This window comes from Tissierella praeacuta DSM 18095, assembly GCF_900128955.1.
Classification (GTDB): domain Bacteria; phylum Bacillota; class Clostridia; order Tissierellales; family Tissierellaceae; genus Tissierella; species Tissierella praeacuta.
Map to the genome: position 1 here is coordinate 57,672 of NZ_FQTY01000001.1, position 57,671 is coordinate 115,342.

The 57,671-nt window shown below is 29.6% G+C and carries 66 protein-coding genes and 3 tRNA genes (2 of these 69 cut by a window edge); 64 read left to right on the forward strand and 5 right to left on the reverse strand.

The features are described from left to right. From BUB33_RS00305 to BUB33_RS00360, 12 genes are all read left to right on the forward strand, one after another. A protein-coding gene (locus BUB33_RS00305) for a phosphate ABC transporter ATP-binding protein (protein ID WP_072971496.1) crosses the window boundary here: on the forward strand, positions 1-51 show its 3' portion. The gene continues 693 nt to the left of window position 1, outside the view; only the last 51 of its 744 coding nucleotides appear in the window; its start codon lies off the left edge, out of view; its stop codon occupies positions 49-51. 21 nt (positions 52-72) lie between these two features. Further along, positions 73-540 (forward strand): HAD family hydrolase, encoded by a 468-nt coding sequence (locus BUB33_RS00310; RefSeq protein ID WP_072971500.1) that lies wholly within the window; start codon positions 73-75, stop codon positions 538-540. A gap of 266 nt (positions 541-806) precedes the next feature. Beyond that, positions 807-1,004, forward strand: coding sequence for a DUF5320 domain-containing protein (locus BUB33_RS00315; RefSeq protein WP_072971503.1), 198 nt, complete (start codon positions 807-809; stop codon positions 1,002-1,004). 2 nt (positions 1,005-1,006) lie between these two features. Further along, entirely contained in the window at positions 1,007-1,387 is a 381-nt protein-coding gene (locus BUB33_RS00320) for a DUF134 domain-containing protein (RefSeq protein WP_072971507.1), read from the forward strand. An 11-nt stretch (positions 1,388-1,398) separates the two neighbouring features. Beyond that, complete coding sequence (locus BUB33_RS00325) at positions 1,399-1,767, forward strand: NifB/NifX family molybdenum-iron cluster-binding protein (protein WP_072971510.1); 369 nt, start codon at positions 1,399-1,401, stop codon at positions 1,765-1,767. 1 nt (position 1,768) lies between these two features. Continuing rightward, positions 1,769-2,626, forward strand: a complete 858-nt coding sequence (locus tag BUB33_RS00330) for a nucleotide-binding protein (RefSeq protein WP_072971513.1) — start codon at positions 1,769-1,771, stop codon at positions 2,624-2,626. After that, positions 2,604-3,467, forward strand: coding sequence for an ATP-binding protein (locus tag BUB33_RS00335; RefSeq protein WP_072971516.1), 864 nt, complete (start codon positions 2,604-2,606; stop codon positions 3,465-3,467). Before BUB33_RS00330 ends, BUB33_RS00335 begins: the two co-directional genes overlap by 23 nt. A gap of 81 nt (positions 3,468-3,548) precedes the next feature. Continuing rightward, positions 3,549-4,316, forward strand: a complete 768-nt coding sequence (locus tag BUB33_RS00340) for a P-loop NTPase (RefSeq protein WP_200778096.1) — start codon at positions 3,549-3,551, stop codon at positions 4,314-4,316. A 2-nt stretch (positions 4,317-4,318) separates the two neighbouring features. Further along, positions 4,319-4,675 (forward strand): NifB/NifX family molybdenum-iron cluster-binding protein, encoded by a 357-nt coding sequence (locus BUB33_RS00345; RefSeq protein WP_200778080.1) that lies wholly within the window; start codon positions 4,319-4,321, stop codon positions 4,673-4,675. Between the two features lie 15 nt (positions 4,676-4,690). Continuing rightward, positions 4,691-6,244, forward strand: a complete 1,554-nt coding sequence (locus BUB33_RS00350) for a glutamate synthase-related protein (protein WP_072971526.1) — start codon at positions 4,691-4,693, stop codon at positions 6,242-6,244. Between the two features lie 126 nt (positions 6,245-6,370). Next, positions 6,371-7,120 (forward strand): rhodanese-like domain-containing protein, encoded by a 750-nt coding sequence (locus BUB33_RS00355; protein ID WP_072971529.1) that lies wholly within the window; start codon positions 6,371-6,373, stop codon positions 7,118-7,120. 1,100 nt (positions 7,121-8,220) lie between these two features. Next, entirely contained in the window at positions 8,221-8,547 is a 327-nt protein-coding gene (locus BUB33_RS00360) for a hypothetical protein (protein ID WP_143154875.1), read from the forward strand. Positions 8,548-8,554: 7 nt separating this feature from the next. Here the strand turns inward: BUB33_RS00360 and BUB33_RS15940 are convergent, their stop codons facing one another. After that, positions 8,555-8,725 carry a hypothetical protein gene (locus tag BUB33_RS15940; protein WP_159429142.1) on the reverse strand — a complete coding sequence of 57 codons (171 nt, stop codon included), beginning with the start codon at positions 8,723-8,725 and terminating at the stop codon, positions 8,555-8,557. 285 nt (positions 8,726-9,010) lie between these two features. Here BUB33_RS15940 and BUB33_RS00370 point away from each other — a divergent pair, with 285 nt between their 5' ends. From BUB33_RS00370 to BUB33_RS16820, 3 genes are all read left to right on the forward strand, one after another. Further along, a complete protein-coding gene (locus tag BUB33_RS00370) occupies positions 9,011-9,280 on the forward strand; it encodes a hypothetical protein (RefSeq protein WP_072971541.1) in 270 nt (89 codons plus the stop codon). Between the two features lie 541 nt (positions 9,281-9,821). Then, positions 9,822-9,995 (forward strand): hypothetical protein, encoded by a 174-nt coding sequence (locus tag BUB33_RS15945; protein ID WP_159429143.1) that lies wholly within the window; start codon positions 9,822-9,824, stop codon positions 9,993-9,995. Positions 9,996-10,081: 86 nt separating this feature from the next. Next, positions 10,082-10,342 carry a tyrosine-type recombinase/integrase gene (locus tag BUB33_RS16820; RefSeq protein WP_200778081.1) on the forward strand — a complete coding sequence of 87 codons (261 nt, stop codon included), beginning with the start codon at positions 10,082-10,084 and terminating at the stop codon, positions 10,340-10,342. Positions 10,343-10,515: 173 nt separating this feature from the next. On the opposite strand, the gene BUB33_RS00385 is transcribed toward BUB33_RS16820, so the two are convergent. Continuing rightward, positions 10,516-10,602: transfer RNA gene (locus BUB33_RS00385), tRNA-Leu, on the reverse strand. Between the two features lie 127 nt (positions 10,603-10,729). Between BUB33_RS00385 and polA the strand changes: the two genes are divergently transcribed. The 39 genes from polA to BUB33_RS00580 all read left to right on the forward strand — a co-directional run bounded on the left by polA (position 10,730) and on the right by BUB33_RS00580 (position 44,080). Next, positions 10,730-13,402 (forward strand): DNA polymerase I, encoded by a 2,673-nt coding sequence (polA, locus tag BUB33_RS00390; protein WP_072971544.1) that lies wholly within the window; start codon positions 10,730-10,732, stop codon positions 13,400-13,402. Then, positions 13,389-14,006 (forward strand): dephospho-CoA kinase, encoded by a 618-nt coding sequence (gene coaE, locus BUB33_RS00395; protein WP_072971547.1) that lies wholly within the window; start codon positions 13,389-13,391, stop codon positions 14,004-14,006. Before polA ends, coaE begins: the two co-directional genes overlap by 14 nt. 19 nt (positions 14,007-14,025) lie before the next feature. Next, a complete protein-coding gene (locus tag BUB33_RS00400) occupies positions 14,026-14,676 on the forward strand; it encodes a lytic transglycosylase domain-containing protein (RefSeq protein ID WP_234949955.1) in 651 nt (216 codons plus the stop codon). Between the two features lie 15 nt (positions 14,677-14,691). After that, entirely contained in the window at positions 14,692-16,428 is a 1,737-nt protein-coding gene (locus BUB33_RS00405) for a peptide ABC transporter substrate-binding protein (RefSeq protein WP_072971553.1), read from the forward strand. A gap of 54 nt (positions 16,429-16,482) precedes the next feature. Beyond that, positions 16,483-16,570 (forward strand) — tRNA-Leu (locus BUB33_RS00410). Between the two features lie 141 nt (positions 16,571-16,711). Beyond that, positions 16,712-17,230, forward strand: a complete 519-nt coding sequence (locus tag BUB33_RS00415) for an adenine phosphoribosyltransferase (RefSeq protein WP_072971556.1) — start codon at positions 16,712-16,714, stop codon at positions 17,228-17,230. Positions 17,231-17,670: 440 nt separating this feature from the next. Continuing rightward, positions 17,671-18,999, forward strand: coding sequence for an electron transport complex subunit RsxC (gene rsxC / locus BUB33_RS00420; protein ID WP_072971558.1), 1,329 nt, complete (start codon positions 17,671-17,673; stop codon positions 18,997-18,999). An 18-nt stretch (positions 19,000-19,017) separates the two neighbouring features. Then, complete coding sequence (locus tag BUB33_RS00425; protein WP_072971561.1) at positions 19,018-20,028, forward strand: RnfABCDGE type electron transport complex subunit D; 1,011 nt, start codon at positions 19,018-19,020, stop codon at positions 20,026-20,028. Continuing rightward, complete coding sequence (locus BUB33_RS00430) at positions 20,029-20,574, forward strand: RnfABCDGE type electron transport complex subunit G (protein WP_072971564.1); 546 nt, start codon at positions 20,029-20,031, stop codon at positions 20,572-20,574. It abuts the gene before it with no gap. Positions 20,575-20,594: 20 nt separating this feature from the next. Further along, entirely contained in the window at positions 20,595-21,200 is a 606-nt protein-coding gene (rsxE, locus tag BUB33_RS00435; protein ID WP_072971567.1) for an electron transport complex subunit RsxE, read from the forward strand. Positions 21,201-21,218: 18 nt separating this feature from the next. Further along, entirely contained in the window at positions 21,219-21,791 is a 573-nt protein-coding gene (gene rsxA, locus BUB33_RS00440; RefSeq protein ID WP_072971569.1) for an electron transport complex subunit RsxA, read from the forward strand. 10 nt (positions 21,792-21,801) lie between these two features. Then, positions 21,802-22,611 carry an RnfABCDGE type electron transport complex subunit B gene (rnfB, locus tag BUB33_RS00445; protein ID WP_072971572.1) on the forward strand — a complete coding sequence of 270 codons (810 nt, stop codon included), beginning with the start codon at positions 21,802-21,804 and terminating at the stop codon, positions 22,609-22,611. A gap of 112 nt (positions 22,612-22,723) precedes the next feature. Then, the gene (locus BUB33_RS00450; protein ID WP_084725010.1) at positions 22,724-23,122 is read left to right on the forward strand and encodes a NusG domain II-containing protein; all 399 of its coding nucleotides are present in this window, start codon (positions 22,724-22,726) and stop codon (positions 23,120-23,122) included. Positions 23,123-23,136: 14 nt separating this feature from the next. Further along, positions 23,137-23,652, forward strand: a complete 516-nt coding sequence (locus BUB33_RS00455) for a Gx transporter family protein (RefSeq protein ID WP_072971578.1) — start codon at positions 23,137-23,139, stop codon at positions 23,650-23,652. A 13-nt stretch (positions 23,653-23,665) separates the two neighbouring features. Further along, the gene (locus BUB33_RS00460) at positions 23,666-24,247 is read left to right on the forward strand and encodes a Maf family protein (protein WP_072971581.1); all 582 of its coding nucleotides are present in this window, start codon (positions 23,666-23,668) and stop codon (positions 24,245-24,247) included. A 16-nt stretch (positions 24,248-24,263) separates the two neighbouring features. Beyond that, complete coding sequence (gene radC / locus BUB33_RS00465) at positions 24,264-24,971, forward strand: RadC family protein (RefSeq protein ID WP_072971584.1); 708 nt, start codon at positions 24,264-24,266, stop codon at positions 24,969-24,971. Positions 24,972-24,997: 26 nt separating this feature from the next. Beyond that, on the forward strand, positions 24,998-26,029 hold the full coding sequence (locus tag BUB33_RS00470; protein WP_072971587.1) for a rod shape-determining protein: 1,032 nt from the start codon (positions 24,998-25,000) through the stop codon (positions 26,027-26,029). 11 nt (positions 26,030-26,040) lie between these two features. After that, a complete protein-coding gene (gene mreC / locus BUB33_RS00475) occupies positions 26,041-26,877 on the forward strand; it encodes a rod shape-determining protein MreC (RefSeq protein ID WP_072971590.1) in 837 nt (278 codons plus the stop codon). Between the two features lie 15 nt (positions 26,878-26,892). Beyond that, complete coding sequence (gene mreD, locus BUB33_RS00480) at positions 26,893-27,393, forward strand: rod shape-determining protein MreD (RefSeq protein ID WP_072971592.1); 501 nt, start codon at positions 26,893-26,895, stop codon at positions 27,391-27,393. 11 nt (positions 27,394-27,404) lie between these two features. Continuing rightward, on the forward strand, positions 27,405-30,743 hold the full coding sequence (locus BUB33_RS00485; RefSeq protein WP_072971595.1) for a penicillin-binding transpeptidase domain-containing protein: 3,339 nt from the start codon (positions 27,405-27,407) through the stop codon (positions 30,741-30,743). Between the two features lie 43 nt (positions 30,744-30,786). After that, the gene (locus BUB33_RS00490; RefSeq protein ID WP_072972842.1) at positions 30,787-31,452 is read left to right on the forward strand and encodes a septum site-determining protein MinC; all 666 of its coding nucleotides are present in this window, start codon (positions 30,787-30,789) and stop codon (positions 31,450-31,452) included. An 18-nt stretch (positions 31,453-31,470) separates the two neighbouring features. Then, on the forward strand, positions 31,471-32,283 hold the full coding sequence (gene minD, locus BUB33_RS00495) for a septum site-determining protein MinD (protein WP_234949956.1): 813 nt from the start codon (positions 31,471-31,473) through the stop codon (positions 32,281-32,283). A gap of 11 nt (positions 32,284-32,294) precedes the next feature. Continuing rightward, a complete protein-coding gene (minE, locus tag BUB33_RS00500; RefSeq protein WP_072971598.1) occupies positions 32,295-32,573 on the forward strand; it encodes a cell division topological specificity factor MinE in 279 nt (92 codons plus the stop codon). 114 nt (positions 32,574-32,687) lie between these two features. Continuing rightward, positions 32,688-33,491, forward strand: coding sequence for an FMN-binding protein (locus BUB33_RS00505; RefSeq protein WP_072971603.1), 804 nt, complete (start codon positions 32,688-32,690; stop codon positions 33,489-33,491). A gap of 57 nt (positions 33,492-33,548) precedes the next feature. Next, the gene (locus BUB33_RS00510) at positions 33,549-34,640 is read left to right on the forward strand and encodes an FAD:protein FMN transferase (RefSeq protein ID WP_072971606.1); all 1,092 of its coding nucleotides are present in this window, start codon (positions 33,549-33,551) and stop codon (positions 34,638-34,640) included. Between the two features lie 58 nt (positions 34,641-34,698). Then, entirely contained in the window at positions 34,699-34,995 is a 297-nt protein-coding gene (locus BUB33_RS00515; RefSeq protein ID WP_072971610.1) for a hypothetical protein, read from the forward strand. A 115-nt stretch (positions 34,996-35,110) separates the two neighbouring features. Continuing rightward, a complete protein-coding gene (locus BUB33_RS00520; protein WP_200778082.1) occupies positions 35,111-36,958 on the forward strand; it encodes a TIGR03960 family B12-binding radical SAM protein in 1,848 nt (615 codons plus the stop codon). Then, positions 36,955-37,650, forward strand: a complete 696-nt coding sequence (locus BUB33_RS00525; protein ID WP_072971613.1) for a TIGR03936 family radical SAM-associated protein — start codon at positions 36,955-36,957, stop codon at positions 37,648-37,650. The genes BUB33_RS00520 and BUB33_RS00525 overlap by 4 nt, the downstream gene beginning before the upstream one ends. 81 nt (positions 37,651-37,731) lie before the next feature. Continuing rightward, positions 37,732-38,955 (forward strand): Rne/Rng family ribonuclease, encoded by a 1,224-nt coding sequence (locus BUB33_RS00530; protein ID WP_072971616.1) that lies wholly within the window; start codon positions 37,732-37,734, stop codon positions 38,953-38,955. 124 nt (positions 38,956-39,079) lie between these two features. Next, positions 39,080-39,391 (forward strand): 50S ribosomal protein L21, encoded by a 312-nt coding sequence (gene rplU, locus BUB33_RS00535; RefSeq protein ID WP_072971621.1) that lies wholly within the window; start codon positions 39,080-39,082, stop codon positions 39,389-39,391. Then, a complete protein-coding gene (locus BUB33_RS00540; RefSeq protein WP_143154876.1) occupies positions 39,372-39,743 on the forward strand; it encodes a ribosomal-processing cysteine protease Prp in 372 nt (123 codons plus the stop codon). The genes rplU and BUB33_RS00540 overlap by 20 nt, the downstream gene beginning before the upstream one ends. A gap of 3 nt (positions 39,744-39,746) precedes the next feature. Beyond that, a complete protein-coding gene (rpmA, locus tag BUB33_RS00545; RefSeq protein WP_072971627.1) occupies positions 39,747-40,037 on the forward strand; it encodes a 50S ribosomal protein L27 in 291 nt (96 codons plus the stop codon). A gap of 250 nt (positions 40,038-40,287) precedes the next feature. Continuing rightward, on the forward strand, positions 40,288-41,556 hold the full coding sequence (gene obgE / locus BUB33_RS00550) for a GTPase ObgE (protein WP_072971630.1): 1,269 nt from the start codon (positions 40,288-40,290) through the stop codon (positions 41,554-41,556). Positions 41,557-41,576: 20 nt separating this feature from the next. Then, on the forward strand, positions 41,577-41,756 hold the full coding sequence (locus BUB33_RS00555) for a hypothetical protein (RefSeq protein WP_072971633.1): 180 nt from the start codon (positions 41,577-41,579) through the stop codon (positions 41,754-41,756). A gap of 17 nt (positions 41,757-41,773) precedes the next feature. Beyond that, on the forward strand, positions 41,774-42,067 hold the full coding sequence (gene yhbY, locus BUB33_RS00560) for a ribosome assembly RNA-binding protein YhbY (protein ID WP_072971638.1): 294 nt from the start codon (positions 41,774-41,776) through the stop codon (positions 42,065-42,067). A gap of 68 nt (positions 42,068-42,135) precedes the next feature. Then, positions 42,136-42,750, forward strand: a complete 615-nt coding sequence (nadD, locus tag BUB33_RS00565) for a nicotinate-nucleotide adenylyltransferase (protein ID WP_072971641.1) — start codon at positions 42,136-42,138, stop codon at positions 42,748-42,750. Further along, complete coding sequence (gene yqeK, locus BUB33_RS00570) at positions 42,743-43,312, forward strand: bis(5'-nucleosyl)-tetraphosphatase (symmetrical) YqeK (protein WP_072971644.1); 570 nt, start codon at positions 42,743-42,745, stop codon at positions 43,310-43,312. Before nadD ends, yqeK begins: the two co-directional genes overlap by 8 nt. Positions 43,313-43,337: 25 nt before the next feature. Beyond that, positions 43,338-43,685: a ribosome silencing factor gene (gene rsfS / locus BUB33_RS00575; protein WP_072971647.1), complete on the forward strand. Its 348-nt coding sequence runs from the start codon at positions 43,338-43,340 to the stop codon at positions 43,683-43,685. A gap of 14 nt (positions 43,686-43,699) precedes the next feature. Then, positions 43,700-44,080, forward strand: coding sequence for a RidA family protein (locus BUB33_RS00580; RefSeq protein ID WP_072971649.1), 381 nt, complete (start codon positions 43,700-43,702; stop codon positions 44,078-44,080). 36 nt (positions 44,081-44,116) lie between these two features. Here the strand turns inward: BUB33_RS00580 and BUB33_RS00585 are convergent, their stop codons facing one another. After that, the gene (locus BUB33_RS00585; protein ID WP_422821942.1) at positions 44,117-45,385 is read right to left on the reverse strand and encodes a D-alanyl-D-alanine carboxypeptidase family protein; all 1,269 of its coding nucleotides are present in this window, start codon (positions 45,383-45,385) and stop codon (positions 44,117-44,119) included. Positions 45,386-45,520: 135 nt separating this feature from the next. Here BUB33_RS00585 and BUB33_RS00590 point away from each other — a divergent pair, with 135 nt between their 5' ends. The 6 genes from BUB33_RS00590 (at position 45,521) to BUB33_RS00615 (ending at position 51,447) form a co-directional block, all read left to right on the forward strand. Beyond that, the gene (locus BUB33_RS00590) at positions 45,521-46,132 is read left to right on the forward strand and encodes a helix-hairpin-helix domain-containing protein (protein ID WP_072971655.1); all 612 of its coding nucleotides are present in this window, start codon (positions 45,521-45,523) and stop codon (positions 46,130-46,132) included. A 12-nt stretch (positions 46,133-46,144) separates the two neighbouring features. Then, positions 46,145-47,179 (forward strand): selenide, water dikinase SelD, encoded by a 1,035-nt coding sequence (gene selD, locus BUB33_RS00595; protein ID WP_084725014.1) that lies wholly within the window; start codon positions 46,145-46,147, stop codon positions 47,177-47,179. 19 nt (positions 47,180-47,198) lie between these two features. Further along, positions 47,199-48,620, forward strand: coding sequence for an L-seryl-tRNA(Sec) selenium transferase (selA, locus tag BUB33_RS00600; RefSeq protein WP_072971662.1), 1,422 nt, complete (start codon positions 47,199-47,201; stop codon positions 48,618-48,620). 3 nt (positions 48,621-48,623) lie between these two features. Beyond that, positions 48,624-50,534, forward strand: coding sequence for a selenocysteine-specific translation elongation factor (gene selB / locus BUB33_RS00605; protein WP_072971665.1), 1,911 nt, complete (start codon positions 48,624-48,626; stop codon positions 50,532-50,534). Positions 50,535-50,561: 27 nt separating this feature from the next. Continuing rightward, on the forward strand, positions 50,562-51,257 hold the full coding sequence (locus tag BUB33_RS00610) for a response regulator transcription factor (RefSeq protein WP_072971668.1): 696 nt from the start codon (positions 50,562-50,564) through the stop codon (positions 51,255-51,257). Between the two features lie 93 nt (positions 51,258-51,350). Further along, positions 51,351-51,447, forward strand: a tRNA-Sec gene (locus BUB33_RS00615). Positions 51,448-51,785: 338 nt separating this feature from the next. Here BUB33_RS00615 and BUB33_RS00620 read toward each other — a convergent pair. Next, complete coding sequence (locus BUB33_RS00620) at positions 51,786-51,989, reverse strand: hypothetical protein (RefSeq protein WP_072971672.1); 204 nt, start codon at positions 51,987-51,989, stop codon at positions 51,786-51,788. A 195-nt stretch (positions 51,990-52,184) separates the two neighbouring features. Beyond that, a complete protein-coding gene (locus tag BUB33_RS00625; RefSeq protein ID WP_072971675.1) occupies positions 52,185-52,508 on the reverse strand; it encodes a hypothetical protein in 324 nt (107 codons plus the stop codon). A gap of 445 nt (positions 52,509-52,953) precedes the next feature. Between BUB33_RS00625 and BUB33_RS00630 the strand changes: the two genes are divergently transcribed. From BUB33_RS00630 to BUB33_RS00645, 4 genes are all read left to right on the forward strand, one after another. Beyond that, a complete protein-coding gene (locus tag BUB33_RS00630; protein ID WP_072971678.1) occupies positions 52,954-53,664 on the forward strand; it encodes a gamma-glutamyl-gamma-aminobutyrate hydrolase family protein in 711 nt (236 codons plus the stop codon). A gap of 39 nt (positions 53,665-53,703) precedes the next feature. Continuing rightward, positions 53,704-54,870 (forward strand): alanine racemase, encoded by a 1,167-nt coding sequence (gene alr / locus BUB33_RS00635; protein WP_072971681.1) that lies wholly within the window; start codon positions 53,704-53,706, stop codon positions 54,868-54,870. 31 nt (positions 54,871-54,901) lie between these two features. Continuing rightward, the gene (locus tag BUB33_RS00640; protein ID WP_072971684.1) at positions 54,902-55,744 is read left to right on the forward strand and encodes a serine hydrolase; all 843 of its coding nucleotides are present in this window, start codon (positions 54,902-54,904) and stop codon (positions 55,742-55,744) included. A gap of 605 nt (positions 55,745-56,349) precedes the next feature. Beyond that, positions 56,350-57,671 carry the 5' portion of an ABC transporter substrate-binding protein gene (locus BUB33_RS00645; protein WP_200778083.1) on the forward strand. Its footprint extends 307 nt past the window's final position, so only the first 1,322 of its 1,629 coding nucleotides appear in the window; the start codon lies at positions 56,350-56,352; its stop codon lies off the right edge, out of view.

Genomic DNA, 57,671 nt, shown 5'->3' on the forward strand with positions numbered 1-57,671 from the left:
AATCCAAAGAATAAAATGACAAAAGAATACTTAGAAGGAATATATGGATAGATTTAAAGTGGAGGGATAAATTTGTTAATATATGAAATACCAGGTAGAGAGAATATAGAAGTACAAAATATTGTTTTTGATTATAATGGTACTATAGCAGTGGATGGAAAATTAATAAATGGCGTAGAAGAGTTGATAAACAAGTTAGCAGAGTATGCAAAAATATATATATTAACAGCAGATACCTATGGAACTGTAGAAAAAGAGTGCATAGGTATCAATGGAAAAATATTAACTTTTCCCAAGGATAATGCGGGAGATTCAAAAAAAGAAATAGTACGAAGTATTAAAGGAAATACTATTTGTTTAGGTAATGGATATAATGACATCCCCATGTTTAAAGAAGCAATATTATCTATAGCCATAATAGAGAGAGAAGGGGCTTCAGGAGAGTTGTTATCTAAAGCTGATATAGTAGTGAAATCTATTATAGATGCATTAAATATATTGCTTAATAAGAATATGGTTAAAGCAACTTTGAGAAGTTGAAACCCTTATAATGGAAAAGGTATAATTAATAAAAAAATCACCATTAACTTAAAATTAATATGCTCCCTTTATAATATATGGTTTAAATAATAAAAACTGTAATTACAAGGAGGAGTATTTTTTATGGACAAAACTGAATATAACTCATGAGAAAAAGTAAAAAAACCCAATTATTATTATAAAAGTTATTGACATATGTCCAAAATGAGATATAATAAAGTCAAATGGACATATGTTAATAATTAATAATGAGGAGGAAATAATATATGTTTGGAAGATATGGAATGGGAAGAAATAAAGGCAGAATGTATAATAGGGTAGGAGTACACTGTGGACATAGTAGAAATTCATTACATTCAATAATGTGTATTGGAGAAAAAGAATTGTTAGAGGAACAAAAAGTTTTACTTGAAAGAAGGTTAGAAATGATAAATACTCAATTAGAATTTTGTAAAGGAGAATAATGATGGCAAGGCCTAGAAAATGGAGGAAGGTATGTTGCTTACCTGAAAGCAATATGTTTGGACCACTTGATACTGAAAAAACAGATAGTAAAGCAATCATTATGACAGTTGATGAATATGAGGCCATTCGTCTTATAGATTTAGAAGGAATGATGCAGGAAGAATGTGCCGATAGAATGAATGTAGCTAGGACTACTGTCCAGAGAATTTATAATGATGCAAGAAAAAAGATTGCAGAATCCTTGGTTAATGGAAACATATTGAAAATAGAAGGCGGAGATTATATGCTTTATGATGAAAATGAAAAAAGACATGGATGCAGAAGATGTAGAAGACATAGATGTAATGAAAGACTAGAGCATAAAATTAATGTAAAAGAATAGGAGATATTAAAATGAAAATAGTTATTCCTGTAAATGATAATTCTATAAAAACAACAGTATGTATGTCCTTTGGTAGAACACCTTATTTTTTGGTTTATAATACAGATACAAAAGAAAGTATTTTTATAGATAATAGTGCAATTTCAAGTCAAGGGGGAGCAGGAATCAAAGCTGCTCAATCAGTAGTTGATATCGGGGCAGAGGTGCTAATTACTCCAAGATGCGGGGAGAAGGCTGCCGATGTAATAAATGCAGGCAGAGTTAAGATATATAAAACAATTAATGATTCTATAGAAGATAATATAGATGCTTTTATAAATGGACAATTGTCTTTACTTGAAGAGATTCATTCGGGATTTCATAATCATGGAGGAAAATAATATGAAGATTGCAGTACTTAGCGGCAAAGGTGGTACAGGGAAAACCTTTATATCCGTTAATTTGGCTACTGTTGCAGAAAAGTCCATTTATTTAGACTGTGATGTTGAAGAACCGAATGGGCATTTATTTTTAAAACCCCAGAAATTATCTATTAAAGAAATATCAGTGAAGATACCTAATGTTAATCAGGAGTTATGTACTGGGTGTAGAAAATGTGTTGAGTTCTGCAAGTTTAATGCATTGGCTTATGTTAAGGATAGATTAATTATTTTTGATGAAATATGTCATTCTTGTGGAGGATGTACCTTGTTTTGTCCTGAAAAGGCTTTATCAGAAAAGGAAAGAGTTATTGGAACAATACAAAAAGGGTTATCTGACAATGTAACTGTATTAACAGGAATCCTAAATACTGGTGAAGTTTCAGGGGTTCCTATTATAAGTGAAATTCTAAGAGATAATTTAATTAATAATGATTTAGTTATAATTGATTGTCCTCCAGGAAGTTCTTGTATGGTAATGGAAGGTATTAAAGATGCAGATTATTGTGTCTTAGTAGCAGAACCTACAATATTTGGGGTTCATAACTTGAACATGGTTTATGAATTAGTTAGATTGTTTGAAAAACCTTTCGGAATAGTTTTAAACAAATGTTTAGATGATGATAATCCCGTTGAAGAATTTTGTATTCATAATAAAGTAGAAATTTTAGCAAGAATTCCTTTTAGTGTTGAATTAGGAAAAATGAATTCAAATGGTTTAATTGCATCAAAACAAAATAAAAAATATCAGGAGGTATTTATAAATTTATTAAATAATATTACTAAGGAGGTATGTAATGAAACAATTATTAATCCTTAGTGGTAAAGGAGGAACAGGAAAGACTACTGTTGCTAGTGCTTTCATAAAACTTGCAAATGCTAAGGCATTTGCAGATTGTGACGTTGATGCTCCCAATCTTCATTTATTAATGAATCAAATTTCTCAGCCTATAATATCAGATTATTACGGTATGGACAAAGCCTTTATAGATACTGTGAAATGTAAAAGCTGTGGTATGTGTAAAGAAAATTGTGGTTTTGATGCTATTAAATTATTCAATGAAGAATTTAAAGTTGATTATTTTTCATGTGAAGGCTGCGGAGTTTGTGAAGAGATATGTTCATTTGACGCAATAACTCTTAGACCAGATGTTGCAGGTAAATTAACTTTATATACCAAAGATAAAATATTTTCTACAGCACAATTAAAAATGGGGAGTGGAACTTCTGGAAAATTAGTAAGTGAAGTTAAAAAACAGATGAAAGAATCTGTTGAAAATGCAGATTTAGCTATTATTGATGGTTCTCCAGGAATTGGTTGTCCAGTAATAGCATCTCTTAGTGGTGTAGATATTGTACTTATTGTTACAGAACCTTCCCTTTCAGGTATTAATGATATGCTACGAATCATTAGGACTGCAAAAAAGCTAAATGTTAGAACTTTTGTTTGTGTTAATAAATATGATACAAATGTAGAAAATACTAATAAGATTAAATCAATATGTGAAGAACTAAACTTACCATTTGTGGGAGAAATACCTTATGATAAAGAAGTAATTAAAGCTATAAATAATGGACATAGTATAGTTGATGTTGAATGTAAAGCAGGGAATGCAGTAAAAGATGTATTTAAAAATACAATGAAAATCATAAATAGGTAAAGGAGAAAAAATATGAGCGAAAACTGTAATCAAAATTGTAATACTTGTAACGTAGATTGTAGTGATAGAAAGGAAACTACTATGGACTTTCTAGAAAAATCACATGAATTAAGTAATATAAAAAAGGTAATAGGAATAGTAAGTGGTAAAGGTGGTGTAGGAAAGTCATTAGTTACATCTATCTTAGCATCAGCAATGAATAAAAAAGGGTATAATACTGCAATATTAGATGCAGATATTACTGGACCTTCAATACCTAAGGCTTTTGGAATAGAGGATAAGGCTAGGGCAAATAAGCTTGGTTGGTTTCCTGTTAGAAGTAAAACAGGCATAAATATTATGTCTATTAATCTATTAGTAGAAAACGATACTGATCCAGTGGTTTGGAGGGGACCTATAATAGCTAGTGCTGTTAAGCAATTTTGGACTGATGTAATTTGGGGTGATATTGATTATATGTTTGTTGATATGCCACCAGGAACTGGTGATGTTCCTCTTACTGTATTTCAATCTATTCCAGTTGATGGAATAATTATTGTTACATCACCGCAAGAATTAGTATCAATGATAGTATCTAAAGCAGTTAAGATGGCAGAGATGATGAATATACCTATAATTGGATTAGTTGAAAATATGTCATATTTAAAATGTCCTGATTGTGAAAAAGAAATTAAGGTATTTGGAGATAGCCATATTGATGAAATTGCAAAAGAGCATAATATAAATGTACTTGCTAAGATGCCAATAGATCCTAAACTTGCATCATCATGTGACAGTGGTTCTATTGAAACATTGGAGGTTAATTATTTAAACAGTATTTCGCAAATATTAGATGAAATGGAGGAATAATTATGAAAATAGCAGTTGCAAGTGAAGGTGAAATGGTAACAGAGCATTTTGGACATTGTGAGAATTTTATGATTTTTGAAATAGAAGGAAAAAGAGTTGCTAAAGTTGAAATAATTCCTAATCCAGGGCATAAACCTGGATTTTTACCAAACTTTTTAAATGATTTAGGAGTAAATGTTATTATTTCAGGTGGAATGGGAAAAGGAGCAGTTGACATTTTTAATGAAAAGGATATAGAAGTAATAGTAGGTGCCGAAGGAGATGCTAAGGAAGCTGTAAATAGTTATTTGGAAGGTTCACTTAAGTCAACAGGTTCAGTTTGTAATGAACATCAACATCATAATGAATGTGAAAATTAAAAGGAGGTTTTTTTTATGTCATATAGTCCATCTTTAGGGAGTTCTATAACTAATACGAAAATGAGAGATTCAGCACATCTATCGGAGTTTTCAGGTATGTGTGCTGTATGTACTGCTAATTGTACTGGGACATGTGAAATAGGCTTATCAGCAGTTCGTGGTTCAGAAGCAATTTATCCTTATAAAACAGATATAAATCAATTTGCATCTGAGAAGGATTATCCATTAGATTTTTCTCATTTCAACATTAATGGGAGAGTATTTAATGCACTGGGATGTGCAGAAGATGCAGATTTAGCTACTTTTCCTAAAGCAAATATAGATACAACATTTGGAATAAACAATAAAGTTAAATTAAATGCACCTATAGTTTTACCAGCTATAGCAAAACTTAATTGGAGAGATTATTATGCAGGAGCTGCTTTAGCAGGAGTATTGGTTGTAATAGGTGAGGACGTAGTAGCAAAAGATAAAGATTTAGTCTTAGAAAATGGGAAAGTTGTTGCATCACCCCTAATTGAAGAAATGGTATCAGCATTTAGGAAATATTATAGGGGTTATGGTGATATTATTCTTCAAGGGAATTATGATGATGAAAATTTAGGTGTATTAGATTATGCTATTACTAAATTAGGAGTTAAATCTGTGGAATTAAAATTTGGACAAGGCTCTAAGGGAATACAAGGAATGGGCAGAGTTGAGAAAATTGAAGATGCTTTAGAGTTTCAAAAAAAAGGATATTTAATTTATCCTGATCCATCTGATCCAGTAATAGCAGAAAACTATAAAAAAGGTATAGGACAAGTATTTGAAAGAATTAGTAAATTACCAATATGGAATGAGGAAATATTAATTAATCGAGTAAAAGAACTAAGAGAACTAGGTGCAGAGCATATATCTTTTAAAACTGGACCATTTGATCCAAAAGATTTAATTAGAATACTTAAGATTGCATCGAAGGCTGGTGTTGATTTAGTTACATTTGATGGTGCTGGCGGAGGTTCTGGAAATAGTCCAAGTAAGATGATGAATGAATGGGGCATTCCTACAGTTTATATGGAAAGTTTATTATATAATATTTTAAAGAAAATGGATGAAAAAAATTATTCCCTTCCACAGATTGCAGTAGCTGGAGGAATTGCTATGGAGGATCAGGTATTTAAAGGATTAGCCTTAGGTGCTCCATATATAGGGCTTGTTGGAATAGGAAGAGCAGCTATGGCAGCGGCTATGGCAGGAAAACAAGTGGGGGAACTTATAAAAGGAGGCACTGTGCCTAAGGATTATGAAAGATTTGGTTCCAATATAGAAGAAATATTCAGTGGCATAAGAGAACTTAAAGGATTATATGGTGATGATGCTTTAAATATTTCTACTGGTGCTATAGGTGTTTATTCCTATATAAATAGAATATCCACAGGATTAAAACAACTTATGGCTTTAAATAGAAAGTTTTCATTAGAATATATTAATAGGAATGATATAATTCCATTAACTGAATTGGCAGCTAAAGTAACAGGATTAGAAACATATAGTGATATATTAGATAGAGAATTAAATAATATATAATTAATTAAATAAATCTATAGGTATCTATAGGGAATAGATATATATTATAAAAATTGAAAATTAAAATTTATAATGTTATAATCAACAAGGTAAAATTAATGAATTATAAAATAAGGGGGAACACTAATGAATAACAAAAAATTTAAATTATTTACTTTGTTGGTTATAATCATATTAACAATGTCATTGATGGTTGCATGTGGAAAAAATAATACCCAATCTGCAGATAAGTCTGGAGACAATTCTACAGATATAGCAACAATAAAAACAATGACAGGTGAAGAACTTGTAAAGCAAAATTCGGGAAAAGAAAAGGATAAGGTTTTAATTATTGATGTACGTTCACCTGAAGAATATAAAGCAGGTCATATTCAACATGCTATTAATATGAATATCGAAGGTTTCGAAGATAGAATTGGCGAACTTGAAGATTTAAAAGATTTTCCAATTATAACTTATTGTAATTCAGGGAAAAAGAGTGGACAAGTTGCAGAAATTTTAGTAAACAAAGGATTTAAAGATGTAACTAATGCTGCAGGAGTTAAGGAATTTGAATATGACTTAGTTCACTATGATGATTTAAGGGGAGCTACATTTCAAAAGCTTATTGATGAAAATAAAGATATGATATTAGTAGACGTTAGACCAGAAAAACAAGTTGCACAAGAAGGAATGATTGAAGGAGCTATTAATATTCCATTTGATGCAGTAGAGTCTAATCTTGATAAATTGCCAAAAGACAAAACCATAGCTCTATATTGCAATACTGGTACTAAGAGTGCTGAGGTTGCAAAGCAATTAGAAGATATTGGTTATGAAAACATTGTAAATGCTATTGAAGGTGTAAAAGAATTTCCATTTGTTTTAGTAAAATAATATTATTATTAGAAAAGAATCTCTGTTGAATATATTAAGGAGGTTCTTTTTCATATTACATAATATAATGTATTGATTTTTAGTAAATATTATTTTAGTCTTTATAATAGATTTTCACTAGGAATAGAAATGGGGATTATTAAGATATGTAAGGTATATATCTTTAAAATGAGATTTAGTATAATTATAGAACTATTGAAGATGAAAAAGAATCGGGGATAAAAAACCCCGACTCAATTATTGCTAATTATTAGAAATCACAGTTCATGAAAATAATTACTAATATTAGGAAAAAGAATAGTAGAGAATTATCCATGCCACATTCTCTGTCACATCCTCTTCTGCCACCGAATAAGCCACCCATAAAAGCACCTCCTATTTATACTTTTTATTTAGGTGAAAGTAAGGGGTATAATAATAGAATATGAAAGAGAGCTATAAAGTGTTAATTATTATTTTTAAAGGAAGTATAAATTAAATAAGATTTCATCAATCTAGATTCAAAATATTTTTTTACTTTTGAAAAATATTTAAATGTATAATAATTTAAATTAATCACATACTATAAATGTAAGGTTCGTAAACAGATTTCAATTTTCAGTTAATACTGAAAAGATATGTTCTCCTTTTATAAGGTCCGTAATGGATTTTGATGAAAGTAGACATATTATTTGAATTCATTACGGACCTTACCTTTATTTTAAATTTTAGACTTCTTTTTGTTTGGCTAGCCTTAAAGAGTGTAGAAATTGGGGAAAATAATCAAGTTATAATGTCTTTTCTCATTTGGCTTGGAGTAATTCCGTAAGTTTCTTTAAAAACTTTTTGGCAGCTATTGGGTAAGGGGATGAGATTATAAAAAGTGCAGAAGGCTTTTCAAAACAAGAAATAATTTTTTGAAAATCTCCCCTTTTCCTTCCTCATGCGTTATATGGGTAATAATCAAAATAATTTTAAGTGGAATTTTTATGAAACTTAACAAAAGCAGGTAGCATCAGCAGAACAATGTATTTAGCAAAACATACTTCTGGAAAATGGACAAGTTTAACTTCATGGAATTTCAGTGGAATTGAAAATGTATTTTTATCAAATTTCAAATAATGATATTCACTATTAGCTGGCAAATTACCTATCTGTTTGAGTACCAAAGGAGGATTAAAACGAAAAAACTAGCTACAAAAATTATGAGCCTTGTACTGATACTATCATTGAGTATTTCAATGGCAATGCCAGCATTTACTGTAGAAGATGATTCCTATTCAATTGAGAGTAGATATGCTCAATGGCTTATTGATCTTGATGAAGAGCAAATCAAAGCACTATCTATAGAAGAGGCTAAAGTTTTATTTGAAAAGGGATTTTCTGTTAAAGCAAACAACTATATTGAAGATGAAATTCGTCTTGCATTAGACGGTCTAGTTTTTTAAAAAAATTTCAAGAAGTCATGGCTGAAATTAAAGAAGTTATTGAAACCCAACTATCTTCTCCATTTTCAACTACAGGCAGCGCACAATATTCAGGGAATATTGGTGTAGCATGGATTGGTGATACAACAAGTGGTCGTTCTTCTTTAACATTAGGAGAAATTCTATCTGGGACATACACTTTTGAACAGGTGGTTTAGCAACAATTACCTCGGTTGCAGTAGGTGCAGTTGTTGGTCTGGGTTGGAACTGGCTAAGAAATATTGATTGCTAAAGAATGTATGATTGTTTTAAAGGTTTCTAAAACTAGCTCTATTTCCAACCCATTCCCTGGGATGTATGGAGACTGGTATAAAGATACGCATGGCTATTTGTACAGTTATTAGCAATAACTAAATTTCTATGCATAATACTTAATATGGGGTATAATAGTCCTATACCCCATATTATTTTAAGGTGGTGAAATATGAGAGAAAAGATAAATTGTTGTATAGGTATGATTTTAGTAATGATTTTTGCTTTCTGGGGCACAGAGTATTTACTCTATACTTTGTTTGTTAGAAAAAGCAAATTGTTTATTTTTTGCTTTATTCTATTTTTGCTAATGGTATCATTCTTTATAGGGATAGTAAATAAATTTAATTTACCAAACAAAATAGTTGCACCAACTCTAGTATTATTTTCCGTCTTTATTGGTCTAGGTATATTGAAAGTTACACTTCCATTATTTTTATGAGGAATATACTATATGTGAACTATAAGAATATCATCAATATTCATAAAACTTTCAAATAATCATATAAAAGAACGGGACTTAGTAGAAAACTAATTCTCATTTAATTTTTCAGGATTATTTATTAGGAAGTAAAGTGTAAATTCACTGGAGATATATATAATTAAAGAACCAAATGTTAAGACACGTAGACAATAATATGCTGAAATAAAGGTTGTTACTGGTTCTTTCTTTTTATAATTGCAATAATTATATAATTATAATACATTTCCAAATAAGCATGAATAGCTTTTTTAATGCCCCACTGTATCTTTAGTCGGGCATTTTTGCAATTTTCACCGTAGTAGTGGTGAAAGGGGAACGAGGAAGTCACCGCCCGAAAGGGTGTGAGAATGTGAAACCTAATAACCATGGGCAAAGCAAGCAACACATCTTTGATAGCTTTTGCAAAAAAAATCCTAAAGCATGAAGCAAGAGATATTATGACGAATTAAAACGACAACGCAGAAAGGAAAAGACTTTTTCAGATTTGCCTGCAAAGGAAATGGAACAGCTTTACACATTAAATAAATACTTTATTACTGAGCAAATTTTCAAGGTGATAGGTCTTAATATCATTGTTACAGATGATGTTATTATTAAAGCTTTACAAAGCTTGCCAGAGTGCAAACGAGATATTATTCTTCTTTCTTATTTCTTAGAATTGTCTGATAGATAAATAGGTGATAAGTTTAATATGCTTCGCTCTACTGTTCAGTATCAAAGAACAAGGACTTTGCAATAGATGAGGATTTACTTATCAAAATGTATATTGAACAAAAAAAGAATAGAAAATTATGTGGTAATTGTTATTGTAATGATTATTTGGAGTTTATATATGTCAATGAACTTGGTGAAAGAATAAGGCCGGGGTATTTGACGCAACACTTCCGAATTTTATTGAAAAACAATAACTTAAGGAGAATTAGATTTCATGATTCAAGACATTTTTGTGCCAGTCTCTTATATGCCAACGGTGTCAGCTTGAAAGATATACAGGAATGGTTAGGGCATAGTGACATCTAAACGACTTCAAATATCTATACCCATTTAGACTATAGTAGCAAGGTTTCTTCTACTAATGCAATTTTGCCTGTATTTTCATCAAAGAAATCAGAGTCACAGGTAGAGATTAAAAATGACGAGGAAATTCAGGCAATAAAAAAACTCTATAGTACAAACTAAAGAGTTTCTAAAAATGGTGCCGGTGGCCGGACTCGAACCGGCACGGTGTCGCCACCGGTGGATTTTGAGTCCACTACGTCTGCCAATTCCATCACACCGGCAAAACTATTACAAAGAATATAATAACATAGAATTAATAATTAATCAATATTTTTATTTTCATTTTGTTTACTCAAATCATCTTTTAAGATATACTAGAAGATATGGAGTATAGAATGGAGTGATAAAATGGATAAGAAAAAGTTAATGATTATAGATGGTAGTTCTTTATTACATAGAGCATTTTATGCTCTTCCACTACTATCCACTAAGGATGGGATATACACAAATGGAATATATGGATTTTTGACCATGCTATATAAAGTGCAAGAAGAGAAAAAGCCTGACTATATTTGCGTAGCTTTTGATAAGAAAGGACCTACCTTTAGACATGAAGCATACGATAAATATAAAGCCCATAGACAATCTACACCATCAGAATTAGCACAACAATTTCCAATTATAAGAGAAATTTTAGATGCTATGAAAATTCATTATATAGAATTAACTGGTTTTGAAGCTGATGATATTGCAGGAACTTTAGCTAACATAGGAGAAGAGAATTCATTAGATGTTATTTTAGTTACTGGAGATAAGGACTATCTTCAATTGGCAACAGATAAGACTAAGATTTTAATTACAAGAAAGGGAATTACTGAATTAGAAGAGTTTGATAGGAGTATAATAATAGATAAATACGGAATTACTCCAGAACAACTTATTGACTTGAAGGGTTTAATGGGAGATCAATCTGATAATATTCCTGGAGTTCCAGGAATTGGAGAAAAGACAGGATTAAAGCTATTGAGAGAGTTTCAGACAATTGAAAATATATATGAAAACATAGATAATATTAGCGGGAAAAAGTTAAAGGAAAACTTAATTCAAAACAAGGATATTGCATTTTTAAGTAAAAAACTTGGAGAAATAGTGACTACTGTGCCTATGGATACAAATCTTGAAGATTTAAAAATTAAAGATCCAGATTGGGAAAAATTAAGAAAGCTTTATAGGGAGTTAGAATTTAATAGTTTACTAGGCAAGGTTTTTGATAACTCAGCGGCCAATAATGAAGAATTAAATGAAACTCTAGAGTTCAATGTATTAGAAAAGATAAATTATAACGATTTAATTGATACTATTAAAAAAGAAAAAAAATTTGGATTTAAATTTATTACATCTGACACTAACTATATCGAAGATGAAATAATAGCGTTAGGCATCAAAACTCAGGATACTCCAACTAATATTATTTATTTACAAGACCATAAAAAGAGTTTTATTAATAGTTTTAAACCTATTTTTGAAGATCAGACCATTGATAAAATAGGGCATAATTTAAAATCTGATATAGTAATATTATCAAGATTAGGAATTAAGGTTCAAAATATTACTTTTGATTCCATGATAGCCCAATATTTAATTAACCCCTCTCAGTCTTCATACTCTATAAATGAAATTGCCAGAGAATATTTGAATACCTATGGTGTAGATGAAGAAAGCTTGTTTGGAAAAGGTAAGAATAAAAGAAAGTTCATGGATTTAAGTAAAGAAGAGCTAGGTAATTATCTTTCCTTTATGTTAGATACAGTATTAAATTTAGAATCTAAAATGAAAGAAATCATTAAAGAACAAGAGATGCTGGAGCTTTATTATAATGTGGAATTACCTTTAGTAGAGGTATTAGGTAGTATGGAATATTATGGTTTTAAAATAGATACAGATGAGTTAAAAAGGCTAGGTAAAGAATATGATGAAGAAATAAATTCGTTGACTAAGGAAATATATACTTCAGCTGATATGGAGTTTAATATTAATTCGCCTAAACAATTAGGAGAGGTTTTATTTGATAAATTGTCACTACCAGTTATAAAGAAAACTAAGACAGGATACTCTACAGATGCAGAAGTTTTAGATAAATTGAAAGAACAACATCCTATTATTGATAAAGTCCTTAGATATAGACAAATAGTAAAATTAAAATCAACTTATATAGATGGACTTTTAAATTTAATTAATAAAGATACAAATAGGGTTCATTCAAGTTTTAATCAAACAATAACTACCACAGGAAGAATAAGTAGTACAGAGCCGAACTTACAAAACATACCTATTAGAACAGATGATGGTAGAAAGATTAGAAAAGCTTTTATTGCAGAAAGCGAGAACTATGTTCTTGTTGATGCTGACTATTCTCAAATTGAACTAAGGGTATTAGCTCATATATCTAAGGATCCCAAATTAATAGAAGCCTTTGTTAATAATGAGGATATTCATAGAAAGACTGCATCAGAAGTGTTTAATGTATCTAAAGAAGAAGTCAGTTCTGTAATGAGAGGTAGGGCGAAGGCTGTAAACTTTGGGATAGTTTATGGAATTTCTGACTATGGGTTATCTAGAGATTTGAGTATTTCGAGAAAAGAAGCTAAAGAGTATATTGATAATTATTTAAAGAATTATAAGATGGTTAAAGAATATATGGAAAATATAGTTGAAGAAGGTAAAGAGAAGGGATATGTAGAAACCATTCTTCATAGAAGAAGATATATTCCAGAACTTAGAGCCAAAAACTTTAACATTAAATCTTTTGGAGAACGTATAGCTATGAATACGCCTATACAAGGTTCAGCAGCAGACATAATAAAGATGGCTATGGTTAAAGTATATAATGAGTTAAAATCAAGAAATCTGAAATCAAGACTGATATTGCAAATTCATGATGAACTAATAATTGAAACACAGAAAGATGAAGTTGAGGAAGTAAGGAATATAATGAAAAACATAATGGAAAATTCAATAAAACTAAATGTACCTCTTATAGTAGACTTAGAGATAGGTGACAGTTGGTATGATACAAAATAATTGTAGATTGGTAGGATTAACAGGTGGAATATCTACTGGAAAGTCTACGGTTTCTAAGATTATTATGGAAAAAGGATATACTGTAATTGATGCAGATAAAATTGCTAGGGAAGTTGTTGAATTTAATAAGCCTGCATATCTACAAATAGTTGAAGAATTTGGAGATGGTATATTATTATATGATAAAACCATAGATAGAAAAGCATTAGGGAAGATTATCTTTAGCAGTAAAGAAGACAGAGAAAGATTGAACAATATCACTCATTCATATATATTTGAAGCTATAAAACTGAAAATAAATCAATTATGCTTTAATAGAACTATTATATTCTTAGATATTCCTTTATTGTTTGAACAGTATGAATTATGGGCGAAATATAATATTATATTTGATGAAATATGGTTAGTATATCTTGATAAAGATACTCAAATAGAAAGATTAATGAAAAGAGATGGCATATTAAAGGAAGAGGCTCTAAACAAGATAGAATCTCAAATGGATATAAATTATAAAAAAACAAAGTCTTCTAATATAATTGATAATAGTGGAGATATTGAATATTTAAAAGAACAGATAGATAAATTATTAAAAGGATTAATCTAATCTTGGAGGGGTTATTCTATTGTTTAAAATAATAAAAGAAATTAAAAAACTTATTATATTAACTACTTTTCTGTTCTTGATAATTGTTGTAGGACTTACTTTTTTAGCTATAAGGTACCCTATAGGATATAAGAATATTATAGTAAAATATTCTAAGGAATATAAGTTAGATCCATATTTAGTAGCTTCAATAATAAATGTTGAAAGTAAATATGATAAAGACGCTATATCTCAGAAAAATGCCAGAGGGTTGATGCAAATATCACCTTCTACAGGAAAATGGGCTAGTGAGGTTTTGAAAATAGAAAATTATAGTGAAGATACATTATTTGAACCTGAAATAAATATAAAAATAGGTACTTGGTATCTTAGTACTTTATTTAAAGAGTTTAATAATAATGTGGATTCTGTATTAGCAGCATATAATGCAGGAAGTGGAAATGTAAGTAAATGGTTAAATGATGAAGAATATAGTTGTGATAATAATACACTGTCAATGATTCCTTATAAAGAAACAGAAGACTATTTAGTAAGAGTTAAGAAAAGCTATAATGTATATAGTAAAATATATAAACAATATATAATGAATTCAAAGGGTAGTGATTCTTTTTATATAAATATACTGAATAATATTAGAAAAATTATAAAAGAAATAATAAGAAGTGTATAATAAGGTGGAATAAAAATGAACTTAAAAAAATTCTGGTATTTAACTCTGATTATTTTAATAATGATTGTAATTATAGGCTGTGATAAAAATGATTCAACTATAGAAAATGATACTAATAGTGAAAATAAAGATGAAGTTGTGGAGTATACTCCAGAGGAGGGGGGGCAAATAATTGTTCCTCTAACTAATTTTAACACATTAAATCCTTTAATTACGGAAAATAGTAGTTATTATTTTCTATCTAAGTTAATTTTTGAGGGCTTGTTTGAGTTTGATAAAGATTTAAATGTAAAAAATCAATTAGCGGATTCTTACAATATAAAGGACGATGGTAGAATCATCGAAATTAAACTAAAAAACAATATTTTCTGGCATGATGGTGAGAGATTTAAACCAGAAGATGTAGTTTTTACAGTAAATACTATTAAATATGCTAGTGCTGATAGTACGTATAAGCAAATGTTTACAAATGCTATGGGTTCAAGGGTTATGTCTGATACAAGAAAGATATTAGATGTAAGTGTCAAAGATAGTGATAGCATAGTAATTACATTTGATAAAGGATTTAGTAATAATCTTGAAGTGCTGACTTTTCCTATAATACCAAAACATATTTTTACTTCAGGAAAAGGCGGTAATAATTATTTTGCTAAAGCATTAGAAACAAGTAATTATAGGCCAATAGGGACAGGACCGTTTAAATTTGAAAGTTATGAAAATATGAAGGAAATAAGATTATCTGCTAATGATAAATATAGGGATGGCAAACCATATATTAATGAGATAATAGGAAGAGTATTGGAAAATGAAGAAGATATTTTAACAGCATTTGAAACAGGACAGATAAATATAGCTACAACAGTAGACGTTGATTGGGATAAATATAGTCAAAATAGTAGGATTAAATCATTGGAATTTGTATCTGGAAACTATGAGTTTTTAGGTTTTAATTTTAGAAAGGAATTATTTTCAGGAGAAAAAGGACAAGGATTAAGACGAGCTATGGCATATGGAATAAATAGACAATCAATTATTCAGAAACTTTATCTAGGACATGGAACTCAAATAGATGTTCCGCTTCATCCAGACTCTTGGTTATTATCTGAAAAAGCAAATACCTTTGGTTATAATTTAGAATTAGCAAAAGAAGAATTAAAAAAAATAGGATGGAAAGATATTAATGATGATGGATTTTTAGAAGATGAAAATGGTAAGACTATTTCAATTAAAATTTTAACTAATTCATATAATCTGATGAGGTTTAGAACTGCAGAGATGATTAAGGATGATTTGAAAAAATTAGGGATTAATGCTACTATTTATCCGGAGAATAAGAAACAAGATAATATTACTATAGAAGATATTAAGAAACAATGGACAGAAATAAATCAATTTATAAATGGGAGTGACTATGATATAGTCATTCTTGGCTGGCAGTTATCTGTAATACCTGACTTGTCCTTTGCTTTTCATAGTTCACAAATTTCATATAATACAAACTTCATTAGATATTCTAATGAAAATATGGATAAATTACTTCAAAACACTTTTTTAGTGACAACTAGAGAAGAAAAGTTAAAGGCATATGATGAACTGCAAGGCTTTATAGTTGAGGATTTACCTTATTTAAGTTTATTCTTTAAAAACAAAGCATTATTAATTGATAATAAAATAATAGGGGATTTTGAACCAACTTTCTTTAATATATATAAAGGTATAGAAAAATGTTATATACCTAAGAGTTTACAATAAATTTGATATTGTAAAAATTCTAGATATGTAGTAAAATGTACTGGTAATTTAATTGCAGAGGTGGCGGAACAGGTAGACGCGATAGTTTGAGGGGCTATTAGTGGGAAACACTGTGAGAGTTCGAGTCTCTTCCTCTGCACCAAACAAAACCAATAATGAGTAAAATAGAAGCGAATACCATTTTACATTTGAGTATTCGCTTTTTAAAATAAAAATAATAGAAAAAAATTCTAGATATGATAAACTAATATGGTAAATATATTAATAGAATGGGGAGATTTACTTGGAGCTTAAATCTAAAATAAGGATAATTGAGGATTTTCCTGAGAAAGGCATTAGTTTTAAGGATATAACAACTTTGCTAAAAGATGGTAAAGCCTTCAAAGATGTTATAGATAGGATAGTAGAAGATTTAAAAGGTAAGGAGATAGATTATATAGCTGGGCCAGAAGCTAGAGGATTTGTAATTGGTTCAGCAGTTGCTTATGCCTTAGGAGTTGGATTTATTCCTATTAGGAAGCCAGGCAAATTGCCGGCAGAAGTAGTTAGTCATAAATATGAATTAGAATATGGCAGTAATACTTTAGAATTACATCTTGATGCAATTGAAAATGGGAAAAAGGTAGTTGTAGTAGACGATTTATTGGCAACAGGAGGGACTATATTATCTGTAATTAATTTAATAGAGTCTATTGGAGGAGAAGTAGTAGCATTAGAATTCTTGATTGAATTAGAATCTCTAAAAGGAAGAAAAAAACTACAGGATTATCATATAAATTCATTAGTTAAATATAATATATAAAGTGTTATAGTAAGCATGAAAGTAAATATAAATTTTTTGTAACAATTTCTAAAAAAATAAAGTTTAGTTAAATATTGACAAACATTAGACAAATTGAAAATTTAGTGAATTCACTATAATTTTAACTAGTTAAAATTATTTCAGAAATTGAGAACATGTGTATAATCATTATAATCATGTTCTCTTATTATACCTATAATTACATTAAAGTTATGTCATGATAAATCTTTACTTACTTTACTGAACAATAAATAAAATGCAAAAAATTACAGAAAAATTAACAATGATTGTGTACTAATTGACAGTCTTTTACAGGGAGCATTTGTGTACAATACAAGCTTTTAATGTTATAATGAAATAGGTTATATGTTAGTTCAAATAAATTATGACTTAGATATTTAATGTAAATTATTAAAATATTAATAGAGAGGTGGAAGCGAATGAAACTTGATAATCTCACTTTTAAGGGTGGGGTAAATGTACCACATAACAAAGAGTTGACAGAAAAACAAGCTTTAGAATATGCAAAAGAGCCAAGCATAGTATATATACCGTTGCACCAACATACAGGAGCACCTTGTGAAGCTATTGTTAATGTTGGGGATAGGGTTAAAGTAGGACAAAAAATTGGAGAGTCCCAAGCCTTTGTATCTGCACCGATTCACTCTAGTATTGCTGGTACAGTAAAAAATATAACGACAATAACTACACCTACAGGAATAAGTTCTAAATGTATAGTTATTGAATCAGATGGTAGTAATGAAAAGGATGAAACAATTAAGCCTAGGGGAAACTTAGACAAGCTTTCTTCTAAAGAAATAATTGAAATTGTCAAAGAAGCAGGAATAACAGGTATGGGTGGAGCTGGGTTTCCTACTCATGTAAAATTATCACCACCACCTGATAAAACAATAGACACAGTTATTATTAACGGTGCAGAATGCGAGCCATTTCTAACTTCAGACCATAGATTAATGTTAGAAATGCCAGAAAAAGTTATATTTGGTTTAAGAGCAATAATGAAAGCATTAAATGTAGAAAAAGGATTTATTGGGATTGAAAGCAATAAGATGGATGCTGTAAATGCATTGAAGTCAGTAATTAAACCTGAATATAACATAGACATAGTTACTTTAAAAGTAAAATATCCGCAAGGTGATGAAAAAAGACTTATAAATGCTATTACTGGAAGGAAGGTGCCTTCTGGAGGATTGCCAATGGATGTTAGTTGTGTAGTAAATAATGTAAGTACAGCTAAAGCTATAGCAGAAGCCATATTAGAGGGTAAACCTTTATATGAAAGGGTCGTAACTGTTACAGGAAATGGGGTTAATAATCCAAAAAACCTTGTAGTGAAAATAGGAACACCATTTCAAGAAGTAATAGGCGAAGCTGGAGGATTTAACGGTGTACCAGGCAAAGTAATAATGGGTGGACCTATGATGGGATTAAGCCAATTTTCTACAGAGGTACCGGTAATTAAGGGTTCAGGAGGAATTCTTGTACTTACAGAGAAAGAAGCTCTCCCTGAAAAAGCTTCACCATGTATAAAATGTGGAAAATGTATAGATGCCTGTCCAGTACATTTACAACCCTTATTTATCTCAGCTTATGCTCTTAAAAAGGACTTTCAAGGCGCTGAGAAGTGTGGAGTTTTAGATTGTGTAGAATGTGGTTCATGTTCTTTTATATGTCCTGCAAAGCGACCATTGGTAGAATCTATAAGATTTGCAAAAAGAGAAGTCCTTTCTAAAAGAAAAAAATCATAGTAGTTAGGAGGAAATTTAATGGAAGGTAAAGTGATAAATACTACAAAGACAGATTCATCAATCTCAGAGATGTTGATAGTATCTTCTTCACCTCATATTAGATCTAATGAATCTGTTAAGAGGATAATGTTAGATGTAATAATAGCTTTAATACCAGCAATAATTGGCTCAGTTTATTTTTTTGGGCTTAATGCATTAAAACTAATATTAATATCTATATCATCAGCTGTATTTTTTGAAGCAGCGATACAAAAATTATTTAAAAAGGAAATTACTATAAATGATTATAGTGCAGTAATAACAGGTATTTTAATAGCTTTTAATTTACCAGCTAACGCTCCTTGGTGGATTCCAGTATTTGGTTCTGGATTTGCTATTATTGTTGTAAAACAATGTTTTGGTGGAATAGGTTGTAATTTTATGAATCCAGCATTAGCAGCGAGAGCTGTACTACTTGCTTCATGGCCAGATATAATGGCTAATTATGTATTGCCAGGTGCAGATGCAGTAACTGGAGCAACTCCATTAGCCATTATGAAATATGGTGCAGCAGATGCAGGAGCTTCTGCCACAGTGTCAGAAGCAGCAGCAAAATTGCCATCATTGATGGATATGTTTCTTGGAAATATAGGAGGGGCAATTGGAGAAACTTCTACATTATTGTTACTTATAGGTGCATTATATTTAATAATTAGAAAAGTTATAAATTGGAAAATTCCAGTTGTTTATATAGTCACAACAACCATATTATTATTAATATTAGGTGTCGAAACAAATCAACTTATATATCATATTTTAGGTGGAGGATTAATACTAGGGGCATTTTTTATGGCAACAGATTATTCAACTACCCCTGTCACACCTCTTGGTCAAATAATATTTGGATTAGGTGCTGGAATTTTAACTGCTATTATTAGGGTAAAGGGAGGATTCCCCGAAGGTGTTTCATATTCAATTCTTTTAATGAATGTTGCAAGCCCACTAATAGAGAAATTTACTGCACCAAAGATATTTGGGAGGGCGAAATAAATGAAAGAAACTATAAAATTAGGAATGATATTATTTTTAATAACAGTAATATCAGCTGGGGTTTTAGCTGTATCAAATAATTTAACTAAAGGAAAGATTGCTGAAATAGAAATGGCAGGAAGTATTGGTGCGTTAAAAGAGATATTTGGAGAAGAATATAGCTTTAAACCTTTAGATGAGGAAAAAATTAATGAAATTACTGAGTCGAACTCATCAGTAATAGAAATATTTGAAGCTTATGATGGTGAAAATTTATATGGATATGCTATAAAGACAAAATCTAGCGGATTTGGTGGAGATCTTGTTACATTAACTGGATTTGCAAGTGATGGAAATGTAATGGGGATGAGGTTATTAGAACACTCAGAGACTCCAGGGATAGGTGCTAAAGCAGCAGAGGCAGACTTTTCAGATAAATTTGTGGGAAAAGGTGCATCAGAGGAAATAAAAGTTGAAGCTATATCTGGAGCTACCATAACTTCTAAGGGTGTTATGGCTGGGGTAAATATAGCTAGAGAAGTATTTAATACAGAACTTTCAAATTAGTGTGAGTGGAGGTGTAAAGAATGAAATTATCTAAAATATTTAAAAATGGTATTGTTAATGATAATCCTACATTTGTACAATTAATAGGTATGTGTTCAACATTGGCTGTTTCAACAAGTGTTGAAAATAGTATAGCTATGGGATTAGCAGTAATTGCTGTATTAGTAGGTTCGAACTTAGTAATATCCTTACTTCGAAATGTAATTCCTAATAAAATTCGTATTCCAGCATTTGTTGTGGTAATAGCAACTTTTGTTACTATAATTGAGATGTTTATGAAGGCTTATGCTCAACCTATTTATCAATCATTAGGTATATTCCTTCCATTAATAGTAGTAAACTGTATAATACTTGCTCGTGCAGAAGCTTTTGCATTTAAAAATGGTATTATACCTTCAATAATAGATGGACTTGGAATGGGGCTTGGATATACTATTGCACTTGTTATTCTAGGAGCCATAAGGGAAATATTTGGTGCTGGAACTTTTTTGGGGAAACAATTATTTGGTGCTAATTTCCAGCCAGCAGGTATATTAATAGCACCCCCAGGAGCATTTATTGTACTTGGATTATTAATAGGTATCTTTAACGTAATTAGAAGGAAAAAAGCTTCTAGCGAAATTTAAATCAAGGAGGAAAATAAAATGAGCATACCAGCTATATTAATTAGTACGATTTTTGTAAATAACTATGTATTAGCTCGTTTCCTAGGGATTTGTCCATTTCTTGGAGTATCAAACAAGATGGAAACTGCAACAGGCATGGGTGCCGCTGTAACCTTCGTAGTTACATTATCGTCTATAATTACTTATTTTATACACAAACATATTTTATATACATTGAAACTTGAATATCTACAAACTATTGTATTTATATTGGTTATAGCAGCATTAGTTCAATTTGTTGAATTAGCAATGAAAAAAATATCGCCTACATTATATAATGCATTGGGAGTTTATTTACCATTAATTACTACAAACTGTGTAGTATTAGGTGTAGCAATCCTAAATATAAAAGAAGGCTATGATTTATTAAGAACTATTTTTAATGCAATAGGATCTTCAGTTGGATTTACATTAGCTTTAGTACTTATATCAGGTATTAGAGAGAAACTCGAATTAGCTGATGTCCCTGAGGCTTTAAAAGGCTTCCCTATAGCTTTAATTACTGCAGGATTGATGTCTATAGCCTTTTTAGGTTTTAATGGACTTGTTTAGGAGGGAGAATATGATTGATATATTAAAACCAGTTTTAGTATTAGGTGGATTAGGACTTGCATTTGGGATACTTCTGTCCATTGCATCTAATGTTTTTGCAGTAGAAGTTGATCCAAAGGTAGAAAAGGTTAGGTCTGTACTACCTGGAGCTAACTGTGGGGCATGTGGATTTCCAGGATGTGATGGTTTAGCAAATGCAATAGCAGGTGGAAATGCACCCGTCAATGCTTGTAGTGTTGGAGGGAAGCCAGTTGCTGAAAAGATAGCAGATATTATGGGAGTCAATGCTGCAAATGTAGATAAGAAGGTTGCTACAGTTCTTTGCCAAGGTAATTGTAATAAGGCAAAAGAAAAATATAAATATGAAGGTATTAAGGACTGTAGAGCGGCTAATATTTTACAAGGTGGCAGTAAAGCTTGTTCATATGGATGCTTAGGTTGTGGAACTTGTAAAGAAGTTTGTGCTTTTGGTGCAATTGAGATAGTTGATGGGGTAGCTTTTATAGATAAAGACAAATGTACATCTTGTATGAAATGTATTGAAGTATGTCCTAAATCTATTATTGAGTTAGTTCCATATGATAATCAATTTGTTGTAAAATGTAAGAGCAACGATTCTGGTAAAGAAGTAAGAGGTAAATGTAGTATTGGATGTATAGGGTGTCAGATATGTGTTAAAAATTGTCCAGAAGGGGCATTTAGTTTTGAAAATAATTTAGCAAAAATTAACTATGAGAAATGTGTAAATTGTGGAATATGTGCTGAAAAATGTCCTACTAAGGCTATATACACCAATTTAGCTAAGGATGTAGCAATTTAATATTTAAGAGCCTATAAGGCTCTTTTCTTTTTATTAAATTGTAACTTGTAAATAAAAAATATAAATGGTAAACTAATAATGTATGAAATTAGCTTAATAATGTAAACGAAGGATGGTTAGATTGACAAAGGGTGATAAATTTTTAATAAGCATTATTATATTGATTAGTTTAGTTTCTTTAGGCTTTATTAAGAATAATGCAATTAATCATAAAGAAAAATATATTAGTATTCAAGTAGATGGTAAAGAATATAAAAAGATAATATTTGATAAATCAGTAATAGGAAAAACCATACCTATTGAAACTAAATTCGGATATAATTTGGTTGAAATAGGAGAGGACAAGGTCAGAGTAATAGAGGCAGATTGTCCAGATAAAATAGATGTATTACAGGGATATATCTCTAAGCCAGGTGAAATTATAGTATGTTTACCAAACAAGCTAGTAATAGAGATAAAAGGAATAGATAAATCTAAAGAAAAAAAAGAAATTGATTATATAAGTCATTAAGGATGATAGAAATAATGAAAAAATTAAACAAAATAATATTTTTATCCCTATTAACATCCATAGGTCTTGCTTTATCAGTTTTAGAATCAACGATTCCTTTGCCAATAGCAGTACCTGGTGCTAAATTAGGGCTTTCTAATATGGTTATTTTAGTTTCCTTAGTTATATTTGGATTTAAAGAAGCCTTTGTAGTAGGTGTATTAAAAAGCATAGTACTTGTACTTATAACCGGTAGTATATCTAGTCTTATATATAGTCTCTCAGGTGCCATACTCTCTTGTATAACTATGTTTATTGTATATAAATACTTTACTAAGTTTTTTAGTCTTGTAGGGGTAAGTATATTTGGAGCAGTAGCTCATAATATTGCTCAAGTTAGTGTAGCTTCGGCTATGATGTATAACTATAAAATATATTCTTATTTACCAATTCTTTTGCTTATGAGTTTATTTACTGGATATTTTGTGGGGCTTTCCTCAATATATATATCTAAAGGTTTGAAAAAAACTCTAAGTTCATATTTTAGATAAGTAAGGAGATAATATGGAAAAGATAATATTAGCATCTTCTTCTCCGAGAAGAAAAGAGATTTTAAATAGATATAATTTAGAACCAATAATATTTGGTGCCCAAATTGAAGAAAAAGTAACAAAAGGTGAATTTCCAGAACAAGTAGCTATGTCTTTAGCATTTGAGAAATCCTTTTGGGTAAGTAAACATTTTAATAAAGATGAAATTATCATTGGTGCTGATACAATAGTAGTTTTAGAAGATATGATACTAGGTAAACCAAAAGACGAAAAAGATGCATTTGAAATTTTATCTTTTTTAAGTGGAAAAGAGCATAGTGTAATTACTGGTATTTGTATTATGAAAGCAAATACCAATATTAAGATAATAGATTATGAAAGCACAATAGTTAGATTTAGACATTTATCTAAGGAAACAATAACAAGATATATTGATACAAAAGAACCTATGGACAAGGCAGGAGCCTATGGCATTCAGGGATATGGTCAGATTTTAGTTGAAAAAATAGATGGATGTTATTCTAATGTGGTGGGCTTGCCTCTTGCAAAGCTTGACTACTTATTAAATAAGTTTTTTGATGTACAAATATTATAGATAAGTAGGTGGAGGTATGGATATTAATCTAGAGATTCAAAGGAGTTACACTATTAAAGAACTTCCAATGACTGAAAGACCAAGAGAAAAACTTTATAATCATGGACCTGGAGCATTATCAAATGAAGAATTACTAGCCATTATAATTAGAACAGGTAATAAAAACGATTCAGCCATTGACTTAGCTAGAAAGATTTTAAGTAAGGATAGTAGGGGACTGGTATATTTACGAGACACTACAATGCAAGAATTAATGGAAACTAAAGGGGTAGGTGAATGTAAGGCAGCTCAAATATTAGCAGCTATAGAGATAGGTAAGAGAATAAATTTTAGGGAAGCTTTATCTAAAGTTAAGATAACTGAACCTAATACCATAGCAAATCTATATATGGATGAAATGAGATATTTACAAAAAGAACATTTTAGAATTATGCTATTGGATACAAAGAATCAAATAATTGTAACAGAAGAGATTTCAGTGGGGACATTAAATGCTTCCATAGTACATCCAAGGGATGTTTTTAAGGCAGCTATAAAGAGGAATTCTAATTCTATGATTTTGGTACATAATCATCCTAGTGGTGATCCTGCTCCAAGCAATGAAGATATAAATATAACTAATCGTTTGGTAGATGCTGGAAATTTAATTGGAATAAAGGTGTTAGATCATATAATAATTGGAGATAATAGATATATAAGTTTTAAAGAGAAAAATTTAATTTAAGTTTTATTAAGGAAGGAGCAAATAGTATGGGATTATTAAGCGGATTTGTAAAAGATATGGGTATAGATTTAGGAACAGCAAATACATTAGTTTATATAAAAGGTAGAGGAATTGTGGCAAGAGAACCTTCTGTTGTTGCTATACAAACTAATACTAAGCAGGTACTAGCAGTTGGAGAAGAGGCAAAAAAGATGATAGGTAGAACGCCTGGAAACATTGTGGCTATTAGACCTTTAAAGGATGGAGTAATAGCTGATTTTGATGTGACAAAAAATATGTTAAAGTATTTCATAAGAAAGGCTACAAAGAAGAGAACTTTTCTTCAACCTAGGGTTGTAGTATGTGTTCCTAGTGGAGTTACAGAAGTTGAAAAAAGAGCAGTTGAAGAAGCAGCCATACATGCAGGTGCAAGAGATGCATATTTAATTGAAGAGCCAATGGCAGCGGCTATTGGGGCAGGACTGCCTGTTCAAGAAGCAACTGGCTCTATGATAGTTGATATTGGTGGAGGTACTACTGAAGTAGCTATAATTTCATTGGGAGGCATAGTTACATCAAAATCTATCAGAGTAGGTGGAGATGAGTTAGATGAATCTATAGTTAATTTTATTAAGAAAGAATATAGTTTGATGATAGGAGAACGTACTGCAGAGGAGGTTAAAATTACAATAGGCTCAGCTGATGGGAACTCAGAAGTATCTACAATGGAAATTAGAGGAAGGGATATGATTAGTGGATTACCAAAAACTAGAAGCATAAGTTCAAAAGAGATTTATGATGCAATGAAAGAACCAATTCATAGTATATTAGAAGCAATAAAATCTACATTAGAAAAAACTCCACCAGAATTAGCTTCAGATGTAATGGAGCAAGGTATAATGTTAACTGGAGGAGGGGCTCTTTTAGAAGGTTTAGATAGACTAATTATTGAAGAAACTGGTATGCCTGTTCATATTGCAGAAGAGCCATTAGATTGTGTTGCAATTGGCACAGGAAAGGCATTAGATAGTATAGAAATACTAAAAAAAACCATTTCAAATAATAAAAAAATAGGTTAAGTGGTGATATTATGTCTTTTTTCAATAAGAATAAAGAGAGAATGATGGTAACGGCTGTTGCTATCATTCTAATTGTTCTAATAGGAGTTACTAGTACTGAGCGAATAGCTTTGAGTAAATTTGAAAAAATAGTTGGTAATATTCTTACTCCTATGGGAAGGGTATCTAATTCAATAGGTAAGGGATTATCTGATTTTTTTAATAATATCAAAAATATTTCTAAATTAAAAGAAGAAAATGAAGAACTTAAGAAGCAAGTTGCAAAATTAGAAGAAGAAAATAGAAACTATATAAATATTATAGGTAAAACTGATTATTTAAAAAATGAGATTAAGCTTTTAGATAAGACAAGCTTTAACCTAATTTCTGCTCAAGTAGTTGGAAAAGAACCTGGAAATTGGTTTGATAGATTTACCATAGATAAAGGTATTAAAGATGGAATAAAAAAGGGCAGCACTGTTATTCAAGGAACTGAGATGGAACAAAATACTATAATTGAAGGAATTGTAGGACGTGTAGTTGATGTAGGAGATAATTGGGCAAAAATAGTTACTGTTGTAGATGAAATTAGCAGTATATCTTTTAAGGTTTTAAGAACTCAAGATGGTGGGATAATATCAGGTAGTATAGAAGGGGAAGTTTCAGGATATCTATTTGACAATAAGGCAGATGTTATTAAAGGAGATAAATTATTTACCTCTGGGCTTGGTGGTGTTTTTATCAAGGATATATATATTGGAGAGGTAGATGAGGTAATTAGTGACGATGAAGATTTAATGAAGAAGATAAAGGTTAAGCCAGCAATGAATTTTAAGAAACTATACAAAGTGTTTGTAATATCTGATTAAGGTTGAGGGATGTTTATGACGGTGTTAATAATGATTTTAATAATTTTACTAAATTTTTTTTTACAAAGTGCTATACTTCCATATATTAATATCCTAGGGGTTGTACCCAATACGGCTCTTCTTATAGTGATATCAATAGCATTATTTAAGGGAAGATATTATGGAGGATTCATAGGACTCACAATAGGTCTTCTTCAAGATATTGTATTTAGCCCTACTATAGGTGTAAATGCATTTATATATTTCTTCATAGGATATTTAATTGGATCAGTTGGAAATAAATTAACAAAGGAAAATATATTTATACCAATACTGCTTTCTACTCTTTGTACTATACTTTATAATTTTTCTTACTATGTATTTATGTTTTTCCTATCTCAAAATATTCCATTTTTATCATTTGCAAAAGATGTATTAATAATTGAAATTATATATAGTGGCATTTTATCTATTCCTATATACAAAGTATTTTCTAAAATTTTTGTTGTTCCAAAAATAAGATTTGGAAATAGATAGAGGTGAAATGAATGAAGTGGTTAGAAAAGATATTCAATAGATATAATATTGTCACATATATTGTTATCTTACTTATGTTTGCATTATCATTTAGATTGGCAACTTTAACTATTGCCCAAGGAGATTATTATAGAGATATATCAGATAATAAGAGATTAAAAGAAATATATATTTCTGCACCTAGGGGAGAGATACGAGATAGGTATGGAAGGCTTCTAGCAGGTAATAATCCTAGCTTTACTGTACAAATTTTAAAGGATGAGTTAAATATAAAGGATAAAGAGAAGAAAAATGCTGCTTTATTATCTCTAATCAGGTTATTAGAAGAAGATGGAGTCAGTTATGTAGATGATTTTCCAATTAATTTGAATGTGTTTAAATATAAAAATGTAGAGGATTATTTTAATCAGGAGATTATGCCAAATGATAAAGTCGTTGATATTATAATTAATAAAGGGATTTTATCAGAAGTATTGCAAACTTCTTATATTCACAAAGACTATAGAGAACACTATAGATTTACAACAGCTCAAAGAGCTATTAATGCATTAAAAAACAAGGGAATCGATGTGCCTATAACTATAAAAGACATAGGTGATACGATAGAAATAGTATATAATTCTTCGGAAGATCTCAATAAATGGATGAGTAATTATAAGATACCAAATAATTATTCACCAACGGATGCATTAATTAAATTAATAGATAACGATAAGACTGTTATAAGAAAAATAATAGATCATCCCATTTCGCGAAAATTGACATATGAGATTATGGAAAAAAAGGGATTATCTGATAATATTATTATGGAGGAATATTCTTTATCCTATGATGAAGAATATAAAAACCAAAAAAGAATTTTAATGAGTTCATATAAGGGAATAACAGAGAATACAACAGCTAAAGAAGACTTTATTACTATAGTTTCTAATTCGTCTATTTATAAGCTTTTAGAAAAGGTAGTAACAAAAGATAATCATAAGGGTAAAACTGAAATTTTAGTACCTGGGAAAATATTATTGGATATGGTATTAGAGAAGGATCCTAAAGTACCTATAAAAGTAGAATTAAGTGAAGATAGGGCTAATGTAATATATAAATATACAGGAAGCTCTAATATAGGTGATAAATCTCCATTAGAGATTTTATTAGAATACAGTAAAGAAGCTGGTGTATTAGGAGAATTTATTACTTCTGATAATATAAAATCATTGGCACAAGAGCAACTTTTAGCAGATGGAATAAATGCTAAAATTTCAATTGCAAATGATATTGAATATGTATTTATCAATAATAAAAAGAATTGGTATACTGATAATAAAGTGGATGAGAATAGCAGCACTAAAGAGGCTTTTGAAAGCTTGAAAGAAAAATATAATATATCCAAGTATTTAAGTAACTATGAAGCGAGGGCTGTTTTATCATTATATGAAATACTTAGTAAACAAGGGCATATGGCTTATCAACCTATAAATATTGCCTATGGAATACAAGATTCTACTGTAGCTAAAATAGAAGAAGGATTGGCAGAGTTACCAGGAATACAAGTATCTATAGAGCCAGTAAGATATTATCCAGAGGGAACTACAGCAGCTCATATATTAGGGTATTTAGGAAAGATTAGCCAACCAAATGAAATTAAGAAATATGTAGATGAGAAAAAATATTCGCCTAATGATATTATAGGGAAGTCTGGAATTGAAGAAAGTTTTGAGGATACTTTAAGAGGAGAAAATGGAATTAAACGAGTAGAAGTGGATGCAGTTGGAAATACAACAAATACCATCGATGAGAAAAAACCTATACCAGGAAATAATATTTATTTAACAATTGATTTAAATCTACAAAAATTTGCTGAAAATGCCTTGAAAAAAACCTTAGAAAAGATACAAGTTGGAGGAGTTTATGATAGTCCTTGGGGAGATTATAAATTTGGTATTAATAGGAAAAAAAATAGACCTTATAAAAATGCTACATCTGGTGCAGTAGTGGTCATAAATGTAAAGACAGGTGAAGTTTTAGCTAGTGTTAGTGAGCCTTCTTATGATCCTAACTTGTTTGCAACTGGGATATCTAATACAGATTGGATTAGTTTATTTCCTCGAAATGACAAAGATCCATTGGCACCAAGACCACTATATAATGTTGCCACTCAAACAGCTGTACAACCTGGTTCAACATTTAAAATGGTAACGGCCTTAGCAGCTTTAGATAAGGGATTAAGTCCTACTAAGGCCATAAGAGATATGGGTTATGTGGAATTAGGAAACTATCGTCCTGCTTGTTGGATATGGAACCAAAGCAGAGGCACTCATGGATATGAAAATTTATATGAAGCTATTAGGGATTCTTGCAATTATTATTTTTATTCCTTGGCTTTTGGCAGAAATCCAAGGACTGGAGAAAATATAGGAGTTAAGCTGGAAATAGAGGATATAGTAAATCTATCTAAACAATTAGGATTAAATGATAAAACTGGCATAGAAATAAATATACCAGCTGAGACTTCTGGTGGAGTACCTGATCCTCAAAGGAAAATAATTATTACTAAATCATTACTAAAATCATATCTTCAAAAGAATATACGAAACTATTTGAAAAAAGATATAGTTTTAGATGATTATGATATTACAAATATTATAGAAGATATAGTTAGTTGGACAGAATTAGAGGAACCTTTGACTAGGGGAGAAGTTATTAGAAGGTTACAAGCTTTTGGAATTGAGCCAGAAAAAAAATTATCTGGGGAGAGAGAAGGATTAGCAGATAAGATAAAATACACATATTTAAATCAAGCAGGTTGGAATATTTCAGATACATTGAATGTAACTATTGGACAAGGTCAAAGCTCTTATACTCCTATGCAAATGGCAAACTATATAGCAACTATATCAAATGGTGGTTATAAACATGAGGTAACTTTAATTGATAATATTAAGAATTATAATAATTCAAAACTTATATTTGATAATGAGTCTAAATCTACAAGAATAGAATTAAATGACTATAATAACTTAGAGCATGTAAAAAAAGGGATGGCGTTGGTATCTAGTGATGGTTCAATGAGAAGGGTATTTGGTAACTTTCCTGTTAAGGTAGGTTCAAAAACAGGTACTGCACAAAAATCAGGAATAAACCCTTATACAGGAGATACTTATGATGACTTTTCATGGTTTGTTGCTTTTGCACCCTATGATGATCCTGAGATTGCAGTTGCTTCAGTAATATTTCAAGGGGGTAGTGGAGGTTATGGTGCTCCTATGGCAAGAGATATTATAGCAGAATACTTAGGGCTAAACGCAATTGGTACAAAGGAAGCATTACCTTTTAAAAATAACTTGGCAGAATAAATGTGAAGAGTTATTAAGGATTATAGTGGAGGTAATTTTGAAAGTGAAGGAAGAATTACTTAATTTTAGAGGTATAAAAGAAGGAATTTTTTTAGAAATTAGTGGTGATAATCTTTTATCTATTAAAGAAGAATTAGACAAAAAAATGAAAAAATCTTCTAAATTTTATTATGGGGCAAAACTTTTAGGTATTAAATCTGAAAAATTATCTCCTGAGGATTTAATGGAGTTAAAATTAATTTTGAAGTATAAGTATGATTTAATAGTTTCTCAAGAAGAACTTCCAAATCATATATTAAATTCCTATTCACCTAAAGATGAAAACGAAGATAGCACCATTAAGGATAATGTTTTTTTTGAAGGTATTGAATGTGGTATGACAAAATTTGTAAATGGTACACTAAGATCTGGGCAAATTGTAGAATATGATGGTAATATAGTTATAATAGGAGATGTAAATCCAGGTGCAATCATAAAAGCTAAAGGAAATATAATAGTAGTGGGTAGCATTAAAGGAGTTGCCCACGCTGGATTCGATGGCAATTATAATGCTATAGTTGCATCTTATAATCTACAACCTACTCAATTGAGAATTGGGGACAAAATTTCCAGACCTCCAGATGAATATATGGGAACATATGGAATTCCAGAGGTTGCTAAAATAAAGAATGGGGAAGTAGTAATTGAACCTTATTTACCTAAGAAATAATTAAAGGGAGGATAATAAATGGATAAAGAAAAACTGGGAACTGCTATAGTTATTACTTCAGGAAAGGGTGGAGTTGGAAAAACAACTACGTCGGCAAATATTGGGACAGGCTTAGCTATCTTAGGAAAATCCGTAGTAGTAGTTGATGCAGATATTGGATTGAGAAACTTAGATGTTGTTATGGGTTTAGAAAATAGGATAGTCTATGACATAGTAGATGTTGTAGAGAAAAATTGTAGATTGAAACAAGCTCTAATAAGGGATAAGAGACATGAAAAATTATACCTTCTACCAGCGGCACAAACTAAAGACAAGTCAGCTATAAGCCCAGAGCAAATGCTTGAGTTAGTTAATGATTTAAAAAAGGAATTTGATTATATAATTATAGATTCTCCTGCAGGAATAGAGCAAGGGTTTCAAAATTCCATAGCTGGTGCTGATATAGCTTTAATAGTAACCACACCAGAAATATCAGCCGTAAGAGATGCAGATAGAGTTATTGGATTATTAGAGTCTAAAGGCTTATATAATCCTAAACTAATAATTAATAGAATTAGGCAGGAAATGGTTAAAAGGGGAGATATGATGAATATGGATGATATAATAGATATTTTAGCCATTGACCTTTTAGGAATTGTACCAGATGATGAAGCTATAGTTATCTCTACGAACAAGGGAGAGCCAGTAGTAGGCGATGAAAAGGCATTATCAGGAAAGGCCTATAGAAATATAACTAGAAGGATAATAGGGGATGAGGTAGAGTTACTAAACCTAGATGTAAATGAAGAGGGGAAGTTGAGTAAAATCCTAAAATTATTATTTAGTAAATAGGGGGGAATTTCTTGGATCTTTTTAAAATGTTTAGTAAAAAAGAAGAAAAAAGTAAAAATGTTGCTAAGGAAAGGCTTAAATTGGTATTAGTTCATGATCGAGCAGATCTTTCACCTAAATTTTTAGATATGATTAAAGGTGATATTATTAGGGTAATATCTCAATATGCAGATATTGATGAAGAGGGACTAGATATTAAGTTAACTAGAATGAAGAAGGATATGGATAGTTCTACTATTTCTGCTTTAGTGGCAAATATTCCCATATTAAAAGTAAAAGATAATCACTAACTATAGAAAAATCTTATAATATTAAATTAATTATTGCTATATTTTATATCATAAGATATACTAAATGGGTATAAAACAAATGAAAAATTATATTTAATTTACGGGGGGAAAAAAATGAAAAAAAGGATCATGATTTTGATATTATCATTGGCAGTGATGGTTACTATTTTTACTGGCTGTGGGAAGAAAGAAAATGGACTACCAGTTGATGAAAGTAAATCAAATTCCAACGATACAACAGAAGTAAAGGATAATTTAGTTGATGGTATTTATTTAGTTAAAATGCCAGTTAGTGATCATGGAAATTATCCCATGGCAAAGTTAGAAGTAAAGGATGGAGAAATATTATCTTTAGATTATAATGAATATTTGGCAGATTCAGGAGAAGCTAAATCAGAATCAAATTATTCTTATGCAGAGGGTCTTGCTGTAATTAAAGATTTAAATACTCAATTTAATGATAAAAAGGATCTTGCAGCAGTAGACTTTGATGCTGTTTCGGGAGCAACTCATACAAAAGGTAGTTTTAAGGAAGTAACTCAAATTTTATTAGATAAAGCCGCTAAGGGAGAAGTATATACGGGAGTATATAAAGATGGAGTTTATGAAGCTAAAGGAAAGGAACCTAGCCACGGTTGGTTATCAGAAGTAAAAGTAAGAGTTCAAGATGGACAAATAGTAGGTATTAATTATGCAGAAGTGGCAGTAGAAGATTCAGATGGAGTTAAAAAAGGCGACATAAAATCAACTGATAACTACTCTTATGCAGTCCCATTTGAGGTAATTCCTGCAGTTCAAAAATTAATTATTGATAATAATGGAACAGAAAATCTTAATCTTGATGGAATTACAGGAGCAACAAATACAAGGAATACTATTATAGAACTAGTAGATGAAGCATTAAGCTTAGCAAAATAAGAAAAGTAAAACCCTAACTTTTAGTTAGGGTTTTTTCAAGTGATATGGAGTGATGAAATGAAAAAGATAAAGGATATTAGATTAATTTTAATTTTAATTTTAATAGTAAGTGCTACTGGATGCAGATATAAACATGAATCAAAGAACACAAAACTTCCAGAGTCTAATTTAATACCTAAGATAGAGCCTATATCTAGGACAGAATTTCTTATGAATACAGTAATGACCATTAAAATATATGATAATAATGATGAAAGTATTTTAGATAAGGCATTTTTAAGATTAAAAGAGATAGAAAATAGAATGAGTGCTACATTAAATGGCAGTGATGTAAATAAAATAAATGAAAATGCAGGAATAAAACCTGTTACAATCAATGAAGATACTTATTTTGTATTAAATAGGGCAAAATATTATGCGGAGATTTCAGAGGGGGCTTGTGATCCTACTATTGGACCTTTGGTAAATTTGTGGAATATTTCATCTGGAGAGAAAAATAGAACATCTATACCAAATATTGAAGAAATAGAAGAAAAGAAATCCTATGTTAACTATAAGGATTTAGAATTATTGGATAATAATCAGGTGTTTTTAAAAGAAAAAAACATGAAGATAGATTTAGGTAGTATAGTAAAGGGCTATGCTGCTGATGAAGTAAGCAGGATATTAAGGGAAAATGGAGTAAAGTCAGCCATAATTGATTTGGGTGGTAATATTTTTACTCATGGAGAAAAGCAAGATGCCTCCTACTGGAATATTGGAATACAAGATCCATTTAAAATTACAGGAAACTATTTAGGAATACTTAAAGCAAAAAACAACTCAATAGTTACCTCTGGTGATTATGAAAGATTTTTTGAATATAATGGAAAAAAATATCATCATATTTTGGACACTAAAACAGGATATCCTACAGAAAATGAACTTTCAGGGGTATGTATTATTTCCAACAAATCAATAGATGGTGATGCTTTGTCTACAGCGTTATTTGTATTGGGTCTGGATAATGGAATAGAATTAGTAAATTCATTGGAAGATATAGAAGCTATATTTATTACAAAAGATAAATCAATTTATATAACTAAAAATTTAAAAGATAAATTTACTTTAGGAAAAGAAAATACATCTTTTACTATAAAAGAATATTAATTTGGTATAAAATCTACCTTAAATAAATAAAATAATATTAATTGAGGTAGGTGATTATATGGATAGGGGAAAATATAAATTAAATAAGAATTTTCTTAAAAATAATAAATATTATAATAAACTAGTAAATAGGATTATTTTTGTTTTAGTTATTTTATTAATTATTTTAGTAATAAAGATGATGGACAATAAGACATCCAATAGCATTATTAAAATTATTGAAAGAAATATATATTATGATTTTAGTATGGAAAAAGATGGGAAAAAGGTAAAAGATTATTTAGTAAAGGTAGTAGATAGTTCTAAAGGAACTTTGGAAGGATTGGTAGAACAATTTAGTAAAGATATAAATTAAATTAGAACCTCGGGAAAACTACCCGAGGTTCTAATTTAATAAGAAAATTTCCCTACTAATATCAATAGAAAAGTGATAAGATAATATCTATAGTATTAATGAAAGGTGGAAACAAATGATAAATAAGAAAATTCTAGATAGGGTTCTAAAGAAAGTTGAAAAACCTGCTAGATATATAGGAATGGAGCAAAATTCAGTAATAAAAGATTTAAATAAAGTAAAGGTGAAGTTTGCCTTTTCTTTTCCAGATATATATGATGTAGGAATGTCACATTTAGGGCTACATATTTTATATAATTTAATAAATGAAGAAGAAGATTTTGCTTGTGAAAGAGTATTTGCACCTTGGACAGATATGGAAGAAGAAATGAGAAAGGAAGGGCTTCCCCTTTTTACTTTGGAAAACAAAGAAGAAGTAAGAAATTTTGATTTCTTAGGATTTACATTGCAGTATGAGATGAGTTATACCAATATATTAAATATTTTAGATTTATCTAAAATTCCATTACTTACAAAAAATAGAAATGATGATGACCCGATTGTTATGGCAGGAGGACCCTGTGCTTATAATCCAGAACCTATAGCAGAATTTATAGATTTTTTCGTAATAGGTGAAGGAGAAGAAGTAACATTAGAAATTCTTAAACTATATAAAGAACATAAGGAAAAAGAGTGGAATAGGGAAAAATTTTTAAGAGAAGTGGCTAAATTAGAAGGAATATATGTACCAAAGTTTTATGATATAATATACAATGATGATGGAACTATTAAAGAGATGGTAAGGTTAGATGAAATGGTTCCAAAGGTAATAAATAAGAGAATGATAAAAGATTTAGATTCTATGTTTGCACCTGAGAAAATGATTGTACCATTTATTGAAACAGTCCATGATAGAGTTGTTATGGAAATTTTCAGAGGTTGTACCCGGGGATGTAGATTTTGTCAAGCAGGTATGATTTATAGACCTATAAGAGAAAAGTCAGTTGATAAAATAGTAGATTTAGCAGAAAAATTAGTTGAAAGTACTGGATATGAAAATGTATCTTTATCATCCCTTAGCTCTTGTGATTATTCTGAATTATATACACTGATATCAAAATTAATGGATAATTTTGAGCAGAAAAAAGTAGGAGTATCTTTACCATCTTTAAGATTAGATTCTTTTATTATAGATATATTAAAAGAAATTGAAAAAGTTAGAAAGTCAGGACTAACCTTTGCTCCTGAAGCTGGTAGTCAAAGGCTTAGAGATGTAATAAACAAAGGAATAACTGAAGATGATTTGGTAAATACGATTTCTTATGTGTTTAAAGAAGGATGGTCTACTGTTAAACTTTATTTTATGATTGGATTACCTACGGAAACTGATGAAGATGTGCTAGGTATAAAAGAATTGGCATATAAAGTTAAAGATATTTTTTTTGATATGCCAAAGGAAGAGAGAAAAGGAAATTTAAAAGTAACAGCTTCAGCATCTTGTTTTGTACCAAAACCCTTTACACCTTTTCAGTGGATTGGACAAGATTCTATGGAGGAATTTTATAGAAAAATATATCTAGTTAAAAATAGCATAAAGGATAATAAAGTCACATTTAATTATCATGATCCAAAACTAAGTTTCTTAGAAGCAGTAATTGCTCGTGGTGATAGGAGGATATCAAAACTCATATTAAGAGCATGGGAAAAAGGGTGTAAATTTGATGGCTGGTCCGAGCATTTCAAGTATGAAACTTGGACTGAAGCTATGAATGAAGTAGGTATAGACAGTAATTTCTATGCCCTGAGAAATAGAGAATTAGATGAAGTCTTACCTTGGGATTTTATAAATCCAGGAGTATCAAAAGAATATTTGATTAGAGAATATAAAAAATCTTTAGAAGAACAGACAACAGATGATTGCAGATTACAATGCAGAGGTTGTGGAATAAAGGGATGTACGATGACTGGTGGTGTAAACAAATGATTTTAAGAGTTGTATTTAACAAAAAAAACTATTTAAAATATATTGGACATCTAGACTTAATGAGATTATTTCATAGATCCTTTAACAGAGCTGGTGTTCCAATAAAATATTCAGAAGGATTTAATCCTCATCCAAAGTTTTCAATAGCAAGTCCACTATCTCTTGGAATAGAATCTGAAGAAGAATATATGGATATAGATATTGAGTATGTCCCAGTAGACGAATTTATACAAAAAGTTAATAAGGTCTTACCTAAAGATATTCAGATAATAAGAGGTTTGTATCTTGAGAAAGAAGAAGCTGTAGCTTCACTAATAGCTTGGGCTTTTTATGAAATAGATTTTGAAATAGAAGATATTAAAGAAAAGATAAATATAGAAAGTATATTGAATAAATGGTTATCTCAAGATGAAATAATGATTACAAAATTAAAGAAAAAAGGTAAGAAAAAAATCGAAAAGGAAGAGAATATTAAAAAGTTTATTGGAAATATAGTTTTTAAAGAGATTATAGATAAAAGTATAAAAATAGATGCTTTATTGAAGTCTGGAAATAATGGAAATTTAAAACCTATGGATTTTATGGAAACTTTAAATAGAGATACTTGTCTTAATATAGACATGGACTCTATAAACATAAAAAGGTTAGGTTTATATGCAGAAAAGGATAATAATATATATAAGCCATTATAATACGATGAAAAATATAGGCGATGGTTTCTAATTTGTGTAAAAACTATCAATAAAATCTTGTTATAAGATGGGAGAATTGTGATGAATTATATTTTTATTGATTCTTTAAATGGAGTTAATAGGGTTGGAATTGTAGAGAATAATAGACTTGTAGAATTTCATTTAGAAGAGCAAGAAAAAAGAATAGTTGGAAATATATATAGGGGCAGAGTAGCCAATGTATTACAAGGAATGGAAGCAGCTTTTGTAGATATTGGTGAATCTAAAAATGCTTATTTATATGTTAAGGAAGCTTTGCCAAAAGATGTTTTATATAATGGTAGAATATATAAGATATCTGAAATAATTAAATCTGGTCAAGAAGTAATAGTACAGGTAATAAAAGAAGCTTCTGGCAATAAGGGAGCGAAATTAACGACTCATATTGAAATGCCAGGTAGGTATCTAGTATTTACTCCTTTTTCTAATAAAATAAATATTTCTAAAAAGATTAAAAGTTCTTCCAAAATGGAAAACTTAAAGGACATAGGTAAAAGGATTATGAAAGATCATATGGGACTTATATTTAGAACAGCTTCAGAAGGAGTTGAAGAATCTGTTTTAAAAGAGGAATATGATATTTTATATAATATATATTCTAAAATTGAAAAAGAAAGAAATTTTTTACCATGTCCGAAACTTCTCTATAAGGAACCTAGCTTAGCATATCAAATAATAAGGGATAATTATAATGAATCTATAGAGAAGATTATAGTAAATAATAAGGAAATATATGATAATTTAATTTTAACTGAGAATCTTTATCCTTTTAAGTTTTCAGATAAAATAGAGCTAGATACTGAGTTTTCAATATCCTATAATACTGATATTCAATTAGACTTAAAAGTTGCATTACAGAGAGAGGTATCACTTAAATCTGGAGGTTATATAGTTATAGATGAAACAGAAGCCCTTACAGTAGTAGATGTTAACACTGGAAAATTTGTTGGTACTAGTTCTCTAGGTGATACAGTGTTAAAAACCAATATAGAAGCAGCTGAAGAAATAGCAAGACAAATTCGGCTTAGGGATATTGGAGGTATTATAATAGTAGATTTTATAGATATGAGAGATAAAGATGATGTTTCAGCAGTTTTATCTATATTTAAAAAGCAGTTACAAAAAGATAAGATAAAGACAAATATTATAGATATTACAAAACTTGGTCTTGTTGAATTAACGAGAAAAAAAATAAGAAGACCTTTAGCAGCAGACTTTTATAAAAAATGTCCAATTTGTGAAGGGCGGGGGAATATTATAGAGTAAAATTAGCTATTGACAATAATGTAGATATTTGTTAGAATATTTGGGTGTAGAGCCGCTCAATCTGGGTTTAAGTCCTAATGGCACCCTGTATTGGCGAGACTGGGTTAGAGGAGGTGCAATCATAATGTACGCTGTAATAGAAACTGGTGGTAAACAATATAGAGTTCAACAAGGTGATGTTGTTTTCGTAGAGAAAATAGATGCAGAAGAAGGCACAAATGTAAATTTTGATAAAGTTCTTTTAGTGTCAAAAGAAGGAGATATAGTTGCTGGGAAACCTTATGTTGATGGTGCTAAAGTTGAAGCTGTTGTTTTAGAACAAGGAAAGGCTAAGAAAATCGTTGTTTTCAAATATAAAGCTAAGAAGAACTATAGAAAGAAACAAGGACATCGTCAACCATTTACTAAAGTAAGAATTGAAAATATTGTTGGCTAATATCATGATAGTAGCTAAAATATATAGGGATAAAAATAATTATATTAAAAAATATACCATAGAGGGACATTCAGATTATGATTCCTATGGTAAAGATATAGTATGTGCTGCTATATCAGTACTTTCTCAGACTACATTGTTATCCTTAGTAGAAGTTTGTGGATTAGAGGAAAATAATATTAAGTATTCCATAGATGAAGAAACCGGATTTCTTGATGTAGAATTACCTAAGAATATAGAAAAGTTTAAATTAGATAGAACACAAATCCTATTAGAATCATTAGTAGTAGGAATTAATTCAGTGATAGAAAGTTACCCAGAGTATGTAGCACTCAAGAATGGGGAGGTGTAATTGATGATTAAATTGAATTTACAATTATTTGCTTCTAAAAAAGGAGTAGGTAGCTCCAGAAATGGTAGAGATAGTGAAGCTAAAAGATTAGGCGTTAAAAGAGGTGATGGACAATTCGTTTTAGCTGGAAATATTTTAGTTAGACAAAGAGGCACTAAAATACACCCTGGAAACAATGTAGGTAAAGGTGGAGATGATACTTTATTTGCAACAGTTGATGGTGTAGTTAGATTTGAAAGAAAAGGTAAAGATAAAAAACAAGTTAGTGTTTATCCTGCAGAGGAGTTAGCGTAAAATTTAAGCTTGCCATTAATGGTAAGCTTAAATTTTTTTCTAAATCAATAGGTATTTGTATTTGGTATGAAAATTACTTATTGTGTAAAGTATAGTATAAATTTTTTTATATCTAGACAAAATAAATAAGAAAATCATTAGTGTTATCTGAAAAAGTTAATATATTAATTGACAGACTAAATAAAATTGATATAATAAATTTATCGGATTTCTAAATATAGGAAAAGTAATTGGTAAGGATGATGAGATTATGTTTATAGATGTGGCAAAGATACATGTCAAAGCAGGTAAGGGTGGAGATGGAATTGTAGCTTGGAGACGGGAAAAATATGAGCCTGCTGGAGGACCTTATGGAGGAGATGGAGGAAACGGAGGAAGTATAATTCTAAAAGCAGATGAAGGAATTAGAACTTTAATGGACTTTAGATATAAGCGTTCATATATTGGTCAAAATGGGGAAGATGGAAGGACTAAAAAACAATTTGGAAAAGCAGGAGAAGATATTGTATTAAAGGTACCCGTTGGAACTTTAGTTAAAGATGGTAATACAGAAGGGGTAATAGTAGATTTAAAGGAAAAAGATCAAACTTTTGTTATAGCTAGAGGTGGAAGAGGTGGAAGGGGAAATGCTAAATTTGCAACTGCTACACGTCAGGCACCTGGATTTGCTGAGCCTGGTACAAAAGGTCAAGAAAGGGATATAATATTAGAATTAAAGCTTCTTGCAGATGTAGGACTTATAGGGTTTCCCAATGTGGGGAAGTCAACTATACTTTCAATTGTTTCAGCAGCTAAACCTAAAATTGCAAACTATCATTTTACAACTTTAAAACCAAATTTGGGAGTAGTTAGAATAGGTGAAGAAAAATCTTTTGTTATAGCGGATATTCCAGGATTGATTGAAGGAGCACATCAAGGTGCAGGACTAGGACATGATTTTTTAAGACATATTGAAAGAACCAGAGTACTGGTACATGTATTAGATGTATCTGGTAGTGAAGATAGAGATCCTATAGATGACTTTTATAAGATTAATGATGAGTTAAGTCAATATAATATAAAATTAGTTGATAAGCCACAGATAATAGTGGCAAATAAGATGGATATACTAGGAGCAGAGGAAGGACTTGAGAAGATTAAAAAAGAATTTGAGCCAGAAGGTTATAAGATATATCCAATTTCCGCCGCAACATTAGAGGGTATAGATGAGCTTAAATATGCTATGTGGGATTTACTTTCCAATACGGAAATTAGTTATGATACATTTGATGAGGAATTTATGCATGAAGAAGAAAGTGATGATGCAATAATTGTTAGGAAAGAAAATGATAAATTTATTGTAGAAGGAACTTTTATTGAAAGACTTTTAGGCTCAACTTATTTTGATGACGTAGACTCTTTAAGATATTTCCAAGATATGCTTAGGAAAAAAGGAGTAATAGATAAACTTAAAGAATTGGGAATACAAGAATATGAATCCGTATTTATTTGTGGATATGAATTTGAATTTTTTGATTAAATGGAGGTAAAGGAAGTAAAATGGACTGCTTAAGTTGTGGAAACTGTAAGGAAAATCAACCAACATATTATTGTTTAATGAAAGATGAAGTAGTGATAAATGAAAATTATATACCAGGAGAAAAACTAAGAACAGGTTGGAAGAAGGGGAATACAGACTACGAAAAGCATAGAAGACAAAGGAAAGAAATAGAAGTTTAAATTAGAGGAGTGGAATAGTGTTAACAGGAAAACAAAGATCGTATTTAAAGAGTATTGCAAATACTATGGAACCAATATTTCAAGTAGGTAAAAATGGAATAACTGAAAATTTTATTAAGCAAGTAGACGATGCCTTAGAAGCAAGAGAGTTAATAAAAATAAAAGTATTAAATAATAGTTTATTAGATGCAACTGAAGTTGCTAATCAAATATCGGAAGAAATAGATGCAGAATTTGTACAAAGTATTGGTAATAAATTTGTTTTATATAAGGAATCAAAAGAAAATAAAAAAATTGAATTGCCAAATTAAAGGAATTATAAACTTCAGAATCTTATATATTTCTGAAGTTTAATTCTTGTTAGTTACGGAGGAAACCTATGAAAATTGGAGTAATGGGAGGTACTTTTGACCCTATACACAATGGACATTTAATAGGGGCAGAATATGTTAGAACTTCCCTAAATTTAGATAAATTAATTTTCATACCATCAGGTAATCATCCCTTTAAAAATAATAAAAATATTAGTGAACCAAATAAAAGGATGGATATGATTTCATTAGCTATAAGCTCAAATAAATATTTTGAACTATCACCTATAGAAATTAATAGAATGGGTATTACTTATACCATTGATACTATAATGGAATTAAGGAGAGAGTATAGAGAAGATGAAATATATTTTATAATAGGTTCCGATATTCTTTTCGAATTAGAAAAATGGAAAGGTTTTGAGGAACTTATTAGTTTGTGTAAATTTATATTACTCTATAGATCTGGGCAAGAAGATAGTATAAATAAAAAAATTAAAGATTTAAAAATATCTTATAATATTAAGATTGAAAAAGTTAAATCACCCCTTATTGAAATTTCTTCTACAGAAATCAGGAATAGGATAAAAAATAGATTAAGTATAAAATATCTTGTACCAGAATCCGTTGAAGAATATATTTTTAAATATAATTTATATAATGGAGAGAACCTGCATGAATAAATCTTTAAAGAATAAATTAATAAAAGATATTGGGGAGAAAAGATATGATCATTCAGTGAGAGTAATGGAAGTAGCACTTGAATTAGCTGAAATATATAATGCTGATATAGAAAAAGTTAAGATTGCTGCAATATTACATGACTGTGCTAAGATAATAGATGATACATATTTGTTGAAAATGGCGTCTGACTTTGATATAATTTTAGATGATTGTATGAAATATAATCATGAACTCATACATGGACCTCTTGGTGCTAGAATAGCTAAAGAAGAATATGGAATAGAAGATAATCAAATATTAAATGCTATTTATTATCATACTACAGGTAAAGAGAATATGAATATATTAGAAAAGATAATTTATATAGCTGATTATATAGAGCCATATAGAAACTTTCAAGGGGTCGAAGAAGTAAGAAAGTTAGTTGCTAAAGATTTAGATAAAGCCATATTATTGGCTATGGAAAATACTATAACTTTTTTAATTGAAAAGAATAAACTAATTCACCCTGATACTATAAAAGCAAGAAACCATCTAATAATTCAGTTAAATAAAAGATAAAAAATAAAATTTAGGGGGTAAATTTATGCTAGATTTAGAAAATAAATTATCCATCATTACTAAAGCTTGTGAAGACAAAAAAGGAATAGATATTAAATTGTTAAATATATCAAAACTAACTTCTATTGCAGATTATTTTGTCATTGTAAGTGGAAACTCATCAACACAGGTAATGGCAATAGCTGATGAGGTAGAAAGTAAGATGATTGAAGCAGGAGAGTTAGAATTTTCAAAAGAAGGGTATCAAAGTGGCAGATGGATACTCTTAGATTTTAATGATGTAATAGTTCATGTATTTCATAAAGAAGAAAGAGAATTCTATAACCTTGAAAGACTATGGTCTGATGAAGGGGAAAGAAATAATCTAAACTAAAGGAGGAAAATATAATGACATCAAGATTTTTATCAACAGAAAAAGCACCAGCAGCAGTAGGACCTTATTCACAAGGAGTGAAGGCTGAAAATATAATTTTTACATCTGGTCAATTACCAATAGATCCAGCAACTGGAGAGTTATCAAAAGGTGATATACAAAAAGAAACAAGATTATGCTTAGAAAATGTAAAGGCAGTTTTGGAAGCAGCTCATGGAAGTATAGAGCATTTAGTTAAAGTTACAGTTTTTGTAACAGATATAAATGACTTTTCTAAAATCAATGAAGTTTATGCAGAATTTTTTGGAGACCATAAACCTGCTAGATCATTAATACAAGTAGCAGCATTGCCTAAGGGTGCAGATATTGAAATCGAAGGTATTGCAGTAATATAAATAAAAACCTAGTTCAAATTTGAACTAGGTTTTTATTTATATTTTATATATGCTTGCTCTTCTTCTTTTTATTCTTCTTCTCTTTTTATTTAGAGATATTATTCTTCCAATTATAACAAAAACAGGTAAAATTATATACCATTTACTTAAAGTTTTTTTAAAGAGGCTAGGATTTGGTTGGGCTTCTATATCCATAGTGGAAATAATATCTGTTTCAGAAACAACCTTCCCATCCAAAACATATTCAATTTTACCAATTACTTCTCCCTTTGATATGGGTGCTTCTAAACTATCGACTATGAGTTTTTCTTGTATTTTATCCTTTTGACCCTTCCTAATTAAAAAGCTAGAATCAGTCTTAGTAACTCCAGGTACAAAAGGTATAACGCCATTACTTACTTTGAAATTATCAATAAATTTATTGGAAAAACCAAATTTTACATTCTCGAAATTTGAAATTCCATAATTTAATAATTTATGAATATCAGAATAAATATTTTTTCCATTAGCTTTTAACACTACAGCTATGAGTCTATGCCCATCTTTTTCTAAAGATATAACTAAACATTGCTGTGCAGCAACTGTATATCCTGATTTTACACCATTTACTCCATCATATTTGATAGGTACAATTTTTCCGTCTACATCAATTTTTTCATTACTATATAAAAGTTTATTAGCTGATTTTAAGTATCTAGGTTCAGATTTTTTATTTGTTACAGGAATAATATAAGTGTAATTTTTAACTATAGATCTAAATTTTTCATTTTGCATTGCATATCTAGCAATTAACGCTAAGTCATATGCTGTTGTTTTATGATCTTCATTAGGTAGTCCATTTGGATTAACAAAATTAGTATTTACTGCACCTATTGATTTTGCTTTTTCATTCATAAGTTTGCTAAACTCTTCTATACTTCCTGAAATATGCTTTGCTATAGCACAAGCTGCATCATTGGCAGATTCTATTAATAAAGCATTTAATAATTGTTCTAAGGACATTTTTTCTCCAGGTTCTAAGGCTATATGACTACCACTAGTTAGATTAACAACTTCTTCATCAATGGTAACTATATCTTCCATATTACCATTTTCAATAGCAAGTATAGCAGTAATAATTTTAGTAGTGCTAGCTGGATAAAGTTGAGAATGGGAATTTTTCTCATATAAAATCTCTGATGTATCCATATCAATTAAAATAGCCCCTTCTCCAGATAGAGTTAAGTCCTCCCCATATGAAAAAGAATATGTATTAAATAGAAATATAAAAATAAATAAAGCTAAAACTTTTTTCAAACTATCCACCACCTTATCTTCATAATAAGATTATACCAGAAAAAGAATAAATAATTAAGTATAAATATTTTTTAAAAAAAGAAGGAAAAATAAAAAGTAAATCGAATATTAACAAATAATAATATATTTAGGGGGTATATAAATATGGATTCCTTTACAAAGAAAGAACAAATAGGTATACTATTAATAGTTTTTATAATTATTATTACCTTAGGTTTCAAATTTTTCATGAAGGATATAATTAAACCAAAAGATGATATCATGGAAATTACCAGTTTTGAAGAGACAATAAATCTAGAAGAAGATAGGGTAAGTGATAATGAAAATAAAATTATTATGGTTCATATAAGTGGACAGGTTTACAACCCAGGAATAGTAGAGCTAGAAATAGGTGATAGAGTAATAGATGCAGTAAAATTAGCTGGGGGATTGAAAAAAGATGCTGATATAGATAAAATAAATTTAGCAAAGAAGTTAGAAGATGAAGAAAAAGTACATATACCTAAAATTGGAGAAGAATTAACCAGTGATATAATTCATAGTAATGATTTTAAAGAAAAGTCTCTTAAAACAAATATAAATACTTGTGCTAAAGAAGAATTAGTATCTTTGCCGGGTATAGGGGATGTTATTGCAGATAGAATAATTGAATATAGAAAAGGAAATACATTTAAAAGTATTGAAGATATTAAAAATGTTTCAGGTATAGGTGATAAAAAATTTGAGGGTATAAAAGAATTAATAACAGTAAAATAAAGAGGTGTAGTTATGGAAAAAAAATTAACTCAATTAACAAAAAGCTCTGGTTGAGCGGCTAAAATCGGTCCCGATATATTGGCACAAGTTTTGTGCCATTTACCAAAAACATATGATGATAATTTATTAGTAGGGCTAGATACATCAGATGATGCAGCTGTATACAAAATAAATGATGAGTTGGCAATGATTCAGACTTTAGACTTTTTTACTCCAGTAGTAGATGATCCATATACATTTGGACAAATAGCGGCAACAAATTCCTTATCGGATGTTTATGCTATGGGTGGAGAACCAAAATTAGCTATGAATATAGTGTGTTTTCCAAATTGTTTAAGTCCTGATATATTAGGAGAGATATTAAGGGGTGGATATGATAAGGTAAAGGAAGCAGGAGCTATTACAGTAGGAGGTCATACTGTAGAAGATGATGAGCCAAAGTATGGGTTATCAGTTGCTGGTTTTGTACATCCAGAAAAGGTACTTACAAATAGTAATGCTAAACCAGGAGATGTTCTTATATTAACTAAACCTTTAGGGTTAGGGATAATAAATACAGCTATAAAAGGCGAAATTGCAGATAAATCTACTTATGAGGAAGCAGTCATGGTAATGTCTACCTTAAATAAGTATGCAAAGGAAGCTATGGAGCGTGTAGGAGGTGCAAATAGCCTTACAGATATAACAGGCTTTGGCTTATTGGGTCATGCCTTAGAAATGGCTCAGGGTAGTTCTGTAACCATAAAGATAAAACATAAAAATATTCCAGTAGTTTCTAATGCATTGGAATATGCCCAAATGGGATTAGTACCTGCAGGTGCATATGCAAATAGAACTTATACAGGGGATAATGTGTATATTAATGAATATGTAGAAAAGGATATAGAAGATATATTATTTGATCCTCAGACATCAGGAGGGCTTTTGATATCTATTCCAAAAGAAAAGCAAAATGAGCTATTAGAAGAATTGAAATCAACACCTACTAAATATGCAGTAATAGGAGAAGTATGTGAAAAAGAAAAGTATTATGTCATAGTAGAATAGAGAATAAGGAAGGGATTATATGACGGAAAAAAATCTGTTTACTTTAATACCTAAAGTAGATGAAATACTAGATAAGGCTACTATAAAAGAGTTGTTAGAATATATACCAAGGAAAACCGTATTAGATAGTATAAGGACAGAAATAGAAAAAATTAGAGATGAAATTAAAGGGAAAAAATATTCAGAAGAAGATATAGTAAAAGCAATAGAATCTATTGATTTGAAAATAAGACATAGGGCAGAAGAAAAAAATGCATATAAATTAAAAAGAGTAGTAAATGGCACTGGTGTAGTAATTCATACTAATCTGGGAAGATCATTGATTAATGAAAAGATTATGGACAATGTTAAAGAAATAGCTATTAACTATTCAAACTTAGAATATGATTTGGAAACAGGTGCAAGGGGCTCTAGATATAGCCACTTAGAAGAAATAATATCTGAGATAACAGGTGGAGAAGCAGCTATGGTTGTTAACAATAATGCAGCTGCAGTAATGCTTGTGTTAAGTACTATTGCTAGGAATAAGGAAGTAATAGTGTCACGTGGTGAATTAGTTGAAATTGGTGGTTCTTTTAGGATACCAGATGTAATGGAGCAAAGCGGTGCATCTTTAGTATCAGTTGGTACAACAAATAAAACTCATTTATGGGATTTTGAAAATGCTATAAATGAAAATACAGGGGCTTTACTTAAAGTTCATACTAGTAATTATAGAATATTAGGGTTTACATCAAATGTTGATTCACAAGAACTATTTTTATTAAAGGAAAAATATAAACTACCTCTTATAGAGGATTTAGGCAGTGGAGTACTTATAGATTTATCTAAATATGGAATAGAGTATGAACCAACAGTTCAAGAATCTCTAAAAAAAGGAGTGGATATAGTTACTTTTAGTGGAGATAAGCTTTTAGGAGGGCCGCAGGTAGGTGTTATAGTGGGAAAAAAAGAATACATCCAAGCTATGAAAAGGAATCCATTGACCAGGGCATTTAGGGTAGATAAATTTACAATATCAGCTCTTGAAGCAACCTTAAGATATTATCTTGATGAATCAGTGGCCATTGAAGAAATTCCTACTTTAGCTATGTTAGCTATGAACTTAGAAGAAATAGATACAAAGGCTGTTGAGCTTAAATCAAGAATAAATAGAAAGATTTCTGATAATAAAATAGAAATACAAATAGAAGATAATTTTTCGGAAGTTGGAGGGGGTTCTCTACCTTTAGAAAAATTACCTACAAAATGCATAGTATTAACTTTAGATGGTTTAAGTACCCAAGAATTTGAAAATAATTTGAGAAAGTTTCATATACCAATTATTACTAGGGTATATAGAGATAGAGTATATCTAGATTTAAGGACTATTAAAGAAGAAGAGTTTGATATTATTGCAGAAGGGATTAATTTTGCTTTAAATAAGGTTAAAGGAGTTTAATAAATGAAACATGTAATTATAGGAACAGCAGGTCATATAGACCATGGTAAAACAACTTTAATTAGAGCTATTACTGGAAGAAATACAGATAGACTAAAGGAAGAACAAGAAAGAGGAATATCTATTGAATTAGGTTTTACTTACTTTGACTTGCCATCAGGACAAAGAGCAGGAATAATAGATGTACCAGGACATGAAAAATTCATTAAAAATATGCTTGCTGGTGTTATAGGTATAGATATTGTTTTATTAGTAGTATCAGCAGATGAAGGTATAATGCCCCAAACTATGGAGCATTTATATATTTTAGATTTATTAGGGATAAAAAAGGGATTCGTTGTTCTTACAAAATCTGATTTGGTAGATAGTGAGTGGATTGATATGGTGGAGGAAGAAGTAAGAGAAGAAATAAAGGGAACATTTCTTGAAAATAGTCCTATAGTAAGGGCATCTGCTACTACTAAGATGGGTATTGAAGAAATAATACATCTTATTGATGAAAGGGCAGAAGAATTGGAAGAAAGAAATACAGGTGATATGCCTAGGCTTCCGGTGGATAGGGTGTTTTCAATATCGGGCTTCGGCACTGTAGTAACTGGGACTTTATTATCTGGACAATTAAAGGTAGGAGATGAGGTTGAGATATTTCCTAGCAACAAGAAAGCTAGAATAAGGACGTTACAGGTTCATGATCAAGATGCTACTATTGCATATGGTGGACAGAGAGTAGCTGTTAACTTAGCAGGATTAAAAAAAGAAGATGTTGAAAGAGGAGATACAATTGCTCCAATTAATTCTATGAGTGACAGTATGATGGTTGATGTAAAGGTTAAATTGCTTAAAAATATAGATAGATATATAGAGAATAGAACTAGACTAAGACTATATATAGGCACAAAGGAAGTTTTATGTCGTATTGTATTACTTGATAAAGAAGAAATAGGGCCTGGAGAAGAAGCTTATGCACAACTTAGGCTAGAAGAAGAAATAGTATCTAAAAGAGGAGATAAATTTATAATTAGATTCTATTCTCCTATGTTTACAATAGGTGGAGGGGAAATATTAGAGCCGAATCCAAAGAAGAAAAAAAGATTTGATGATAAAGCAATAAAAGAATTGGAGATTAAAGAAATGGGTTCAGCAACTGATATTATTGAAAATATAATTGAAGAAAAATCTAAAGAATTTCCAACTACTAAAGAAATAGCAATTTTTACTGCAATGTTAGAAGAAAACTTAAAAATTGAGATAAATAAGCTGATAGAAGATAAAAGAGTAATATCCTTTCCGCTGACTAAAGATTTGCACATAATTCATGTAAATTATTTTAATAAGCTCAAGAACCAAATATTAGAAGAACTTAATAAATTTCATTCTAAATATCCTTTGAGGGCAGGTATGCCAAAGGAGGAAATTCGTAGTAGATTTTTAAGTAATGCAAAACCAAAGGTGGCAGAAGCATTTATAGAATTGTTAGTTGAAAATGATTATTTGAAACAAAGGTTTGAGAATATTTCTATAAAAGAATTTGAAATAAAATTTAATCATGACCAATTAAAGATTAGTAAAGAAATTTTGAAGAAATTTAATGAAACTCCTTTTCAACCACCGAGAAAAGAAGATTTAGCAACCCTTATTCATGGAAATAAGGAAGAATTGGATGAAATTTTTCTTTCTCTATTGAATAAAGGAGATATTATAAAATTAAATGAAGAAGTATATATCTCTAAAGAAGCATATGACTTAAGCTTAGATAAGTTAAAGGAACATTTTGAAAATAAAACTTCAATATCAATAGGTGAATATAGAGATATGTTAAATACTAATAGAAAGATAGCCCTTGCCATTCTTGAACACTTTGACCAAGTTAAAATAACAAAGAGAGATAATGATATTAGAATTTTAAACAAATGACAAATGCACAAGTACAGGGGTGAAAGAATGGAGAAAAAGATATTAATATTAGACAGTGATAAATCCTTTGTAAAGGGACTAAAATATAGTCTTGAACAAGACGGATATATTATAGATATGATTTTTAATGGCAAAGACATTTTGGAAAAACTTAAAATAAATAATTATGATCTTATATTACTTGATTTAATATTACCAGATTCTAATGGCTTGAATGTTTGTCAAGCCATTAGAAATGTTTCTCAAGTTCCAATTATAGTAATAACTGAAAAGGATGAGGATATTAATAAAATTTTAGCTCTAGAATATGGTGCAGATGATTATATTGTTAAACCTTTTAATATTTTAGAATTAAAGGCAAGAATTAAGGCAATATTAAGAAGAGTAGATTATAAAGCAATGGAATTTAATAATCAAGTAATAAAAATACAGGATTTTACCATTAATACTGTAGGTAGAAAGGTAATTATAAAGGATAGAAATGTAAATTTAACTGGGAAAGAATTTGATTTATTTTTTATTCTTATATCAAATCCTAATAAGGTTTTTAGAAGAGAAGAGTTATTGGAGTTAGTATGGGGATATGCATATTATGGTGATCTAAGGACAGTAGATGTTCATATAAGACGAATTAGGGAAAAGATTGAGAAAGACTCATCAGAAGCAGAGTATATTATGACCAAATGGGGAGTAGGCTATTATTTTAATGGTTCTAAATTATAAGTAAATTACATTTTTGTAGAATTACAGACGATTTTTCTTGACAGAATTTGTCGATGTGATATACTATAATAGTTGTCAAATTGCATATATCTTGGGGGTAGATGAGTCCTGGTGGGCTCTCTGGTCTTCAAAACCAGCGCGAGGGGTTAGGAACTTCTTGGGTGGGTTCGATTCCCACATACTCCCGCCATAGTAAACTAGCGACTTTTGTCGCTTTATTTGTTTTTTGTTCTATTTTACAACTCTTGTAGATGCACGAGAATCGTCTAAGCCAATCAGAAATAGTTTTCTTTGATATGAATCCACCATTAATTCCTGTGAATATGAAATTATTTTTTACTTCTAATCTCTGCTTTTTTAGAGCTTCAATTTCCAAATGTTTATCTAGCAGCTGTTTTAGTTCTTCTGAATAATATTCTACTATAAAAATAACCTCCTTTTTTAAACTTATGTTCTTTATTAATTTATATAAAAGAGCCAGTTAAGGCTCTAGTATTATAAAAATATTAAGAAATTTAGATGTAAAAGCTATTCCATATCGTAATCATCATCAGTTGTTTTTTTGAATATTTTAACATTCTTTAATACATAAATTAGAAATACTCCTACTAATAAAGCTAATATTTGCAAAACCAGTAACCCATAATCTTTACTAATAATGCTAGTAATTCCTGCTATAAGAGAAATTACTATAATAAAGTATCCAAAAAACTTTGCTATCTTCTCTAACATAATTTTCCTCCTCCTATTTATTTTTTCTCAAGCTTTAATTTAATTAATTCTTATGTAGACTCCTATCTAAAACTTGTTCGAATCCTAATTCATGGCAACATATATATTTCTTTTCATCATAATTATCTATATTATTATTTAATTATATTATTTCTCCTTCCATTATTCCTTGAAAAAAGCCTAATATATTACTGCCTAAATTTGTTTGTTTATTGTACTATATACTATGCTAAATAAAATAGCCATAAAAAATAAAATTATATATAAATAAACTTTTTGTTTGTCTATTAAATAATTAATAATAAAAACACTAATTAAACCTAGGCTTACTGCTAAAAATATTTTTATTGTTAAAGATATATTCTTATCTTTAAGGCACATTGGCAATATAAGTAATGTTATAGCATATACCAAAAAATTAATGGATAGTTTTGCATTAACACCAATAGCAATAAACATAATAGTAATTAGAAAAAGTGTAATCAAAGGTTTAATGATATTTACGGATTTGTTATACATAATAAAAACCCCTTCTTTATTCATATTCTTTATTTATAATATTTTATCATATTGTAGTGAGAATATCTAATTTCTTTATTAATTCCTTATTCTCACAGTATGGTTTAAATCCTATGAATATTGTACTTTCACATACTCCCCAATAGTAAACTAGTAACTTTGATCGCTTTTTTGGTTTGTTTATGAAACTACATTTATATTACAAATAATATTCATAAAATAGTGCGAAAACTAGGAAGTTTTCCTAAAAACAGGAACAAAAGAGTTGGTTTATTTTATAGTAGTAAATAAATTATATAATTAATAAGATTACATATACTTTGAATTATTGCCAAATCAAGTTAATGTGATATAATTTACAATATCAAAGAACAAACAATATTTTTTATGGCATAAATTTTGCTTATATTAAATTTTATAATAATATTAATTAGGGGGGAAGATATTGAAACCAATTATCGGAATAACAACATTTGAGTCAGAACAGAAAGGCTTTCATACTGTTAACAGTTATTATATCAATTCAATATTTGATGCAGGTGGAATACCAATAAATATACCAATTATTTATGATGAAGAAGATTATGACTATTATTTAAATTTAGTAGATGGTATTCTTTTTACTGGAGGATTGGATATTTCACCTTTATCTTATGATGAAAATCCTTTAAGAGAGGTAAACGATATATCTGCCATAAGGGATAAATATGAGTTTGGATTATTTATAAAAGCATATGAAAGAAAACTACCTATATTGGGAATTTGTAGAGGACATCAATTGGCGAATATTGCTTTAGGAGGTAGTCTATATCAAGATATAGGTGTACAAATACCAAATACATTAGGTCATAGTCCAATTGGAATCTCAAAGGATGAATTATATCATTCAATAGATATTAAGAAGGATAGTAAATTATATAGTATATTTGAAACAGAAAGAATATTTGTAAATTCCAATCATCATCAGGCAATAAAGAAACTAGGAAATAATTTATCTATTTCTGCTTTTTCTGAGGATAAAATAATAGAGGCTATAGAGGCAACAGATGAAAGATTTTTAATAGGGGTACAATTTCACCCAGAATGTTTAGCAAAACGCTATTCTCAATTTTTAAATTTATTTAAGGCATTTATATTAGCTGCGAAATCTAAATAGAAATATGAAAAGTAATATAATTAAATTAGGAGGGATATTATGCTTAAGAACTGCACTGACTCATTAATGCGAAATACATGGGTAGAGATAGATCTCTCTAATTTAGAATATAATTTATCTCAAGCAAGAAAAATGTTAAAATCAAAGACAAAAATAGCTGGAGTTGTAAAGGCAAATGCATATGGACATGGTTCCATACATATAGCAAAAGCCCTTATTGAAAATGGAATAGATATGTTGGCAGTAGCCTGTCTTACGGAGGCAATTGAACTTAGGAAATACTATTCAGATATTCCCATATTGATAATGGGGTACACTCCTAGTGATAAATTGAAATTTGCTGTTCAAAATAATATAACCATTACAATTTTTAGTTTAGAGCAAGCTATAATATTATCTGATATAGGAGAAATGTTAAATAAAGAAGTTACAATTCATATAAAAATAGAAACAGGGTTTAATAGACTTGGATTAAAAATTGATTCTAATATTATAAGTATAATAGAAAAGATATACAATTTAAAAAATATAAGATTGGAAGGTATGTTTACACATTTTGCACTAAAGACAAAAGAAACTGATAAAATACAATATGAATTATTAATGAATGTAATTCATAAACTTGAAGCCAAGGGAATTTATATACCTATTAAACATATCTGTGATAGTATAGGTATGGTAATTTATCCTGAGTATCATCTTGATATGATAAGATTAGGTTCTCTTATGTATGGTGTACAAACATCATCCAAGAAAGAAGGAAGTTTAAGATCAGTAATGACCTTTAAAACTGAGATATCCCAGGTTAAAGAAATACAAGCGGGAGAAGGAGTAGGATATGATTACTCTTTTGTTGCCAAGAAAAAAACTATAGTTGGAACATTACCAGTAGGATATGCAGATGAATATATGAGAGCTCTTACTGGTAAAGGAGAAGTAAACATAAATGGTAAAAGAGCTCCTATAATTGGCAAGATATGCATGGATCAATGTATGATAGATTTAACCAATATACCCTATGCTAAAGTAGGAGATGAAGTTATTTTATTAGGAGGAAATTCTAAAGATGGAATAACCTTAGATGAAGTTGCTGAAAAAATAAATACTAATAGAAATGAAGTTCTTAGTGTTATTAGTAGAAGAGTTCCAAGAGTATATATAAAAAAATCAAAACCAATATGTATTGTAGATTATTTATTAGATTAAATATATTTGAATATATAATAAGGAGGTAGCCATGGATAAGTTGTCATTAGAGTCAAGAATCAATGCAGAAGTTTATAATTTTAGTGGGAAAATGGGAATTTATTTAAATGACTTTAAAGGAAATATAATAGAGATTAATTCTGACACTAAATTTGAAACGGCTAGCACAATTAAAGTTTTTGTATTAGCAGAATTATATAGACAAATACATGAAAAGAAAATTAATGCTAATAAAATTTTAAAATATGAAAAAGAAAATTATGTGGTTGGAAGTGGAATATTAAGAGATTTAGACTATGGAGTAGAGATGACGGCTAAGAGTTTTGCAACACTTATGATTGTGATTAGTGATAATATTGCTACCAATATTTTAATAGATTTACTTGGAATAGATAATATAAATAACACCTGTGTAGATTTAGGTCTTAAAGATACAATACTTCATAACAAAATAGATTTTGAAAAATATAGTAAATTAGGAACCACTACTCCAAGAGATTATGGAAAATTTTTTGAATTACTATATAAGAAAGAATTGTGGAGTAAGGAAATTTCTGAGGAAATGATAGAGATATTTAAAAATCAACATTATAATACTATTCTAACAAGAGACTTACCTCAGTATTTCTTGGATTCGGAAAATACTGGTGATGAGGAATTAGTTTCTATTGCTTCAAAGAGTGGCAGTATGAATGAATGTAGAAATGATGGAGGGATTGTATATACACCTTATGGTGGATATGTTATATCTTTATTTACCAAAGATTTTGTTGATAATTTGTATTATAATGACCATGAATCTTATAGATTTGGTGGAAAGGTAAGTAGACTAATATTTGATCAATATCTATCATTAAAAGGGAGTTTTAAATAAAGTAAAGTTCTAAATAAAATCTGATTAATAGAAATGACCTCTTTATTAATGGAATTATTTATAAAACCATATATAAAGAGGTTTTTTATGTAAATAATAGTGAAATGTTTTTGATAAGCTGGGATAACTAATTAGTAGTATATTAGAATATAAATATTAAAGACAAGATTTATATTATAAAGACAGCATTCTATGTTACTTTTTTATCAAATAAATATAAATGGGGTAAATTGGAAATTAAATAGGTAATAATTTTGCCTGAAAAATAATTGAATTTATCTAAATATGAAAATATTGCCATTTTAAATATGGCATATAAATTGCAAGTATATATTAGTGTCAATGAAATAAAATTTATAAGTTTATAATATAATTAAGAATTCCAGACAATTTAAATAATCCTTGAAATTATCATAAAATTCTGATTAAAATTAGGGTTTGGATAAATTAATTAATACTTTATAGATATATGGCATAAAATTAAAAAATTGAAAGGAGTGATAATAAATAAAGAATAAAATCTTAAATATTTAAAGAGAGGATTGATGTTTAGGAAATAGGGTCAAGGTTTAAAAATGTATAAATAACAATAAGGAGGTCAAGGGATGCTAAAATCAAAAAACAAAATATTAATGTTAGTGATTATATTTGTATTGATTGTTAGTTCAATGACTGGTTGCAAATCAAAAAGTGGCAACACTAGTTCCAGTATCGATGGTGAAAAGATGATTAGAATTTTAAACACTGAGGATCCAAGTACTGGAGATCCCCAAAAATTAACAGACACATACCTTATTGCACTAAATGTATTTGATTGTCTTGTAGATGCAGCCACAGTTGAGGAAGGGAAATCAGAAATTGTTCCTAGATTAGCAGAAAAATGGGATGTATCTGATGATGGTCTTAAATATACTTTTTATTTAAGAAAGAATGTAAAATTTCATAATGGAGAAGAGTTAAAAGCAGATGATGTTTTATTTTCATTTGATAGAATGCTAGATCCTAAAACACAAGCATTAAATACAGACTTTCTTGATATGATTGCAGGTGCTAAAGAAAGAATGGAAGGAAAGATAGATGTTGTTAGTGGTATTAAAGTAATTGATGATTATACTGTAGAAATTACATTAGAAAAACCTTTTGCACCTTTTATAGCAAATCTTGCTGCTCCACCATGTTCAATATTTAATAGAAAAGCAACAACTGAGGCAGGAGAAGAATTTGGATTGGTTCCAGAAAAAACCATAGGAACGGGGCCATTTATATTTAAAGAGTGGAAATTAAATGAACAATTTGTCATGGTTGCAAATTGTGATTACTTTAGAGGGGCACCTAAACTTGATGGTATTATTGTAAAAATAGTACCTGATGCAGAAACAATCAGGATTATGTTTGAAACAGATGAAATAGATGTATTTGATGTAGATAATGCAAGAAGCCAATATGAAGCATTTAAAAACAGTGATAAATGGAAGGATCAAATTGTTAGTGGTTCAAAAGCTGGAACCTACTATTATTGTTTAAACCAAAGTATTAAGCCATTGGATGATGTGAGAATAAGAAAAGCAATACAGATGGGGATAGACCGTAAAACTATACTTGATAAATTATATAGTGGAGAAGGTCGATTAGTTCATGGTATTATTCCACCGGGAGTACTAGGATTTAATTATGATTTACAAGAAATTCCCTATGATCCTACAAAAGCAAAAGAGTTAATTTCAGAAGCGGGATATCCAAATGGATTTGAAATGGAATTAGCTATGACAACTGATAGCCCTTCAACATTAAAAATAAATGAAGCTGTTCAGGCTATGCTAGGAGATATAGGGATTGATGTTAAGATTACACAAATGGATAGTGCAAGCTATTTTGGAATAAGAGCACAGGGAGAACTTCCTTCATATTATAATGTTTGGATGGCAGA

What these genes read in the sequence shown, in the direction of transcription:
- nadD (WP_072971641.1), top strand. Translation starts at nt 42,136, where the DNA reads ATGAAAATTGGAGTAATGGGAGGTACTTTTGACCCTATACACAATGGA.
- alr (WP_072971681.1), top strand. Translation starts at nt 53,704, where the DNA reads ATGCTTAAGAACTGCACTGACTCATTAATGCGAAATACATGGGTAGAG.
- BUB33_RS00450 (WP_084725010.1), top strand. Translation starts at nt 22,724, where the DNA reads ATGGTTAGATTGACAAAGGGTGATAAATTTTTAATAAGCATTATTATA.
- BUB33_RS00455 (WP_072971578.1), top strand. Translation starts at nt 23,137, where the DNA reads ATGAAAAAATTAAACAAAATAATATTTTTATCCCTATTAACATCCATA.
- selA (WP_072971662.1), top strand. Translation starts at nt 47,199, where the DNA reads ATGACGGAAAAAAATCTGTTTACTTTAATACCTAAAGTAGATGAAATA.
- BUB33_RS15945 (WP_159429143.1), top strand. Translation starts at nt 9,822, where the DNA reads ATGGAACAGCTTTACACATTAAATAAATACTTTATTACTGAGCAAATT.
- radC (WP_072971584.1), top strand. Translation starts at nt 24,264, where the DNA reads ATGGATATTAATCTAGAGATTCAAAGGAGTTACACTATTAAAGAACTT.
- BUB33_RS00350 (WP_072971526.1), top strand. Translation starts at nt 4,691, where the DNA reads ATGTCATATAGTCCATCTTTAGGGAGTTCTATAACTAATACGAAAATG.
- BUB33_RS00530 (WP_072971616.1), top strand. Translation starts at nt 37,732, where the DNA reads ATGAATTATATTTTTATTGATTCTTTAAATGGAGTTAATAGGGTTGGA.
- BUB33_RS00525 (WP_072971613.1), top strand. Translation starts at nt 36,955, where the DNA reads ATGATTTTAAGAGTTGTATTTAACAAAAAAAACTATTTAAAATATATT.
- BUB33_RS00425 (WP_072971561.1), top strand. Translation starts at nt 19,018, where the DNA reads ATGGAAGGTAAAGTGATAAATACTACAAAGACAGATTCATCAATCTCA.
- BUB33_RS00590 (WP_072971655.1), top strand. Translation starts at nt 45,521, where the DNA reads ATGGATTCCTTTACAAAGAAAGAACAAATAGGTATACTATTAATAGTT.
- BUB33_RS00640 (WP_072971684.1), top strand. Translation starts at nt 54,902, where the DNA reads ATGGATAAGTTGTCATTAGAGTCAAGAATCAATGCAGAAGTTTATAAT.
- polA (WP_072971544.1), top strand. Translation starts at nt 10,730, where the DNA reads ATGGATAAGAAAAAGTTAATGATTATAGATGGTAGTTCTTTATTACAT.
- BUB33_RS00505 (WP_072971603.1), top strand. Translation starts at nt 32,688, where the DNA reads ATGAAAAAAAGGATCATGATTTTGATATTATCATTGGCAGTGATGGTT.
- BUB33_RS00360 (WP_143154875.1), top strand. Translation starts at nt 8,221, where the DNA reads ATGATATTCACTATTAGCTGGCAAATTACCTATCTGTTTGAGTACCAA.
- BUB33_RS00370 (WP_072971541.1), top strand. Translation starts at nt 9,011, where the DNA reads ATGAGAGAAAAGATAAATTGTTGTATAGGTATGATTTTAGTAATGATT.
- rsxE (WP_072971567.1), top strand. Translation starts at nt 20,595, where the DNA reads ATGAAATTATCTAAAATATTTAAAAATGGTATTGTTAATGATAATCCT.
- BUB33_RS00620 (WP_072971672.1), bottom strand. Translation starts at nt 51,989, where the DNA reads ATGTTAGAGAAGATAGCAAAGTTTTTTGGATACTTTATTATAGTAATT.
- selB (WP_072971665.1), top strand. Translation starts at nt 48,624, where the DNA reads ATGAAACATGTAATTATAGGAACAGCAGGTCATATAGACCATGGTAAA.
- BUB33_RS00520 (WP_200778082.1), top strand. Translation starts at nt 35,111, where the DNA reads ATGATAAATAAGAAAATTCTAGATAGGGTTCTAAAGAAAGTTGAAAAA.
- BUB33_RS00555 (WP_072971633.1), top strand. Translation starts at nt 41,577, where the DNA reads ATGGACTGCTTAAGTTGTGGAAACTGTAAGGAAAATCAACCAACATAT.
- BUB33_RS00485 (WP_072971595.1), top strand. Translation starts at nt 27,405, where the DNA reads ATGAAGTGGTTAGAAAAGATATTCAATAGATATAATATTGTCACATAT.
- BUB33_RS16820 (WP_200778081.1), top strand. Translation starts at nt 10,082, where the DNA reads ATGTATATTGAACAAAAAAAGAATAGAAAATTATGTGGTAATTGTTAT.
- obgE (WP_072971630.1), top strand. Translation starts at nt 40,288, where the DNA reads ATGTTTATAGATGTGGCAAAGATACATGTCAAAGCAGGTAAGGGTGGA.
- BUB33_RS00580 (WP_072971649.1), top strand. Translation starts at nt 43,700, where the DNA reads ATGACATCAAGATTTTTATCAACAGAAAAAGCACCAGCAGCAGTAGGA.
- BUB33_RS00470 (WP_072971587.1), top strand. Translation starts at nt 24,998, where the DNA reads ATGGGATTATTAAGCGGATTTGTAAAAGATATGGGTATAGATTTAGGA.
- BUB33_RS00405 (WP_072971553.1), top strand. Translation starts at nt 14,692, where the DNA reads ATGAACTTAAAAAAATTCTGGTATTTAACTCTGATTATTTTAATAATG.
- BUB33_RS00320 (WP_072971507.1), top strand. Translation starts at nt 1,007, where the DNA reads ATGGCAAGGCCTAGAAAATGGAGGAAGGTATGTTGCTTACCTGAAAGC.
- BUB33_RS00345 (WP_200778080.1), top strand. Translation starts at nt 4,319, where the DNA reads ATGAAAATAGCAGTTGCAAGTGAAGGTGAAATGGTAACAGAGCATTTT.
- yqeK (WP_072971644.1), top strand. Translation starts at nt 42,743, where the DNA reads ATGAATAAATCTTTAAAGAATAAATTAATAAAAGATATTGGGGAGAAA.
- rnfB (WP_072971572.1), top strand. Translation starts at nt 21,802, where the DNA reads ATGATTGATATATTAAAACCAGTTTTAGTATTAGGTGGATTAGGACTT.
- BUB33_RS00315 (WP_072971503.1), top strand. Translation starts at nt 807, where the DNA reads ATGTTTGGAAGATATGGAATGGGAAGAAATAAAGGCAGAATGTATAAT.
- mreC (WP_072971590.1), top strand. Translation starts at nt 26,041, where the DNA reads ATGTCTTTTTTCAATAAGAATAAAGAGAGAATGATGGTAACGGCTGTT.
- BUB33_RS00430 (WP_072971564.1), top strand. Translation starts at nt 20,029, where the DNA reads ATGAAAGAAACTATAAAATTAGGAATGATATTATTTTTAATAACAGTA.
- rplU (WP_072971621.1), top strand. Translation starts at nt 39,080, where the DNA reads ATGTACGCTGTAATAGAAACTGGTGGTAAACAATATAGAGTTCAACAA.
- BUB33_RS00625 (WP_072971675.1), bottom strand. Translation starts at nt 52,508, where the DNA reads ATGTATAACAAATCCGTAAATATCATTAAACCTTTGATTACACTTTTT.
- BUB33_RS00340 (WP_200778096.1), top strand. Translation starts at nt 3,549, where the DNA reads ATGGACTTTCTAGAAAAATCACATGAATTAAGTAATATAAAAAAGGTA.
- minD (WP_234949956.1), top strand. Translation starts at nt 31,471, where the DNA reads ATGGATAAAGAAAAACTGGGAACTGCTATAGTTATTACTTCAGGAAAG.
- mreD (WP_072971592.1), top strand. Translation starts at nt 26,893, where the DNA reads ATGACGGTGTTAATAATGATTTTAATAATTTTACTAAATTTTTTTTTA.
- rpmA (WP_072971627.1), top strand. Translation starts at nt 39,747, where the DNA reads ATGATTAAATTGAATTTACAATTATTTGCTTCTAAAAAAGGAGTAGGT.
- rsxA (WP_072971569.1), top strand. Translation starts at nt 21,219, where the DNA reads ATGAGCATACCAGCTATATTAATTAGTACGATTTTTGTAAATAACTAT.
- BUB33_RS00325 (WP_072971510.1), top strand. Translation starts at nt 1,399, where the DNA reads ATGAAAATAGTTATTCCTGTAAATGATAATTCTATAAAAACAACAGTA.
- BUB33_RS00610 (WP_072971668.1), top strand. Translation starts at nt 50,562, where the DNA reads ATGGAGAAAAAGATATTAATATTAGACAGTGATAAATCCTTTGTAAAG.
- BUB33_RS00355 (WP_072971529.1), top strand. Translation starts at nt 6,371, where the DNA reads ATGAATAACAAAAAATTTAAATTATTTACTTTGTTGGTTATAATCATA.
- BUB33_RS00335 (WP_072971516.1), top strand. Translation starts at nt 2,604, where the DNA reads ATGAAACAATTATTAATCCTTAGTGGTAAAGGAGGAACAGGAAAGACT.
- BUB33_RS00460 (WP_072971581.1), top strand. Translation starts at nt 23,666, where the DNA reads ATGGAAAAGATAATATTAGCATCTTCTTCTCCGAGAAGAAAAGAGATT.
- BUB33_RS00515 (WP_072971610.1), top strand. Translation starts at nt 34,699, where the DNA reads ATGGATAGGGGAAAATATAAATTAAATAAGAATTTTCTTAAAAATAAT.
- rsfS (WP_072971647.1), top strand. Translation starts at nt 43,338, where the DNA reads ATGCTAGATTTAGAAAATAAATTATCCATCATTACTAAAGCTTGTGAA.
- BUB33_RS00510 (WP_072971606.1), top strand. Translation starts at nt 33,549, where the DNA reads ATGAAAAAGATAAAGGATATTAGATTAATTTTAATTTTAATTTTAATA.
- rsxC (WP_072971558.1), top strand. Translation starts at nt 17,671, where the DNA reads ATGAAACTTGATAATCTCACTTTTAAGGGTGGGGTAAATGTACCACAT.
- coaE (WP_072971547.1), top strand. Translation starts at nt 13,389, where the DNA reads ATGATACAAAATAATTGTAGATTGGTAGGATTAACAGGTGGAATATCT.
- BUB33_RS00330 (WP_072971513.1), top strand. Translation starts at nt 1,769, where the DNA reads ATGAAGATTGCAGTACTTAGCGGCAAAGGTGGTACAGGGAAAACCTTT.